Annotated in this window: 47 protein-coding genes and 1 tRNA gene (1 of these 48 only partly in view); 41 read left to right on the forward strand and 7 right to left on the reverse strand. The window is 48.3% G+C overall.

Annotated elements, in window-relative coordinates; genetic code table 11:
• The coding region (locus HMPREF9069_RS09585; RefSeq protein ID WP_021626096.1) for a hypothetical protein at window positions 1-218 on the forward strand (218 nt) is incomplete at its 5' end.
• On the opposite strand, the gene HMPREF9069_RS05060 is transcribed toward HMPREF9069_RS09585, so the two are convergent.
• Window positions 215-1030 (reverse strand): TrmH family RNA methyltransferase, encoded by an 816-nt coding sequence (locus HMPREF9069_RS05060; protein WP_021626097.1) that lies wholly within the window; start codon window positions 1028-1030, stop codon window positions 215-217. The two genes, HMPREF9069_RS09585 and HMPREF9069_RS05060, sit on opposite strands and share 4 nt — an antisense overlap.
• Before the next feature lie 136 nt (window positions 1031-1166).
• Here HMPREF9069_RS05060 and HMPREF9069_RS05065 point away from each other — a divergent pair, with 136 nt between their 5' ends.
• A complete protein-coding gene (locus HMPREF9069_RS05065; RefSeq protein ID WP_035438514.1) occupies window positions 1167-2708 on the forward strand; it encodes a L,D-transpeptidase family protein in 1542 nt (513 codons plus the stop codon).
• Window positions 2709-2785: 77 nt separating this feature from the next.
• Window positions 2786-4687, forward strand: coding sequence for an ATP-dependent zinc metalloprotease FtsH (ftsH, locus tag HMPREF9069_RS05070; protein ID WP_021626099.1), 1902 nt, complete (start codon window positions 2786-2788; stop codon window positions 4685-4687).
• Here the strand turns inward: ftsH and HMPREF9069_RS05075 are convergent.
• Window positions 4684-6594 (reverse strand): fructose-bisphosphatase class III, encoded by a 1911-nt coding sequence (locus HMPREF9069_RS05075; RefSeq protein ID WP_021626100.1) that lies wholly within the window; start codon window positions 6592-6594, stop codon window positions 4684-4686. The genes ftsH and HMPREF9069_RS05075 overlap by 4 nt on opposite strands.
• Before the next feature lie 169 nt (window positions 6595-6763).
• On the opposite strand from HMPREF9069_RS05075, the gene ileS reads away from it, so the two are divergent.
• From ileS to rpoD, 16 genes are all read left to right on the forward strand, one after another.
• Window positions 6764-9583: an isoleucine--tRNA ligase gene (gene ileS / locus HMPREF9069_RS05080; RefSeq protein WP_035438515.1), complete on the forward strand. Its 2820-nt coding sequence runs from the start codon at window positions 6764-6766 to the stop codon at window positions 9581-9583.
• A 3-nt stretch (window positions 9584-9586) separates the two neighbouring features.
• Window positions 9587-10171 (forward strand): signal peptidase II, encoded by a 585-nt coding sequence (lspA, locus tag HMPREF9069_RS05085; protein ID WP_021626102.1) that lies wholly within the window; start codon window positions 9587-9589, stop codon window positions 10169-10171.
• Window positions 10164-11207 carry an RluA family pseudouridine synthase gene (locus tag HMPREF9069_RS05090; protein WP_021626103.1) on the forward strand — a complete coding sequence of 348 codons (1044 nt, stop codon included), beginning with the start codon at window positions 10164-10166 and terminating at the stop codon, window positions 11205-11207. Before lspA ends, HMPREF9069_RS05090 begins: the two co-directional genes overlap by 8 nt.
• A gap of 47 nt (window positions 11208-11254) precedes the next feature.
• Window positions 11255-12574, forward strand: coding sequence for a glycosyltransferase family 2 protein (locus HMPREF9069_RS05095; protein ID WP_021626104.1), 1320 nt, complete (start codon window positions 11255-11257; stop codon window positions 12572-12574).
• Between the two features lie 133 nt (window positions 12575-12707).
• Entirely contained in the window at window positions 12708-14228 is a 1521-nt protein-coding gene (locus HMPREF9069_RS05100) for an IMP dehydrogenase (protein WP_021626105.1), read from the forward strand.
• Window positions 14229-14346: 118 nt separating this feature from the next.
• Window positions 14347-16896: a leucine--tRNA ligase gene (gene leuS / locus HMPREF9069_RS05105; RefSeq protein WP_021626106.1), complete on the forward strand. Its 2550-nt coding sequence runs from the start codon at window positions 14347-14349 to the stop codon at window positions 16894-16896.
• An 81-nt stretch (window positions 16897-16977) separates the two neighbouring features.
• Entirely contained in the window at window positions 16978-18381 is a 1404-nt protein-coding gene (locus HMPREF9069_RS08880) for a L,D-transpeptidase (protein WP_051317794.1), read from the forward strand.
• A 136-nt stretch (window positions 18382-18517) separates the two neighbouring features.
• Window positions 18518-19012: a ribosome maturation factor RimP gene (gene rimP, locus HMPREF9069_RS05115; RefSeq protein ID WP_035438599.1), complete on the forward strand. Its 495-nt coding sequence runs from the start codon at window positions 18518-18520 to the stop codon at window positions 19010-19012.
• A 79-nt stretch (window positions 19013-19091) separates the two neighbouring features.
• Window positions 19092-20351 carry a transcription termination factor NusA gene (nusA, locus tag HMPREF9069_RS05120; protein ID WP_021626109.1) on the forward strand — a complete coding sequence of 420 codons (1260 nt, stop codon included), beginning with the start codon at window positions 19092-19094 and terminating at the stop codon, window positions 20349-20351.
• A 49-nt stretch (window positions 20352-20400) separates the two neighbouring features.
• Window positions 20401-23028, forward strand: a complete 2628-nt coding sequence (infB, locus tag HMPREF9069_RS05125; RefSeq protein ID WP_021626110.1) for a translation initiation factor IF-2 — start codon at window positions 20401-20403, stop codon at window positions 23026-23028.
• A gap of 63 nt (window positions 23029-23091) precedes the next feature.
• The gene (gene rbfA / locus HMPREF9069_RS05130) at window positions 23092-23490 is read left to right on the forward strand and encodes a 30S ribosome-binding factor RbfA (RefSeq protein WP_021626111.1); all 399 of its coding nucleotides are present in this window, start codon (window positions 23092-23094) and stop codon (window positions 23488-23490) included.
• Between the two features lie 8 nt (window positions 23491-23498).
• The gene (locus HMPREF9069_RS05135) at window positions 23499-24584 is read left to right on the forward strand and encodes a DHH family phosphoesterase (RefSeq protein WP_021626112.1); all 1086 of its coding nucleotides are present in this window, start codon (window positions 23499-23501) and stop codon (window positions 24582-24584) included.
• Entirely contained in the window at window positions 24581-25552 is a 972-nt protein-coding gene (gene truB / locus HMPREF9069_RS05140; protein ID WP_035438516.1) for a tRNA pseudouridine(55) synthase TruB, read from the forward strand. The genes HMPREF9069_RS05135 and truB overlap by 4 nt, the downstream gene beginning before the upstream one ends.
• The gene (gene ribF, locus HMPREF9069_RS05145; protein ID WP_021626114.1) at window positions 25549-26622 is read left to right on the forward strand and encodes a riboflavin biosynthesis protein RibF; all 1074 of its coding nucleotides are present in this window, start codon (window positions 25549-25551) and stop codon (window positions 26620-26622) included. Before truB ends, ribF begins: the two co-directional genes overlap by 4 nt.
• Window positions 26615-28477, forward strand: a complete 1863-nt coding sequence (dnaG, locus tag HMPREF9069_RS05150; protein WP_021626115.1) for a DNA primase — start codon at window positions 26615-26617, stop codon at window positions 28475-28477. Before ribF ends, dnaG begins: the two co-directional genes overlap by 8 nt.
• A 53-nt stretch (window positions 28478-28530) precedes the next feature.
• A complete protein-coding gene (gene rpoD, locus HMPREF9069_RS05155) occupies window positions 28531-29904 on the forward strand; it encodes an RNA polymerase sigma factor RpoD (protein WP_021626116.1) in 1374 nt (457 codons plus the stop codon).
• 578 nt (window positions 29905-30482) lie between these two features.
• Here the strand turns inward: rpoD and HMPREF9069_RS05160 are convergent.
• Both HMPREF9069_RS05160 and HMPREF9069_RS05165 read right to left on the reverse strand, forming a co-directional pair.
• Window positions 30483-30557: transfer RNA gene (locus HMPREF9069_RS05160), tRNA-Asn, on the reverse strand.
• A 59-nt stretch (window positions 30558-30616) separates the two neighbouring features.
• Complete coding sequence (locus HMPREF9069_RS05165) at window positions 30617-31093, reverse strand: deoxycytidylate deaminase (RefSeq protein ID WP_035438517.1); 477 nt, start codon at window positions 31091-31093, stop codon at window positions 30617-30619.
• A gap of 101 nt (window positions 31094-31194) precedes the next feature.
• Between HMPREF9069_RS05165 and HMPREF9069_RS05170 the strand changes: the two genes are divergently transcribed.
• From HMPREF9069_RS05170 to holA, 16 genes are all read left to right on the forward strand, one after another.
• Complete coding sequence (locus HMPREF9069_RS05170; RefSeq protein ID WP_021626118.1) at window positions 31195-33573, forward strand: DUF3160 domain-containing protein; 2379 nt, start codon at window positions 31195-31197, stop codon at window positions 33571-33573.
• Window positions 33574-33665: 92 nt separating this feature from the next.
• Window positions 33666-34196, forward strand: a complete 531-nt coding sequence (locus tag HMPREF9069_RS05175; RefSeq protein WP_232204045.1) for a hypothetical protein — start codon at window positions 33666-33668, stop codon at window positions 34194-34196.
• Window positions 34197-34412: 216 nt separating this feature from the next.
• Window positions 34413-34994 carry a bifunctional pyr operon transcriptional regulator/uracil phosphoribosyltransferase PyrR gene (gene pyrR, locus HMPREF9069_RS05180; protein ID WP_021626120.1) on the forward strand — a complete coding sequence of 194 codons (582 nt, stop codon included), beginning with the start codon at window positions 34413-34415 and terminating at the stop codon, window positions 34992-34994.
• Window positions 34994-35917, forward strand: coding sequence for an aspartate carbamoyltransferase catalytic subunit (locus tag HMPREF9069_RS05185; protein ID WP_021626121.1), 924 nt, complete (start codon window positions 34994-34996; stop codon window positions 35915-35917). Before pyrR ends, HMPREF9069_RS05185 begins: the two co-directional genes overlap by 1 nt.
• Window positions 35917-37206, forward strand: a complete 1290-nt coding sequence (locus HMPREF9069_RS05190; protein ID WP_021626122.1) for a dihydroorotase — start codon at window positions 35917-35919, stop codon at window positions 37204-37206. Before HMPREF9069_RS05185 ends, HMPREF9069_RS05190 begins: the two co-directional genes overlap by 1 nt.
• A 25-nt stretch (window positions 37207-37231) precedes the next feature.
• On the forward strand, window positions 37232-38014 hold the full coding sequence (locus HMPREF9069_RS05195; protein WP_021626123.1) for a dihydroorotate dehydrogenase electron transfer subunit: 783 nt from the start codon (window positions 37232-37234) through the stop codon (window positions 38012-38014).
• Window positions 38008-38934, forward strand: coding sequence for a dihydroorotate dehydrogenase (locus HMPREF9069_RS05200; protein ID WP_021626124.1), 927 nt, complete (start codon window positions 38008-38010; stop codon window positions 38932-38934). Before HMPREF9069_RS05195 ends, HMPREF9069_RS05200 begins: the two co-directional genes overlap by 7 nt.
• Window positions 38928-39662, forward strand: coding sequence for an orotidine-5'-phosphate decarboxylase (gene pyrF, locus HMPREF9069_RS05205; protein WP_021626125.1), 735 nt, complete (start codon window positions 38928-38930; stop codon window positions 39660-39662). The genes HMPREF9069_RS05200 and pyrF overlap by 7 nt, the downstream gene beginning before the upstream one ends.
• Before the next feature lie 43 nt (window positions 39663-39705).
• Window positions 39706-40359, forward strand: coding sequence for an orotate phosphoribosyltransferase (gene pyrE, locus HMPREF9069_RS05210; RefSeq protein WP_021626126.1), 654 nt, complete (start codon window positions 39706-39708; stop codon window positions 40357-40359).
• 226 nt (window positions 40360-40585) lie between these two features.
• Entirely contained in the window at window positions 40586-40894 is a 309-nt protein-coding gene (gene mihF / locus HMPREF9069_RS05215) for an integration host factor, actinobacterial type (protein WP_021626127.1), read from the forward strand.
• Window positions 40894-41484 carry a guanylate kinase gene (gene gmk, locus HMPREF9069_RS05220; protein WP_021626128.1) on the forward strand — a complete coding sequence of 197 codons (591 nt, stop codon included), beginning with the start codon at window positions 40894-40896 and terminating at the stop codon, window positions 41482-41484. Before mihF ends, gmk begins: the two co-directional genes overlap by 1 nt.
• Complete coding sequence (locus tag HMPREF9069_RS05225) at window positions 41471-41767, forward strand: DNA-directed RNA polymerase subunit omega (RefSeq protein ID WP_021626129.1); 297 nt, start codon at window positions 41471-41473, stop codon at window positions 41765-41767. Before gmk ends, HMPREF9069_RS05225 begins: the two co-directional genes overlap by 14 nt.
• 97 nt (window positions 41768-41864) lie before the next feature.
• Window positions 41865-43142 (forward strand): tRNA uracil 4-sulfurtransferase ThiI, encoded by a 1278-nt coding sequence (gene thiI, locus HMPREF9069_RS05230; RefSeq protein WP_051317795.1) that lies wholly within the window; start codon window positions 41865-41867, stop codon window positions 43140-43142.
• Between the two features lie 267 nt (window positions 43143-43409).
• Complete coding sequence (locus tag HMPREF9069_RS05235; protein ID WP_021626131.1) at window positions 43410-44108, forward strand: helix-hairpin-helix domain-containing protein; 699 nt, start codon at window positions 43410-43412, stop codon at window positions 44106-44108.
• Entirely contained in the window at window positions 44101-46479 is a 2379-nt protein-coding gene (locus tag HMPREF9069_RS05240; RefSeq protein WP_198009721.1) for a ComEC/Rec2 family competence protein, read from the forward strand. The genes HMPREF9069_RS05235 and HMPREF9069_RS05240 overlap by 8 nt, the downstream gene beginning before the upstream one ends.
• Window positions 46480-46519: 40 nt before the next feature.
• A complete protein-coding gene (holA, locus tag HMPREF9069_RS05245; protein WP_021626133.1) occupies window positions 46520-47494 on the forward strand; it encodes a DNA polymerase III subunit delta in 975 nt (324 codons plus the stop codon).
• 291 nt (window positions 47495-47785) lie between these two features.
• Here holA and rpsT read toward each other — a convergent pair whose 3' ends face one another.
• Window positions 47786-48049: a 30S ribosomal protein S20 gene (gene rpsT, locus HMPREF9069_RS05250; RefSeq protein WP_021626135.1), complete on the reverse strand. Its 264-nt coding sequence runs from the start codon at window positions 48047-48049 to the stop codon at window positions 47786-47788.
• Window positions 48050-48189: 140 nt separating this feature from the next.
• Between rpsT and lepA the strand changes: the two genes are divergently transcribed.
• Window positions 48190-50004, forward strand: coding sequence for a translation elongation factor 4 (lepA, locus tag HMPREF9069_RS05255; protein ID WP_021626136.1), 1815 nt, complete (start codon window positions 48190-48192; stop codon window positions 50002-50004).
• Window positions 50005-50042: 38 nt separating this feature from the next.
• Here the strand turns inward: lepA and HMPREF9069_RS05260 are convergent, their stop codons facing one another.
• Window positions 50043-51008 (reverse strand): Abi family protein, encoded by a 966-nt coding sequence (locus tag HMPREF9069_RS05260; protein WP_021626137.1) that lies wholly within the window; start codon window positions 51006-51008, stop codon window positions 50043-50045.
• Window positions 51009-51028: 20 nt separating this feature from the next.
• On the reverse strand, window positions 51029-51931 hold the full coding sequence (locus HMPREF9069_RS05265; protein ID WP_021626138.1) for a histidinol-phosphatase HisJ family protein: 903 nt from the start codon (window positions 51929-51931) through the stop codon (window positions 51029-51031).
• Window positions 51932-52014: 83 nt separating this feature from the next.
• Here HMPREF9069_RS05265 and HMPREF9069_RS05270 point away from each other — a divergent pair, with 83 nt between their 5' ends.
• The 5 genes from HMPREF9069_RS05270 to HMPREF9069_RS05290 form a co-directional block, all read left to right on the forward strand.
• On the forward strand, window positions 52015-53091 hold the full coding sequence (locus HMPREF9069_RS05270) for a tRNA dihydrouridine synthase (protein ID WP_021626139.1): 1077 nt from the start codon (window positions 52015-52017) through the stop codon (window positions 53089-53091).
• A complete protein-coding gene (hemW, locus tag HMPREF9069_RS05275) occupies window positions 53088-54311 on the forward strand; it encodes a radical SAM family heme chaperone HemW (protein ID WP_021626140.1) in 1224 nt (407 codons plus the stop codon). Before HMPREF9069_RS05270 ends, hemW begins: the two co-directional genes overlap by 4 nt.
• On the forward strand, window positions 54308-55321 hold the full coding sequence (locus tag HMPREF9069_RS05280) for a CPBP family intramembrane glutamic endopeptidase (protein WP_021626141.1): 1014 nt from the start codon (window positions 54308-54310) through the stop codon (window positions 55319-55321). The genes hemW and HMPREF9069_RS05280 overlap by 4 nt, the downstream gene beginning before the upstream one ends.
• A gap of 117 nt (window positions 55322-55438) precedes the next feature.
• Entirely contained in the window at window positions 55439-55840 is a 402-nt protein-coding gene (locus tag HMPREF9069_RS05285; RefSeq protein WP_035438520.1) for a VOC family protein, read from the forward strand.
• 45 nt (window positions 55841-55885) lie between these two features.
• On the forward strand, window positions 55886-57671 hold the 5' portion of the coding sequence (locus tag HMPREF9069_RS05290) for an ABC-F family ATP-binding cassette domain-containing protein (protein ID WP_035438521.1). It continues 206 nt past the right edge of the window; the window shows 1786 of its 1992 coding nt (coding positions 1-1786); it begins with the start codon at window positions 55886-55888; the stop codon falls past the right edge of the window.

Here is a 57671-nt window from a genome sequence, read left to right on the forward strand (position 1 = left end):
TGAACCCGATGCGAGTAAAAGGGAGCTTATTGAACCGCTTGTGGGTAAAAGGGAGCTTATTGAACCGCCTGCGGGAAGAGTGCGAGCAAAAAGGTGCATCGTGGACTGCATGCGGGAAGAGTGCGGGTAAAAGGGTGCTTTATGAGCCAGCCATGGGCGTGTGCTGGCGCTTTAAGGAAGCAGAGCAGGACACGGACCTGTGGCGATGCGCTACCTAATGGCGGCAGAGTTGCCAGAAGGCAACAGCGCTTGCAGCAGCTACGTTAAGAGAATCGACCCCATGACTCATGGGGATGATAACGCTGGCATCGCAACCAGCTAATACCTTGTGCGTTAGTCCACTGCCTTCAGTACCCAAGAAAAGTGCAAGTTTTTCATGTTGGCTAAGCGCTGGATTATCTAGTCGTATTGCTTTCTCATCTAAAGCAAGCGCAGCGCAGAAAAACCCTTCCTTATGCAGGAGTTCCAAGCCCTCCTGCGGCCAAGGCGCGGGAAGATATGCCCAGGGCACCTGCAGTACTGTTCCCATAGAAACGCGTAACGAGCGACGATTGAGCGGGTCGGCGCAGGTAGGAGCAAGTAGCACTGCATCTGCACCAAGCGCTGCTGCCGAGCGGAAAATCGCTCCTACATTGCTCACGTCAACAATATCTTCAAGTACTGCAACCCTTTTTGCACCCGCCAAAACCTCTTGCGCATCACGCGGCTTTGGACGAGAAAAGCAGCCCAGAATACCGCGGGTTACGGTATAGCCCACCACCTTGCTCATGAGCTCAGTTGGAGCGACAAAAACAGGTGTATCTTTGCCAAGCTGGGCAAAGATGTCAGCGCAACTCTCAAAGCGCCGTTCATCAATAAAAAGCGAAAGAGGAGAGAATCCTTCCTTAAGTGCAACTTCAATTACTAAACGTGATTCTGCAATCATGACTGCAGCCTCGGGATTGAGCACATGTTTGAGCTGCTTGCCGCTTAAAGATATGTAGGCCGCAAGACGAGGATCGTCCAGATTAGAAATATCTATGCGCTGCATGAAAACCTCTTGCTTCCGTAAAATCTTCTAAGAGAGCGTTACCATTATCTAACAGTGGGAACAATCTCTTGTGTCTAAGAGTTCAGATGTAATTTTCAGCGCAGCATATAGGCTGCGTAGCTGGGGGAATGTTGATATGGCTCAAAATAATTACCCGCGTCACAGTGCGGCATATGCACATTTGGGTGTTGAAGAGACAAGTGTTAGTCCATCTCCTACGCCCCCTATGGATGACAAACCAAAAAAGAAAACCTCTTTGGTGCCCATTCTGGTGGTACTTGGCGTTTTGCTTGTTGTGTATTTTGGCGGAGTCTTTTTCTTTAGTAATGCGTTTTATCCCTCGACCACTCTAGACGGCAAGGATGTGTCGCTGAAATTTGCCAAGGAAATCGCCCAAGCTCAAGTTGAAACAGGTGAGCGTTCGCATCTTACGGTCAACATTCCTGATGGTCAGACGCTTGAGCTTAATGGTTCTGACGTGTCACTAAAAATTGACGGTAATGCTTACGCTCGTAATGCCATGACCACTCAGCAACCCTGGTTTTGGCCAGTACGTGCTTGGGGCTCTCATGTGGTCAAACTTCCCGTTTCAGCAAATTTTGATAAAACCAAACTAAAAGAGGTTGTAGCTAAGCTTGTAGAAGAACATAACTCTGGAGCAAAGCAGCCCAAAAATGCCAGCGCTCGCTTTGATGACAAGTCGAAAAGCTACCAGATTACTCCGGCTGAGGAAGGCACCACGCTTAACGCAGATTATGTTGAGACTGAGGTTGCAAAAGCCCTTACCGATCTCAAAGCTACTTTTGAACTTACCAAAGACGCTTACATCCAGCCTACCGTCAAAGACGATGATGAGGCGCTCAAAAAAGCGGTTGAAAAGGCAAATTCTATGCTTAAGGCAACCCAGTCTTTGACTATCGAGGGCAAAGAAGTAGCAAAAGTCGAAGCAGATAAGCTTGGTAGTTGGATTTCCATCTCTGATAAAAATGAAGCCACTATCAATGCTGATGCTGTCAAGAAATGGACCCAAGGCGATTTGTCAAAGCAACTTGATACCGTGGGCTCTACGCGTACGTATTCGTTGCCTGATGGCGGCAGTGTAACCGTTAGTGGTGGTCGTTACGGCTGGGTTATTGACGGCGCTGATGTGGCTGACAGTATTGTGAGCAATGTTAAAGCAGGCAAATCCGCAAGCATTGAAGTTTCGATGAAACAAAAAGCCGTCAAATACGCTGATGGGGGAGCAGACTGGGGTGATCGCTGGGTTGATGTCAATCTCAGTGCACAGCACGCTGTGTTGTATGACCATGGCAAGAGGCTTTGGGAGTCTGATTTTGTATCTGGCAATAGCAGCGAAGGTCACAGTACCCCGACTGGAGTTTATTCGGTCAACTCCAATATGACTTCTAAGGAATCTTCGGGTTCGCAGGTAAAACTTGTCTCACCCTTTAAAGATTCTAAGGGTAAGCCCACCTATACTAGCTATGTTGACTGGTGGGTTCCTTTTATCGACAACCAATATGCTTTCCACGATGCCTCTTGGCGCAAGTCTAGCGAATTTGGCGGCGATACTTACAAGTCCAATGGCAGTCACGGCTGCATTAACCTTCCTCCTGATAAGGCAAAAGCTCTCTACAAATTAGTCTCAGTTGGCGATGTTGTTGTGGTTCACGACTAATTCTTATCTGCTATGGGTATCAATGGGGGGAATATAGAAACTCTCGCATGAGTTGTCTTTGCTGATGGGAGCTTTAGATGGAAATGAACAATAGGCGCAGACGCCAAACAATGATTATGTATTTCATTGCTGGTCTTGTGCTTGCTTTCGCGCTGCAGAGGGCGCTCTTTACCAATATTTCTGCTGCCAAGGTAGAGCAGGTGACTTACAGCAAATTTGTTTCAATGGTTGAAGATGACAAGGTAAACTCTGTCAGCCTCAATCAATCAAATAACGAGATTACCTTTAAGACTGATAACAAAGACATTAGCTATGTCACCACTGCATGGCCTAATGATGATAATTTAACTTCGTTGCTCAAGCAGCACAAAGTTACTTTTGCTTCTACTGTAGATGACAGATCTTCTGGGATGTGGATGTACCTCGTCGCAAGCTACCTTATTCCTATTGCCTTGGTTTGGCTGGGCTTTTGGTTCCTCCGTCGTCGTTTGAGTAAGCAAATGGGTGATGATGGTCCCTCAATGAACTTTGGTGGCGGTCTTGGCTTTGGTGGTGTTGGTAAGTCTGGCGCAAAAATTGTGGCAGACAAGGATAATGACACCACTTTTCGTGATGTTGCAGGTCAGGATGAGGCTAAAGAGTCTTTGGCTGAGATTGTCAACTTCCTTGAGCATCCCGAAAAATATGCCGAGATTGGTGCCCGTTGTCCCCGTGGCGCCCTGCTTGTAGGGCCTCCAGGAACAGGTAAAACCCTGCTTGCCAAGGCAGTGGCTGGCGAAGCAAAGGTGCCCTTCTTCCAAATTGCAGGATCTGAGTTTGTTGAGATGTTTGTTGGTCGTGGCGCTGCTCGTGTGCGTGATCTTTTCAAACAGGCCAACGAAAAAGCGCCTTGTATTGTCTTTATTGACGAGATTGATACCATCGGTAAAAAACGTGGCGTCTCGCTTAATTCCAATGACGAACGTGAGCAGACCTTAAATCAGCTGCTGACCGAGATGGATGGTTTCGACAATCACAAGGGCATTGTTGTGCTCGCAGCTACCAATCAGCCCGATGTGCTTGATCCTGCACTTTTGCGTCCTGGTCGTTTTGACCGTCGCATTCCTGTAGAGCTGCCAGACCTTACTGGTCGTGAGTCCATTCTCAAGTTGCATTCTCATGATGTAAAGATGGAGTCTGGTGTCGACTTTGCTCAAATTGCACGTACGACCCCGGGCGCCTCTGGTGCAGATCTCGCTAATATGATTAATGAGGCGGCTCTGCGCGCTGTTCGTCAAGGCCGAAAGTATGTCACTCAAGAAGACATCGAAGAGTCGGTGGATACTGTTATCGCAGGCGAAAAGAAGAAGTCCACCGTACTATCTGAGCACGAAAAGGAAGTTGTTGCCTATCATGAGACTGGTCATGCTATTGTCGCAGCAGTCCAAGATGGCAAAACTCCCGTATCCAAAATTACGATTGTTCCTCGTACCTCGGGTGCTTTGGGCTTTACGATGCAGGCTGAGGAAGACGAGCATTATCTCACCACGCGTGAGGAGTTTAAGCAGCGTATTGCTGTGCTTTGCGGTGGTCGTGCAGCAGAGGAACTCATCTTTGGTCATATGAGTTCAGGCGCTGCTAACGATATCGAAAAAGCCACTAAGATTGCTCGCGCTATGGTGACTCAGCTTGGCATGTCCGATAAGTTTGGCATGATGGCGCTAGGTGAGCGTCGCAATGTTTATCTTGGCGGTGGCAGCGAGTTGACCTGCTCTGAAGGTACTGCTCGTGAGGTTGATGATGAGGTTCGTCGCTTGGTCGAAGAAGGTCATCAGACTGCTTTGGCTACCCTTCGAGAGAATCGCTTTAAGCTTCATGAGATCGCTCATTATCTACAGTGCAAGGAAACTATTACGGGCGAAGAGTTTATGAATATTCTCTCCCGTAACGACGGCTTTGCTCCTGCAATTGTGAGTGAGGCACGTTCCAACCAAGATTAGCCTTCGGCTAGTTCTCCTGAGCGGTAGCAGCTAAGCAGTTCGTTTAGGTCGGCGATTTGTTCTCTTAGTTCGATGCCCTTGTCCGTATCACCCACGCGATGAGGAATGTCATAGCGTTCTAGCACATCGGTCTCACTCATGATGTCGGCGTTGGTATCAAGTGCAGCGTCGAGATCACGGAAAGGCCGATGTGCTTTTATACGTAGATGATGTGCGCTTTGAACCAAGGTATAACCTGCAATACCTGTCTTTGCATGGTAGGCCTGAGCAAAGCCCCCATCAATTACCAGCAGCTTTCCGCCTGCGCGCACAGGACTTTGTCCTGCTCGTACTTTGACGGGCGTATGCCCGTTGATGATATGTCCCTCAGATCCCAAGCCAAATTCCTGAAGAATAGCGTCACAAATAGCAGGGTTTTTGGTCAGACTGAAGTAGGGATCGCTGGGCTCTTTCCAGCAACTTTCATCTTCGACAAACGTACGTTCAAAGGTTTTGACTACGCGTCCCGACAAAGGAGAATGTGCTCCACACCAGAGGTAATACATCCAATCCAATGCTTCTTGTTCGCCTGTTTTCCAAGCACGGCGTGCAATTCGGTCGCAGAAATCAAGATACTCTTTGCCTGCTCTTCGGACTCCATCATCACAAGCAACGCGGGCAAACTTACCCTCTGGTGTCAGCGGTAGACAACCGTGGAATAGCAAATTGCCATTGTGCACAAGATATATCGAGCCTGTCTCGTATAAGAAACCCACGTGACGGCGTAGGCGGTCGCTTTGGCTAAAGGCATTAGCGAGTTTATCGACGATTTTCTGCTCTTCTTTTGAGAGCACATAAGGATCGCCTGCAAAATCAACGGTAGAGAAATCACGTGTGCGCAAGGGATATTCGTGCCCATCAATGGTGACAACTGCATGGGTAACATCAATCTTGTCAAGTAAACGTCGTTTGGCAGTTGTCTTCCAATTAGGATGACGTGCGATTGCTTGACCTTCAAGTTTGAATAATATGACAGAGATAGCCTTGTAGAGTGGCGTGAGATTGTCATAGGTGGTGTAGTTTCTCCGCGCAAAATTTTCGAGCTCACGCAGGGAAATACCGTAGGCGCTCTCGAGCATATCAAGTGAGTTGTAGTGGATATTCGTACGTAGGACTGCTACCTGGCACAAGCTAGAACCCGCTGCAGCTCCCATCCATACAATGTCATGGTTGCCCCACTGTACATCCAACGATTGATAGTTCATTAAGTGGTCAAGAATACGATCGGCATGTGGTCCACGATCAAAAATATCGCCCACCAAATGTAGATGGTCGACCGCTAGACGCTTGATAAGGGAAGAGAGCGACACGATGAAATCATCTGCCGCTCCTGTGCCTACTATCGATTGGAAAATGCGTGCATGATAGTCCTGACGACGCTGCTCATCTTCGGTGCTGGCATGTAGTAACTCGTCGATGATATAGGCATATTCAACAGGCATAGCCTTTCGCACTTTTGATTGGGTGTAATTGCTTGCGAGCGTACGCGCTAGCACAATAAGGCGTTTGAGCGTAAGCAGATACCACTCAGAACTAATGTCATCTGCAGCATGAAGACGGCGGAGTTTTTCTTGTGGATAGTAGATGAGGGTGCAAAAATCTGCCAATTGTTGCTTGTTCAATTCAGCAGAAAAGAGCTTTGTTATCTGTTCGCGAATAGCGCCCGAACAGTTATTAAGAATATGAACGAACGCCTCGTATTCGCCATGTACGTCGCTCATAAAGTGTTCTGTTGCGGCTGGTAAGTTTAGGATGGCTTCTAGATTGATGATTTCGGTAAATACAGATTGTGTTGTAGGAAATTTTTCTCCAAGCAATTTGAGATACTTTTGTTTGCTTGTGGCAACACACTCTGCCGCCTTATCCACAGTGCCTCCTCATCTTAAAAGCATCAATGCCTGAAGTATAGCTGCCGTCTCTGTGATGACTGCATATACGAGCCACGGTGAACGGTATTATTTACGCTGCGAGCGTGCTAAAATTGTAGTTTGTCTCATAAGACACACAACGATGTGACACACATGGAAGGGACCCATCGTGGCGAATTCATATAAGCAGACGACAAACCTTCCCAAAACAAGTTTTTCGATGCGCGCTGGTCTGGCGGCCAACGAGCCTAAGAGGCTTGCTGATTGGGAACAAAATCACGTCTATGAGCAGATGATTGCCAAAAATGAAGGACATGAAAAGTTTATCCTTCATGATGGTCCTCCTTATGCAAATGGCCCCATTCACCTAGGTCACGCTCAGAACAAAATCTCCAAGGACTTTATTAATCGCTATTGGTCGATGCGAGGCTATCAGACGCCCTATGTGCCTGGTTGGGACTGTCATGGTCAGCCCATTGAGCACAAGGTTGAGGAGATACTGGGCACCGATAAGTTCAACGAACTGCCGACAGCCAAAATTCGCGAGCTTTGCCGCAGGATGGCAGTGGAGCAGATTGATACTCAGCGTCAGGGCTTCAAGCGTTTGGGCGTGTTGGGCGAGTGGGACAATCCCTATCTGACCTATACCGATGACTACGATGCTACCGATATAGAAATCTTTAAGGCTATCTATGACAAGGGTGCTGTATATCGCGGTCGCAAGCCTGTACACTGGTGCTCTCATTGTCATACAGCTCTAGCTGAGGCAGAAATTGAGTATAGTGACGAAGTTAGTCCTGCAATCTTTGTTCGCTTTGAGTTGACCACGGTGCCCGAGGGTCTTGAGGCCTATGAGGGCAAGACCTTTGTGGATATCTGGACTACGACTCCTTGGACTTTGCCCGCCGATGATGCAGTTATTCTGCATCCCGAGGCAAACTATGTTGCCATCCAGCTTGAGGGGCGTGTTGAGATTCTCGCTGAAGCTTTAGTAGAGAAGTGCTGTGTAAAGTTTGGCTATGAGAACTACGAACTTGTTGTTGGCGCAGATGGCGAAGTCTGGCGCAAAACAGGTACCGAACTTGCTCATAACCGCTACAAGCAGCCTATCTTTGGAGATCAGGGAGAAGAAGGCGAGTTTATCTACGCGGATTATGTCACGCTTGATGATGGCACGGGTATCGTTCACTCTGCGCCTGGACACGGTGTGGATGACTACAACGCTGGTATGAAATTTAATATTCCCGTTGTTATGCCTGTTGATGATGATGGTCGCTTCTTTAAGGGTAAGGGTATAGGCGCTGGCGGCCCTTGGAGTGGTATGGAGGTCAACGAAGCCAATCCAAAGATTATTGAGTGGCTGCGTGAGCGCAACATGCTCATTTTGCATGAAGATATTACACACAGCTATCCCCACTGCTGGCGTTGCAAAAATCCCGTTATTTTCCGTGCCACAAGTCAGTGGTTTGTCTCTATGGATGAGACGGGATTGCGCAAGCAGGCGCTCGAGGAGCTCTCTCACGTGAACTTCTATCCCAGCCATGCCATCAAACGTATTGGCTCGATGGTTGAAGGTCGTCCTGATTGGTGCATCAGTCGTCAGCGTAACTGGGGTGTACCTATTCCTGCATTTACTTGTCAAGACTGCGGTGAGACAGTTATCAATGACGATACGCTTGATGCTGTTATTGAGCTTTTCCGCAAGAAGGGCTCTGACGCTTGGTTTACCGATGATCCCGCAGAATATCTAGGCGATGTCTGTGTCTGCCCCAAATGCGGAGGTCACCATCTCAAAGCCAATTCAGATATTTTGGATGTATGGTGGGACTCTGGCGTGTCTCATACTGCAGTCTGTAAGCATCGCGATAACTTAGCTTTCCCTGCTGATATCTACCTTGAGGGTTCTGATCAGCACCGCGGTTGGTTTATGAGCAGTCTCATGACCTCGGTTGGTGCCTATGGAAAGGCTCCCTACAAGGCAGTTATTTCTCAAGGCTTTACTCTTGATGGCCAAGGTCGCAAGATGAGTAAGTCTTTGGGTAATGTTATCGATCCCAACGAGGTGTGTAGCACTATTGGCGCCGACATCCTGCGTTTGTGGGTTGCTTCGGTTGATACGTCTACCGATGTGCCCTGCGATAACGATATCTTGTCTCACGTTGGTGATGCATACCGCAAGATTCGCAATACTCTACGTTTCTTGATGGGTGAGATTGAAGACCAGTTTGACCTTGAGACTCAAGGTGTCGCAATCGAGGATTTGCTTCCCTACGACCGTCTGGCTTTGGCTCGTATGTGTCAGGTGCACGATGAGGTCAATCATGCCTATGAGACATATCGCTTTAACATGGTCTACCGTACCTTGTACGATTACATCATCACCGAGCTGTCCGGCGGTTACCTCAATGCAACCAAAGACCGCACCTATTGCGGAGCCTCTGATTCGCTTGAGCGCCGTAGTGCCCAGACGGTGTGGAGTCACTTGCTCTCGATGTTGGTTCATGATTTGCAGCCAATTCTGCCATTTACCTGCGATGAAGCTTTGGCTCACATGCCGGCGTGCCTTCGTGATGGACAAAACTATGCCGCTTTGCTTGACTGGTATCAGGCACCCCTTAAAAAGGAAAGCTATAGTAAGTTGTTGCCCGCCTATGAAGCTATGAATGAGGCACGTGGTGTCTTTACCAAGGCATACGAGGAGGCTCTTGGCACTGGTATCATTAGTGAGAAGACTACACAGGCTGCTCGTGCTGAGTTGATCCTTCCTGTGGAGAATGCACAGCTTTTGATGGGGTCTGATGCACCTGATATGGCAGAGGTCTTTGTGTGCTCTGAAGTTTGTATCCATGAGGGTACAGAGCTTGCGTGTGAGGTTTTGCCAGCAAATGGTCAGAAATGCCCCCGTTGCTGGAACTGGCGTGAGCCTGTTGATGAGGCGGGATTGTGTCAGCGCTGCCACGATGCGGTTGGCAAGCCAGAGGAGGAATAACGCTTGAACGTTGTCCGTATTCTCTCAAAGCGTGCAGGACGCCTTGCTACCTTTTTGACGGTTGTGAGCCTTGTGGTTCTTGTAGATCAGTCAACAAAGGCAGCGGTGCGTTTTGTTGCGCCGCTGGGCTCTCCTGCTCGCCCGCTCATCCCGGGCTTGTTGGACCTGTGGCACGTAGAGAATACGGGCGCTGCTTTTAGCATTGGCCAAGGTGCGAGTTTACTGTTTATCATTTTTGCATTGGCAGTTTTGATTGGCTCTGCTTGGTGGGTCATGTGTGAGCGTCTACCGTTGCGCCTTGTTGTCAGTGTTGCTAGCGTTGCAGGTGGGGGAGTCGGCAATATGGTTGACCGTCTTTCGACGGGCTCTGTTACCGATTTTTTGTCGCTGCGCTTTATTGATTTTCCCGTCTTTAATGTCGCGGATATCTGTGTGACGCTCGGTGTGATTGTGGCGTTTATCCTCTATATCACTTGGGACGGTCAAAGGACTAATACGAACTTTAAAGAGGACGTTGACGTTGCAGATACTGCAACGGAGTCTCATGAGGAAGTGGTTAAGTCGGATTCGAGGCAGGGCAATGCCTGAGAACTCCAGTTTTAACTCTTCTTTACATGAACTGCTTGTGGGTCCCGATGCTGATGGTAGTAGGCTTGATGCATATATAGCTTCTTGTCCTGGCATGCCTTCGCGTAGTGCGTCAGCAAAGCTCATCGAATCTGCAAAAGTGCATATCAACGGTACGCTGGCAGACTCAAAAAGTGAGGCTGTAAGACTGGGTGACAGGATTAGTATAGAGTTGCCTGTTTTGGAACCTGTTTCGAGAACCCTTGTTGCTAATCCAGAGATTCCTCTAGACATTCGTTTTGAGGATGAGTATCTCATAGTGCTTTCAAAGCAAGCAGATCTTGTCTGCCATCCAGCACCTGGACACTATGATGATACATTGGCAAATGCATTGGTGGCACATTGTGGCTACGAGCATTTAGGTTTGCTTCAAGGAGACGATAGGCCCGGTATTGTCCATCGACTTGATCGCGATACCTCGGGCTTGATGGTTGCAGCTAAAGATGATGCAAGTCAAAAAGCACTGCAGGATTTGATACGCTTGCGTGTACTTGACAGGCGCTATGTAACTTTGGTTTATGGTCCTGTTGCCTTAGATGAAGGACAGGTGACCACAGGTATTGCTCGTAGTCGCCGCGATCGTTTGCGTATGTGTGTGAGCACGGATCCTGACGCTCGTGAGGCAATTACAACTTTTCGCGTGCTTGAACGATTTGAAGCAGGGTTGCGCGATGAAGGATACACTCTGCTTGAGTGTCATCTTTATACAGGCCGTACACACCAAATCCGCGTGCATATGCGTCATATAGGTCACTCTGTAATAGGAGACCCACTTTATGGACGTGGAGACCTAAGACAAAATCTTGGTCTTACCCGCCAATTTTTACATTCGTGGCATATCGCCTTTGACCATCCTGTGACGGGGAAGTCCATTGTTATGGCAGATACGCTGCCTGAAGATCTCCGCGATATACTAGAAAAGTTAGAATCACGTTCTATGGGTCGAACTGTGGAAGGTCAGCGTATTGTTCCGCAGTTGCTTGGACAGCGTGTATAAGGGATGCCAAAGGGAACAGATCCCATATTCTTGCAAGGGGGCAAGGGGTGCAGTTTACGCTTAATTTCAATAACTTAACGCCAATTGTTATCTTTAATGCCCTGATTGCAATTTTCTTTACAGTTGCTTATCTGTATCAATTTGTATATATGATCATGGCTCTCATCAGGGGTACCGTCCGTCTGCCCAAGGCAAAAAAGCTGCATCGTTATGCTTTTTTTATTGCAGCACACAATGAAGAGCCGGTTATCGGGAATCTTGTTCGCTCAATCCTTGCACAGGATTATCCAAGTGAACTCATTGATGTTTTTGTTGTTTGTGATGCTTGTACCGATAATACTCACGAAGAAGCAGAGCGTGCAGGCGCTATTGTTTGGGATCGCCATGACCTTGCTCGTAAGGGCAAAAGTTGGGTTATGGATTATGGCTTTAATCGCATTCTCAATGAATATGGCGATCGCTACGAGGCTTTTTTCATCTTTGATGCCGATAATATCGTTTCACCAGACTATGTACGCCTCATGAATGATGCGTATGATGCAGGCTATCTGGTGTGCACGAGTTACCGTAATTCTAAGAACTTTGATTCTAGCTGGGTGAGCGCTTCGTATGCTATTTGGTTTATTCGTGAAGCGCGCTTTCTTAATAATCCGCGCATGATGGCCCATACCAGCGCCGCTATTTCTGGTTCGGGCTGGATGGTGGCCTCCTCCGTTATTCGAGGCATGCATGGTTGGGATTTCCACACTTTGACCGAAGATATTCAATTCTCAACCTTCTGTTGTGCCAATGGCATCCAAATTGGATATGTGCCTGCAGAATTTTTTGACGAGCAACCCATTACTTTTCAGGCATCATGGATTCAACGCCTCCGCTGGACCAAGGGTATTTATCAGGTATTTTTCTCATATGGACGGGATTTATTCCGTGGCATTGCGCGAGGACGTTTTTCTTCCTATGACATGTTGATGGTGCTGGCTCCCGCTTCGATATTGACGATTCTTTCAGTCTTTGTGAATGGTACCTATCTCATCGTGGGCGCCTTAAGTCATGGGTTTGTGGCGACAGAAGCAGAGCTTAGTATGTGCATGGGTTCATTGGTTGCCGTGTTCGAGTCGGGCTATACGCTTTTCTTTATGATGGCGTTGCTTACCGTAATAGTTGAGCGCTCGCATATTCATGCGCGTAATATCTGGCGCATTGCGTGGGGTGTCATAATGTTTCCGATTTTTATGGCGAGCTACATTCCCATTGCAGTGGTAGCTCTCTTTAAGAAGGTCGAGTGGGTACCCACTAAGCATGATATTGCGGTTGACTTCAACCAAGTGGTTGGAAGTACTCAAGATGCTGCCCATGGTTCGGATTAAATTTTCTAACTAACTATGTATAGTAAGCATTTTGCGAGTCGTGGAACTGTGGGTATTTATCGTTTGCAAGTGCATTACAATACCGCCAACGGATTAGTTTCATCGGTAAAAGGTAGAAAGAGGAGCACAAAGCATGGCAACTTTTTTTGAGGGTGTATCGCATACCTTTTCTGAGTACCTCTTGGTACCGGGTTACTCGTCTTGTGAGAATGTGCCCGATAGGGTAAGCCTCAAAACTCCTCTTGTTAAGTATCGTCGTGGTGAAGAGTCAGCTATCTCTATGAATATCCCTATGACCTCTGCCATTATGCAGTCAGTCTCGGGTACTCGTCTTGCCGTGACTTTGGCTCAGCAGGGTGGCGTCTCCTTTATTTATGGATCTCAGACCGCAGAGTCTGAGGCGGCTATGGTGCGTGAGGTCAAGGAATACAAGGCGGGTTTTGTTATTTCTGATTCTACGCTGCTATCTGATATGACCTTGCAAGATGTTATGGATATGCGCGAGCAGACTGGTCACTCCACCATGCCTGTTACCGACGACGGTACCGCTCACGGTTACCTGTTAGGTATTGTCACCTCTCGTGATTATCGTCCCTCTCGTGATTCTCGCGACATGCTGGTGCGCGATTTCATGACCCCTCGCGAGCGCGTTATCGTTGGTGATGAGAACACCACACTCAAGACTGCCAACGATATCATCTGGGATAACAAGCTCAATCAACTGCCCATTGTTGATGCGGATGGTCATCTTATTGCGCTTGTATTCCGTAAGGACTACGACTCTCATAAGGGCAATCCTGCCGAGCTACTTGATTCGCAGAAGCGCTACATCGTGGGTGCTGGTATCAATACGCGCGATTATGCCGAGCGGGTGCCCCTGTTAGTAGATGCCGGTGCTGATGTACTTTGCATTGATTCTTCGGAAGGTTTTTCTGAGTGGCAAAAGATCACGCTTGAGTGGGTACGTGAGCACTACGGAGACAGCGTCAGGGTGGGCGCTGGCAACGTTGTTGATGGTGAGGGCTTCCGCTTCCTCGCAGATGCTGGTGCAGATTTCATCAAGGTTGGCATCGGTGGAGGTTCCATTTGCATCACGCGTGAGCAAAAGGGTATTGGACGTGGTCAAGCATCTGCTTTGATTGATGTCTGTCGTGCCCGTGACGAATACTTCAAGGAGACGGGTGTCTATATTCCTGTTTGCTCTGATGGCGGCATTGTCTATGACTATCACATGACTCTGGCTCTCGCTATGGGTGCAGATTTCTTAATGTTAGGCCGCTACTTTGCTCGCTTTGATGAGAGTCCCACGCGCCGCGTGAATGTCAATGGGTCTTATATGAAGGAATATTGGGGCGAGGGTTCTGCTCGTGCACGCAATTGGGCTCGCTATGACCTAGGTGGTAATAAAAAGAACTTATCTTTTGTCGAAGGCGTTGACTCCTATGTGCCCTATGCGGGTCCGCTCAAGGAAAATGTTGATAATTCGTTACTCAAGGTTCGCTCAACGATGTGCAATTGCGGTGCTCTGACCTTGGAGGAACTGCGCGATAAAGCAAAGATTACGCTAGTCTCTGCCACCTCTTTGGTTGAGGGTGGCGCTCACGACGTTGTGCTCAAGGATGCAAACAAGGAAAACGTGAACTTCCGTTCCTAAGTTTTTATTTGTTGCATGATTTGACTTTATTGACGGGGCGTCTGGCGTTGTTTGGTACCCAGGCGTCCCGTTTGGTTATACTTTTTGACTGCATAATGCAGCTGTTGAGAGGATTTACATGGCTGAAGAGAACAACGAGGGCACAATCCCTGTCTATGAAGCTCAGGCGATAGAAGAAAAGTGGCAAAAGGCTTGGGAAGAAACTAGTCTCTATAAGACTGATGAAGATCCTGCTAAACCCAAAAAATATGTACTCGAAATGTTTCCTTACCCTTCGGGTGATTTGCATATGGGTCATGCGCGCAATTACACCATTGGTGATGCTATGGCTCGCCAAGCGCGCATGAGGGGCTATGATGTGCTGCATCCCATGGGTTTTGATGCCTTTGGTTTGCCGGCAGAAAATGCAGCTATCAAGCATCATACTCAGGCTGGTAAGTGGACCCACCAAAACATCATTCAAGCAGTCAAAACTATGAAGCGCATGGGTTTTGCGTATGACTATGACCGCATGTTTAACACCTGCGACCCTGAGTATTATCGCTGGGGCCAGTGGATGTTTATCAAGATGTGGGAAAAGGGTTTGGCTTATCGTGCCACCTCTCCAGTTAACTGGTGTCCTCATTGCCAGACTGTTTTGGCAAACGAGCAGGTTGTGGATGGTCGTTGCTGGCGTTGTGGTAGCGTGCCCGAAAAGCACGAACTCTCTCAGTGGTATCTCAAGATTACCGACTATGCCCAAGAGCTTCTTGATGATATTGATAAACTTGAGGGTTGGCCTGACAATGTGCGCGCTCAGCAGAAAAACTGGATTGGTCGTTCTGAAGGTGCAGAAATTGACTTTGAGTTGGTAGATGTTGATGGAAGCACACCTACTGGCCGCAAACTGACCTGCTTTACCACGCGTGCTGACACGCTCTTTGGTGTGTCTTTCCTTGTACTTCCCCCCGAGTCAGCAGTTGCAGCCGAGCTTGTTGAAGGCACCGAGTATGAAGAGGCCTTCCTTGAGCTCAAACATGCTACCGAGAAGGTTTCTAGCGTTGATCGCCAGGGTTCTGCTCGAGAGAAAAATGGTGTATTTACGGGTCGTTATGCCATCAATCCCATTAATGGCCGCCTGACTCCTATTTGGGTTGCCGACTATGTTTTGATGGATTATGGTACGGGTGTTGTCATGGGTGTTCCTTGTGGTGACCAGCGTGACTTTGACTTTGCCAAGAAGTACGGCTTGGAAATTGCACCTATCATTTGCACCAAAGATGACCCTCTGTATGAAGAGCTCAAAGATGAACGTGAGTTGCGTGTGCGCTCCGTTGATTGGGAGCATGCAATGGATGCTGAGGGCTACCTTGTACAGTCTGGTGAGTTTACTGGTCTTTTGGGTGGTAAGCACTCCGAGGCAGTAAATGCTATTGTGTCATGGCTTTCTGAGCATGGTGTAGGGCACGAGACGGTCCAGTTCCGTTTGCGTGACTGGCTTATTAGTCGTCAGCGTTATTGGGGCAATCCCATTCCCATGATTCACTGTGACTGCTGTGGTGATGTACCTGTGCCTGAGGAAGATCTGCCTGTAATGCTTCCTGAAGATTTGGATCTTGGCGCTGGTCAGACACTTGCTGAATATGCACCCTTCTATGAAACCACCTGTCCTAAGTGTGGACGTCCTGCTCGTCGCATTACCGACACTATGGATACCTTTACTTGTTCAAGTTGGTACTACCTGCGCTATTGTGATCCTCATAACGATGCGCTGCCTTTCTCCAAGGAAAGCGTTGACCGTTGGATGCCAGTTGATAACTACGTTGGCGGTATCGAGCATGCGATTTTGCACTTGCTGTACTCGCGTTTTTGGACCAAGGTTCTCCGTGATTTGGGCATGATTGATGTCGATGAGCCTTTTACCAACCTACTTTGCCAAGGTATGGTTAAAGACGAGCATGGCGATGTTATGAGCAAATCCAAGGGCAATGTTGTGCCCCCCAACTCAGTTATTGAGCCTTATGGTGCTGATACCATGCGTCTCGCTATCCTTTTTATTGCTCCTCCCGAAAAGGATTTTGACTGGGATCCCAAGGCAGTTGAGGGTGCAAATCGCTTCCTCAAGCGTGCATGGCGCATTGTCTGGCAGCTTTCTGACAAGGCTGCATGTACGGCTGGTGAGCTTAGCAGTAACGCAAAGACACTCATGCACGAACTTCATCGTTTGGGTCTTAGGTGTACAGCAGACTTTGACCGCCAGCAGTTTAATACGGCGATTTCTTCAATCATGGAGCTGGTAAACGCTGCAAGTAAGTATCTGCTTGATGAACCCGAAGGCGCTCGAAACTTAGAGCTCTGTCAGCGTGTGGCTCATGATATTGTGGCTATGATGGCGCCTATTGCTCCGCATTGGGCAGAAGAGCTTTATCACGAGGCTTTAGGACTTGAGGGATCTGCTTACAATGAGCCTTGGCCTGAGTTTGATGAGACTTTGGCGGTGAGCGATACCGTAGAGATTGCAGTTCAAATTATGGGCAAAGTGCGTGGACATATTTTGGTGGCTACCAATGCAAGTCGTGAGGATATGGAAGTAGCTGCAAAGGAAGCTCTTGCCGAGCAGCTCGCGGGCAAACAGATACGCAAGGTTGTTGTTGTGCCTGGGCGTCTTGTAAATATCGTTGCTTCATAAGCAACATATGGCCAACTTGGTACCCCTGCAGCTCAGAGCACTGCAGGGGTGCTTACATATAAAAGAGGGAAGTAGGGCCTCGTGCAAACTGAAGATGTACAAATGCAGTCTCAAACGCAGCACAGCCATAGCTTTATAGTAGGTCTCGGCGGCATGGTTGTCGTATTACTTATCTGTTATGTCGCCGCATGCTTTTATTTCAATACTCATTTTGTACCAGGGACAACAGTTAATGGTAGAGATGTGTCGTTGTTGAGTACAAGCGATTTCGCTACTCAGGTCGAAAATGAAGCAAAGAATTGGTCTTGTAAGGTACAGAGCAAAGGTGGTTTTTTGCTTGAACTGTCAGGTGCGGATCTTAAACTTGCAGCTGATGGCCTCAGAGTATCTAAGGCAGCGTTTTCCCAACGCACAGCCTATACTTGGCCACTTGACCTCATGCATCCTCAGGCAATTGTGACTGATGACTCTATTAGCTATGACGAAGAAGCGCTCAAGGCGTGTGTCAGTTCTGCCATTGATAGCTTCAATAAAAAGGCAGAAGCGCCCACCAATGCGTCGGCAGGCTATGACATGGACAAACACGCTTTTGTTGTGTCTGCCGATTCCAAAGGTACAGCGCTTGATAGCACAAAGTCTTTTGAGCGTATTAAAGTTGCCCTTAACTCATTGTCATCTGAGCTTGAGCTAGGGGAAGACGAGCTGCTAGCACCTTCCATTACCTCTGATAACAAAGAATTGCTTGCCTCCTGCAATGTTGCAAATAAGCTCTTGGAGCAAAGCTTCCCGCTTGTAAAGGGCGACAAAATACTTGCCAAAATTGGAAAAAAGCAAATTGCAAGCTGGATTTCTATCGATAGCAAAAACAAAATCAACTATGACCGTGCTGCGATTGATAAGTGGAATGTCGAAAACATTGGTGACGAAGCATCGTTTGAAGATGATGAAGGCATCTATGCGCTTGATCAAAAGGCCATGGTAGATGCGATTGTTTCTGCTTTTGATAAGGGCAAGGCAACAAAGATTGAGGTGCCCACTACAACCATCGCGACCAAACCTGCGGTAACCCCTGGTGCCTCAAAGCGTGGTCGCCACCTAGATATCAATCTTACAACCCAGTACGCTCGCTTCTACAATGCTTCGGGCAAGGTTATATGGGAGACATACATTGTTTCTGGTGACCTTGCAACTAGCCATGGTACGCCTACAGGTGAATTTGCAATACAGGCAAAGCAGCGCAATCAGACCCTGATTGGTGATGATGAAGATAAAGATGGCAAGCCTGATTACAAAACTTTTGTAAGTTATTGGATGCCATTCCGTTCGGGTGGGTATGGTTTGCATGATGCGCCTTGGCGTGCATATTTTGGCGGAGATATATATCAGTATGCTGGTAGCCATGGTTGTCTCAATCTGCCACCTGCCAAGGCAGAAGCTCTTTATAACATGGCGGTGATTGGGGATCCTGTAGTGGTACATTGGTAGCTTGTGTGTATTGTCTATAAGGTTTGACCTGCGCGTTCGTTTGTGTTTTAATGAAAAAACTTAAAGTTGTACGGTAGAAGGAAGTGGGGTGGATTTTTCGCCCCGCTTCCTTTTGTTTGAAGGAGGGGAGTCGTTCGTGGCTGTTCAGGATATGAGACAACAGATCCTTAATGCCCTTGAGGCGTTAGCGCCGAGCCATGACATTGATATTGTCGATGTCGAGATTACTGGTGCCAAGGTAGCTCCTGTTGTGCGTGTGCGTATAGATCATGCTGATGAGGATGCTCCTACCGTAACTCTTGATGAGGTAGCCGAGCAGACTGCATGGATTGGTGAAGAGCTCGATGCTTTAGATCCTCTGTCTTCAAGCTATACCCTTGAGGTTTCTTCTCCTGGTATGGCTCGCCCTCTGCGTCGTGCTCATGACTTTGAGCGCTTTGCAGGTGAGGATGTGCAGGTGACAACAACTGCTACTGAGGGCAGACGCCGCTTTAGTGGCAAGCTTTTGGGGATGGATGGCGATGAAGTGGTTATCGTCTCCGATGAGGGCGAACAGCGCATTGCACTTGCAGATATTAAATCTGCTCATATCAAGCCTGACTATGATGCAGGTAAAGGCAAAAAGAAGTAGGAGATACGAGCACTTTTTAAAGTGATTGATAGGAATAGAAATGGGCGCACGCCGTCCTTGAGGAAAGGGAGAAACATAGATGGCATCTGAGATGATGGAAGCGCTTATGGCGCTTTGTGAAGAGCGTCATATCGACCAGCTGTACCTTATTGGTAGGCTTGAGAAGTCACTGGCAGAAAGCTACGCCAATGTGCTGCACCTTGATTATGGTGCACGCGTTACGATTGACCCTCAGACGGGCAAGGTTTATGTCTATAAGCTTATTCCAAAGGGTGAGCCCGATCCCGAAACGGGCGAATATACTGAATTTGACGAAGAGGATGTGACTCCCAAAGACACCAGCCGTATTGCTGCCCAGCATGCCAAAGCTGAGATCAATGCTATGGTGCGCAATGCTGCCCGCGAGCAGATTTACGAAGAGTTTTCGGATCGTATCGGCGATATCATCACAGGTACCGTCCTTCAGACCACGCCCGACTTTACTATCGTTAAGATTCGCGAGGGTGTTGAGGCTGAGCTGCCACACTTTGATTTGCGCACGCATCCTGATGAGCGCAACGAGCGCCCTGCTGGTGAGCGTTATATGCACAATAAGCGTATTAAGGCGATTATCGTTGATGTGCGCGATCCCAACTCCAGCGAGCCTCCCGTGCGTGGCGAGCGTTCACGTCCTAGTATCGTGATTTCCCGTACTCATCCTGACCTCATCAAGCGCCTTTTTGAGATTGAAGTTCCTGAGGTCTACGATGGAATCGTTGAGGTTCGCTCTATTGCTCGTGATCCTGGCGTAAGGGCCAAAGTCGCTGTTTCTTCTGTAGACGATCGCCTTGATCCCGTTGGCGCTTGTGTTGGTCCTAAGGGTAGTCGTGTGCGTACCGTTGTCTCTGAGCTTAGCGGTGAGCGTGTCGATGTTGTTGCTTGGTCTGATGACCCTGCTCGCTGTATCGCTGCAGCACTTTCTCCTGCACGTGTAAGCCGCGTGATTATTGACCACGAAAATGCTAATAACTACGCCACCGTTATCGTCCCCGATGACCAGCTTTCTTTGGCTATTGGCAAGGAAGGCCAGAATGCTCGTCTTGCTGCACGATTGACGGGTTATCATATCGACATTAAAAACGAATCTTTGGCAGCTCAGGTACTCGAGTCTCTGCCTGTTCGTGACGAGTTGGTTGACGAAGAGATGGAAGATGGCTCACATCGTTGCGAGTACGTAGGTCCTACGGGTATTCAGTGTCGCAACATGGCACGTCCCGGCGCACGTTACTGCGGTATCCACGAAAGCCTTGCGGAAATTATGGATGCCCCTGTTTCCGATGACCCTGATTCTTTGATTTAAGTTGACGGCTTTTTGATAGGTCCGCAACTTTCACTGGAAGGTAGTGCACATGGCAAAAACGCGCGTACATGATCTTGCCAAGGAATATGGCATGACCAGCAAAGAAATGCTGGGTCACTTAAAAGATATGCTCATCCCTGCAAAGTCTCCGTCTTCGACGCTTGAGGACGCCTACGTATCGATGGTGCGCAAAAAGCTCAAGCCCATCCTAGAGGCTCGTGCTGCAGAGATTGAAGCTCAAAAGAAGGCTGAAGCTGAGGCAAAGGCAGCGGCTGAAGCAGAGGCTGCTGCCAAGGCAGAGGCCGAACGTATTGCTGCTGAGGAGCGTCGCGAGCGCGAGCGTCGTGAGGAAGAAGAGCGTCGCGCTGCAGCAGAAGCTGCTCGCAAGAAGGCAGAAGAAGAAAAGGCTGCTGAAGAAGCACGCCGCAAGGCGGAAGAAGAGGCTGCTCGTCCCAAGGATACAGCTCCCAAGTCTATGCCGACTTTTAGCAGTTTGCTCGACCAGATTGCCCAACAGGAGCAGGTTTTGGCGCAGCAAGCTGAGGAGGCGGCTCAGCGCAAGGAAGAAGCGCGTGCTGCCCGTGATGGTGGACGCTCTAGGCGCTCTGCTGCTCCTCAACAAGATCCTCGAGCCAATATTGATAGAGACGATGATGAGAAGCCCAAGAGCTCTGGTCGGGGCCGTCGCAAAAATAAGCGTAATAGTGTTGAAAACGACTCCGATGACCGCTATAGCCGTATGGCTCGTCAGGCCGAAGAGTACAACCGTGAGCATGTTCTTGAGGAAGCTCGTCAGGCGGTAGCTGAGGCAGCTGAAGAGTCACAGGGCCGTCGTAAGCGTCGCAAGGAACGTCGTCGTCAGCAGCAGGCCGAAGCCGAGCGCGAGCATCGTATTGAAGAGGCGCGCCTAAACGATCAAGATCTCTCTCAGCTGGATACCATTTCTGTACCTCAGGGTGCAACGGTGGCACAGCTTGCTGAACTCATCGGTGTTGAGCCTAACGAGATTATTAAGCGTCTCTTCTTGCTTGGTACTGCTTTAACGATGACTCAGTCAATGTCTGATGATCTTATTGAGCTTGTTGCTGAGGACCTTGGTGCTGATATCAAGATCATGACTAAGGAAGAAGAAAATAGCTTCACCTTCTATGATGATCCCGCTTCGCTCAAACCCCGCTCGCCAGTTGTTACCGTTATGGGTCACGTCGACCATGGTAAGACTAGCCTGCTTGATGCTATCCGCCATACTGGTGTTGCCGAGGGCGAAGCTGGCGGTATTACCCAGGCTATTGGTGCATCACAAGTGCGCATCAACGGTCGCGTGATTACTTTTATCGACACCCCTGGTCATGCGACTTTTACTGCAATGCGTGCTCGTGGTGCAAAAGTTACCGACGTTGTTATTTTGATTGTTGCTGCTGATGACGGTGTCATGCCTCAGACCATTGAGTCCATTAATCACGCAAAGGCTGCAGGTGTACCTATTGTTGTTGCTGTCAATAAGGTCGATAAGCCTGGCGCCGATCCCCAACGTGTTCGTCAGGAACTTACTGAGTACGGTTTGATTCCTGAGGAGTGGGGTGGCCAGACCATCTTCTGCGATATTTCTGCAAAGAAGAATCAGGGTATCGACAATCTGCTTGAGTCCGTATTGCTTGAGGCTGATGTTTTGGAGCTTAAGGCCAATCCTGATACCTTTGCATCTGGCTATGTTCTTGAGGCAAAACTTGACCGTGGTCGTGGTTCTGTTGCAACAGTGTTGGTTAACCGTGGCACCTTACATGTGGGTGATGCTTTAGTTGCAGGCACGGCTTATGGTCGTGTTCGTGCCATGCTCAATCCCAAGGGCAAGAGTGTCAAGGAAGCAGGACCTTCCGATCCTGTAGAGATTTTGGGTCTGCAAAGTGTGCCTATGGCAGGCGATGAGTTCCGTGTCTTTACGGATGATCGTGATGCGCGTGCGCTTGCTGATGAACGTGCTCTCAAAGCTCGTATCGAAGAACAAAACAAGGTCAAGCATGTCACCCTTGAAAACCTCTTCGACACGATGGCAGATGCTGAGGTCAAGGAGCTCAACCTCATCATCAAGGCAGATGTCCAAGGCTCTATCGAGGCTCTTCAAGACTCGCTGGACAAGATGGACCAGAGCGAGGTTCGTATCAATACCATTCACTCCGCTGTTGGTGCCATCAATGAAACCGACGTTACTTTGGCAGATGCTTCCAACGCAATCATTATTGGCTTTGGTGTTAGGCCCGAGGCAAAGGCGCGTATTGCGGCTGAGCAAACAGGCGTTGAAATTCGTACTTACAGTGTCATCTACAAGGCAATTGAAGAGATAGATGCTGCCCGTATTGGCATGCTCAAGCCTACCGAGCAGGAAGTCCAAACAGGTACCGCCGAGGTTCGTAGCACCTTCAAGGTACCCAAGGTTGGTATTGCTGCTGGCTGCATGGTTGAGGAAGGCGAGATTTCAAGCGATGACTCTGCCCGTCTTGTACGCGATAGTGTTGTGGTTTGGGAAGGCTCGCTTGCATCCCTGCGTCGCTTCAAAGATGATGTCAAATCAGTCAAGGCAGGTTATGAATGTGGCATCGGTCTTGATGGCTATCAGGATATTCATGTAGGCGATATTATTGAGTGTTATCGCATCGAGCAGGTTGCCCGTACCGAGTAAAGTTTGTAGACCCTAGTCGCGGCGGGGGAGAGGCTCTCCTGCCGCACTACGGAGATGAGAACAATGAAACAAAATCATAATTCTCGCAGGATTAATGCCCAAGCTCGCGAAAAGCTCGCTCAAATTCTGCTCTTTGAAATTTCCGATCCCGCTCTCATGCTAGTAACGCTTACTGGTGTTGAGGTGTCTGTTGATAAGTCTGTGCTCCGCGCATATATTAGTTGTGAGTCCGAGCGCTATGAAGAAGTTTCTGCTGCTCTTGACCGTGCTCGTGGTCGAGTACGTTCGCTTTTAGGACGTGGTCTTGGTTGGCGCGTGACGCCTGAGATTATTTGGCAAATTGATACTACCGTTGATGAAGCAGAACGCATCGAACGTGCACTCCAAGATGTTCCTCCTACAATGGAAATTGAGAAAGACGACGAGGGTTATCCCGTTGATCACTCGGCTGAGGAGGCCTAGTTTTCGCAATGGATGTTTCTCATTCCTTAGAGGTAAGCCCTGAGCAGACTGCTCTGTTTGGACGGCTAACTCAACTTATTGAAGAAGCTCAAGAGATTGTTATTTGTGCACATACCAATCCCGATGGCGATGCGCTGGGATCAACTTTGGGTCTGCTCAAGCTCCTTCAGTGGCGTTGGCCATCCAAGCAAATTACCGGCTTACTTGCTGATCCCAAGCCCATACCTCGCATTTATGAGTTTTTGCCAAGTAGTGAGAGTTTGGTGTGCGCAGCCGACTTTCAGGGGACTCCCGATCTCTTTATCTCGGTAGATCTCTCGGTTTCGTCACGTATGAATGATGGCGAGGCAGTACTTAGACGTTCACGACACTCTGCCATTATCGATCATCACCCCTGCAGCGATCCTTTTGGTGAGGTATCGCTTATCCGTAGCGATGCTGCGGCTGCTGCGGTGCTTATTTTGGAGTATGCACTCTATTTAGGAATGCCGCTCGATGCCGAGATTAGCCTTTGTTTGCTCTGCGCCATCATTACAGACACGGGACGTTTTCAGTATCAAAATACCAATTCGGAAGCGCTTGCTGCGACGGCGCTTTTGGTGGATGCAGGTGCATCTCCTTCTGAGGTATCCCTCAATGTCTACCAAAATTTCCGTCTTGAATTTTTACATCTCAAAGCAGCAGTAATGTCGCGTATTGTGACTTTTGCGCATGGTCGCATTGCATATAGCTATGCCACTAAAGCTGATCTTGAGCGTACAGGTGCCAATCTTGATGAGGCTGATGGGCTCGTAGATGTCGTGCGTTCGGTTTCTGGTTCGGAGGTAGCGCTTTTTCTCAAAGAAGTGCCCGGCGGTCAAGTACGTGGCAACCTACGTTCCAAGACCGACCTTGATATTTCAGGGGTTGCGCGTTCTTTTGGTGGCGGCGGTCATGCTGCTGCTTCGGGCTTTTCTTATGATGGCGATATTGACGAGGTGCTTTCCCTAGCTTTGCCACGCCTGCGCGCACTTTTCCCCGATGATGTTGCCTATGGAGGTACCACTTCATTTCCCCGTATCAATGTCGCGGGAGATGGGGGTGCGCTGCTTTGAGACGAAAGTCGAGTGGACTTTGTTGCCTTGTTGCCATAGATAAACCTCTTGGTTTGTCGAGTCATGATGTGGTTTCTCGTGTCCGCCGTGTTTTAGGCGAGACGCGGGTAGGGCATGCGGGCACACTTGACCCGCTTGCCAGTGGTGTGCTTGTGTTGGGGATAGGTCAGGCAACAAGGTTGATGGGCCTGCTAACACTCGATGAAAAATGCTATGAGGCTCGTATTAGCTTTGGTTGTGAGACCAAAACTGATGATGCAGAAGGCGAAATCACACGTAGTGTCGAGCCCGATGCACGGCTTTTTGATACTGACTTTGCGCGCCAAACTCTTTCAGATTTGGTGGGAGATTGCCTGCAGGTGCCGCCTGCTTATTCTGCTATTTCGGTTGATGGCAAACGTGCCTATGCGCGTGCGCGTGCAGGCGAAAAAGTTGAACTTGCTCCTCGGCATATCCATATTTATGAAGCAGAGCTTCTGTCAATTGAAAACGAGGATAACCAGCCTGTCTGGTGCTGTCGCCTCCGCGTTTCGAAGGGGAGTTATATTCGTGCCCTAGCTCGTGATTTAGGACGTAGCTTGGAGAGTGCTGCTCATCTCAGTGGATTGATACGCACTGCATCAGGACCTATCTCCCTTAAGGACTGCGTATCTTTGGACGAGCTTTCTTTCCAGGGTAAAGAACTTTTATCAGCTAAAGAGCTCGATCCCGCGCGTACTCTTGGGCTGCCCGTGCGTCTTCTTGAGCAAGCCGAGCTTGAAGATATCGCCTGTGGTAGAAAGATTCCTGCAGGTCTTGTACTTGATCTTGGCGAGGGTGCAGCACAAAATGGTCTGCGTGCACCAAAGTTTTCCGAACGCGTCTCTCTTGTGTGGAAAAACAAACTTTATGGTGTCTGGGAGTGCCGTGGCACTTATTTGCTTTGTGATACCAACTTTCCTTTAGGTGTGACAGGGGTACGTGCATGAGCGAGCAAAGTCCCCAGATTGCGCTTGAAGGCATGAGGCGTTACGACTTTGCAAAAGCTTGTCTGTATCTGCACTCAGAGCTGAACTATAAGCCAGAGATTGAAGCTGTCTGCGTACTGGGTGTCTTTGATGGAGTACATCGTGGGCATCAGAGTTTAATTAGGGCCGCTTGCCAAGATGCCCATCGACGTGGACTGCCCTGTATTGTGGTGAGCTTTTGTCCTGATCCCGCTGATGTAGTTTTTGAACCTCAGCCCTTAAGCCATCTTCTTCGTCAAGACGACCGTCTTGCTTTGCTTGCGTCTTGTGGTGTCGAGGGTATTTTATGCTTGGACTTTACTTTTGAGCTAGCAGCTACCAGCTGGAGAGACTTTCTATCTTGTACACTCTGGGCGTATCTGCGTCCCCGTAGTCTTCATGTAGGTCAAAATTTCCGTTTTGGTCAGGGAGGACAGGGTGGCATTCCTGAACTCAAACTACTTGCTGCTGAGCTTAACTTTGGGCTTTTTGATCATGAATTAATGCAGATCGCAGATGTTGTGGTATCAGCAACGCATATTCGTGAGCTGCTGCGCCAAGGACAAGTTGAACAAGCTGGCAACCTGTTAGGTCGTCAACACTTTGTGCGTGGGGTCGTGCAGCATGGGCGTGGGGAAGGCAATTCTTTTGGTTTTCCTACAGCAAACGTTCAGTTAGATCGTATGGATTGCGTGCCTGCGCAGGGTGTATATGCGGGTTGGGTTTTAATGGGTAGTTCTGCTTGGCCAGCTGCTATCAATGTGGGTCTGCCACCAAGTTTTAGCGATATGGATGCTCCCTCATTTTTGGAAGCCAATCTTGTTGGCTTCAATGGTGATTTGTATGGAGCGAACCTCGCGGTAAGTTTTGCTTCTTGGCTACGCGCTTCGCGTAAGTTTGATTCCCTTGATGAGCTTGAGCGAACTGTGTTGGGCAATATTGACTGGGTCAAGAATCACTTGGGCACCAAGCGTATTGAGTTGGGACGCGGGGGTATCTATAGCCTTAAGGTGCTTGAGCGCAAACTGTGGAGGGGAGGGCCGCATGATTAGTGATGAGGATAAAGAGCGAGTGCGTCAGGCCACTGACTTTGTTAGCTTGGTGTCTGAGACCGTTGAGTTGCATCGCCGTGGCAAAGACCTCTGGGGTTGTTGTCCTTTTCACCATGAGAAGAGCCCTTCTTTTCATATAGACCCAGCAACGGGACTGTGGAAATGTTTTGGTTGCCAACGTGGTGGTGATGTTTTTAACTACGTTATGGAACGTGAACATCTGGAGTTTCCCGATGCAATTCGTTTTTTGGCAGATCGTGCTGGGATAGAGCTTGTTGAGGAGCGTGGAGCGCATCGAGGACCAAAGCGCAATAGGCTTCAGCAGGCCCTCGGCGAAGCCGAAAAGCTCTACTCGACTATGTTGATGCGTGGCAGGGGAGCAGGTCCCGAGTCTGCTCGAAAATACCTTGCTAGTCGTGGTTTTGGTTCTGCAGTATGTCGTCGCTGGGGTCTAGGTTTTGCTCCTGGTCATGGCGCCTTGACATCAACGCTGACTCAAAAGGGCTTTTCTCGAGATGAGCTTTTAGCTGCAGACTTGGTAGTCGATCGCAATGGTCGTACTCAAGATCGTTTTTATGAGCGCGTGATGTTTCCCATTCACGATGAGCAAGGTCGCTCTATTGGTTTTGGCGGGCGTGTTTTGGGTGATGCCAAGCCAAAATATCTCAATACCAAAGAAACCCCTGTCTTTCACAAATCAAAGCATCTTTTTGGCCTAGATCATGCCAAGACGCAAATTACAGCTACGGGTATAGCGCTCGTGGTTGAGGGTTATACTGATGTTATTTCCCTGCATGAGCATGGTTTTTCCAATGCAGTAGCAGCGCTGGGAACCGCACTTTCGCTTGACCACATAAAGATGCTCTCGCGTTTTAGGGCGCAGCGTATCATCTGTATGTTTGATGGCGATGCAGCAGGTCAAAAAGCAGCAGAGCTTTCTGTTCAGTATGTGGACAAGACAGATGCAGAGATGCTTTGTGTGATTCTTCCAAACAACCAAGATCCGATGGAATTTCTCTCTACACATGAGCCTTCGGAGCTTCAGGCACAGCTTGATGGAGCACGACCTCTGGTTGAGTTTGTGCTTGAGAAGAAGCTTTCAGGTTTTGATTTGGGTATTCCTGGACAACGGGCAGGAGCTTTGGATGCAGCTGCCCAGGTGCTTGCACCTCTTAAGGATTCTGTGAGCTTTGATGGTTATGCGACCAATCTAGCTCATCAGCTAGATATGGATGTAGATGCTACCAAGCAGGTTATACGCGAAAAAGCGCACAATATTGCTGCCCGTAAAGCAAAACTTCGCCAAGAATATGGGGCTTATCAAACAGCTCATGAGTCCACAGCGCCTGCACTGGAGTCACCTGTTGCAGAGACAGCTGCGTATCAAAGCGTAGATAAGCTCCTTTCGCATGATGCGCGGGGTCAGTTGGCAGCCGAGCGTGAACTATTGGCATTAATGGCAAATTCCCCCGAGGCTGTGCGCCCTTATGCTGAGCGATTAGGATCGGTGCTCTGGGCGGACTCTCGCCATGAGACGATGGTCTGGGCGATGTTGGCAATGGTTGTTGGTACTTCTCCTGCCGAGTTGGTGCATGCAGCTTCTGTAGCGGTTCCTGAGGCTCCGCAGATTCTTGCTGGTGGTGGTTTGGCGCTGGCACAGGGGATGGATGCAGATCATAAGGCAGCTTTTTTGGCTGATGTGCTTGAGCTCTATTCCACTCGTCGTGAAATCAAGGCGATTCAGGCTCAGCTTAATAGTCGTGAGGACAAAAACTTACCTGAATTATTGGGTCGTGCGGTGGAATTGCGTAAACGAGAACACGAACTTAATCAAATTATTCCTACAGAGGTATAAGACTCTCAAAAACGGGTATTATCCTCTAGGTTCATGGCGTTGAAAGGACACATGTGGCAACGAAAAAGACTGATGCTCAGACCGCAAAACTTACTCCTGAGCTTGCTTCTGTAGTGACGAAGCTTGTTAAGAAAGCAGGCAAGGCGGGTACCATTAGCGAAGATGATATCCAAGTAGCTCTTGTGGATGTCGATGTTGATGATGATGAACTGACTGATGTCTATGATGTCGTACGTGCTAAAGGTGTCACAATTTCTGGTTCGGGAGATATCCCTGATGTGGCCGCTGTTGTACTTGAGCCCGATGTCGAAGACGATATCGATGATACCGTTGACGAAGATGATGAGGACGACGAGGGTCTTGACGAGGAAGAAAAAGAAGAGCGCGAGGCTCGTGCAGAAGCTCGCGTAGCCAATGAGGTTCTTCGCTCTACTCCTAAAAATCACACCCGCAAGCGTTCTAGCCGTGCTCGTTCTCGCCGTCAGGATGGTTCCACAGTGATGCTGACGGGCGATCCTGTGCGCATGTATCTTAAGGAAATTGGTAAGGTTGATTTGCTTACTGCTTCCGAAGAGGTACACCTTGCAATGAAAATTCAGGCAGGTAATGAGGCTGCGGAGCGTCTTGAGGCTGCGGAGCGTGGCGATGCAGAGCTAACTCGTACTGAGCTGCGTCGTTTGACCCGCATTGAGCAGGTAGGCCTTGATGCGAAACAGCAGCTGATTTCTGCAAACCTTCGTCTAACTGTCTCTATCGCCAAGCGCTATGTTGGCCGCGGTATGCTCTTCTTGGATCTAATTCAGGAAGGCAACCTTGGTCTGATTCGTGCGGTTGAGAAGTTTGACTACACCAAGGGCTTTAAGTTCTCCACCTATGCTACGTGGTGGATTCGCCAAGCAATTACCCGCGCCATTGCCGACCAGGCGCGCACCATCCGCATCCCAGTTCATATGGTTGAGACTATCAATAAACTTGTGCGTGTACAGAGGCAGCTTTTGCAGGAACTTGGTCGCGATCCAACCCCCGAGGAGGTTGGTGCCGAGATGGGCATGGCTGCTGATCGTGTGCGTGAGATTCAAAAAATTAGCCAGGAGCCTGTCTCTCTCGAGACACCTATTGGCGAAGAAGAGGATTCTCAATTAGGTGATTTCATTGAGGATTCTACGGCCGTTGCTCCTCCTGAAGCTGCGTCTGATTCTATGCTTCGCGAGCAGCTCGAACAGGTACTTGATGGACTTGCTGATCGTGAGCGCAAGGTTATTAAATTCCGTTTTGGCCTAGAAGATGGTCACCCTCGCACTCTTGAGGAAGTTGGTCGCGAATTTGGCGTTACACGTGAGCGCATTCGTCAGATTGAGTCCAAGACCCTGGCAAAACTGCGTCATCCTAGTCGCTCTAGTAAGCTCAAAGACTTCATGGAAGAGTAGCTTTACTTTTTCCATAGCATTGCAATCAGCCTGGCGACCCTGCTAGGCTGATTTTTTATTTCTTTCATTTCTTACAGATGATTTACTTTTCTCGTTGTCTTCTATTTAATGCAGACGGTTCAAAACCGTACCAAACGACTCGAGAAATCCCAGGTAAAAATTGCCGCGAGGGTGCATTTTGAACCCGATGCATGGCATTTATGGCAGGCGGTTCAAAAGCGTACCAAACGGCTCAAGTGCAGGTAAATTTTCTTCCGAGGGTGCATTTTGAACCCTCTGCAAGAAAAAGGGTGCATTGTGAACCGCTTGCAAGCTGAAGGGCGCTTCTTGAACCCGACGCATGGCATTTATTGCAAACGGTTCAAAACCGTACCAAGTGTGTGGAGAAACAGGTAAATTTTCTTCCGAGGATGTATCTTGAACCCTCTGCAGGGAAAAGGATGTTTATTGAACCGCCTGCGAGTAAAAGGGCACGTTGCGAACCGTTACAGTGGGGAACTATGTGTCAGACACACTTGGACATCTTTAAAGAAAAGAACCCGTGCGAATTCAATCGAACGGGTTCTCATGAGTTTCAATGGCTCCCCGGGCAGGATTCGAACCTGCGACACGCTGATTAACAGTCAGCTGCGCTACCACTGCGCCACCGGGGAATATCAGCAAGAAAGTATTATACACACATCCAACTATCGTGCAAGTGAAAAAGAAAAAATTAAAGTCGCACTTTGGGGATAGCTACCATGCGGGTAAAGATATGAGCTGCTTCAAGGATTCTACCTGCGGCGATAGTCTCTCTAGAATCGGGATATGGATTATATGCATAGGCAACTTCCGAGACACCCACCTGAGCGAGCTCTTTACAACATTCATTGCAGGGGAAATGTGTGACATAAATTGTTGAACCCTTAAGTTCGCGCATGGAACCGCGGAAATTTAGTACTGCGTTGCGTTCGGCGTGGACAACATAGGGATATTTAGTCTCGAGCCAGTCTCCATCACGGCGCCAAGGAAAGACTGAATCGTCAATCCCGCGCGGTGTGCCATTATAACCAATAGACAAAATGCGACGGTCTTTACTTACAATACAGGCGCCGACCCGCGTATGAGGATCTTTTGATCTCAATGCCGACAGCGCTGCAACACCCATAAAATACTCGTCCCACTCCAAAACGTTCTTTCCTTGATCCACGTTTACCTCTTTCAATAAGCCTTCTGCCAGCAGAAAAGCTTGAATGCCACAAGTAAGTTAACATCTGAATTCTACAGGCATAACGACGAAAGGGGTAGCACATGTTCTGCTCTAACTGCGGGAAGCAGGTTGGAGGCGATGAGCGGTTTTGTCCTCATTGTGGAAAGCCCTTAGCTTCCTCTTTGGCTCAGAAAAAGCAGCAAAAAGTAAGTAATACAACCCTTAGGATTCTTGTTGCTGTTGCTGGTGTTGTAGTCGTTTTGCTTGTTGCCATTGTGGCGATGAAGTTTGGCTTGCCAAAAAAGATAAATTCTGCAGCTATATCTACTACTCCTGCAGCGACCGTTACCGTGTCAGGGAAGAAGATCAAGGGTCTACAGCGACCCACACTTATTTCCTCTCTTGATAAGGAAGCTGCTGCAAAAGCAGCACCTGCACTTTCGAGTTATCGCAAAGAAGGCAGTTCAGATACTTCAGCAGGTGTTAAACCCGATATCAAGAGTTATAGCGTAGAAGATGGTCTTTCAAACGTTACAAATGCTAACGATATTATGATGCCTGACGCCGTGAAGCCCTTGTTGGCAAAAAATGGCTTTGCGATTGCTGAAGATACGGCCGGGTATGAGTTTTTTGAAACCTACGAGATGAACCGGTATTCATTGATCCCCAACTTTGTTACTACAGATTCAATGATGCATAGCTACCATCTCTACTTCAGCTACCTGCTCAAAACCTGTGAGCGTGAGCAGCTTTCAGCAAAACTGCGCGATATGAGTGAAGTTATGCTTCGTGAGAGTCAAGATCAGCTTGGCAAACTGACTGATGATGAGTGGCAAAATGCCGCTTGGCGTAATGTGGCGTTTTTCTCAGTTGCCTGCAAGCTGTGCGGCTCTGATGTGCCTATTCCTGAGGCAGTAGAATCTGCTGTTGACAGGGAAGTTGCTCAAATTATGGCAGCGAGTGGCGTGGGAAGCTCGACCGTTTTGTCTGAAGGTACAAAAGACGGAGTGGATCTAGATTACAGTCAGTTTAAACCTCGCGGTTACTACGAAGGCGACACCACTCTAGAGGCGTATTTTCGCACGATGATGTGGTATGGACAGGTTAATTTCACTCAGAACGAAGAGACGCTCGACCGAAGCGCTTTGCTTATCACGATGGCACTTAATGGCGATGCACTGTCTAGTTGGGAAGCAATCTATACCATCACGAGTTTTTTTGCAGGTGCCAGTGATGATAACGGCTATTACGAGTACTGGCCTGTTATCCAGGCGGTTTATGGTGATGATGCCACAGTAGAGAGCCTAAACAATGCTGAGGATAAGTGGAAGATTTTCCATGAGGCAACAGCTCAAATGCAGGCTCCCAAAATCAACTCTGTGGTAGTAGCTGATAGTGGTGAAGGCGCAGATCACAGTTCAGAAACCCTCGGTTTTCGCTTTATGGGTCAGCGATTCTCACTGGATGAGCGAATTTTTAGTCAGCTGCTCTATAGCCGCGTAGGTAAAAACTCTGCGGGAGAAAAACGCATGCTTCCAAATGCCCTTGATGTACCTTCTGTCTTGGGATCTATGGAAGCCCAGGCGATTTTGCATGAAGCGGGTGCTGATGATTTTGCCAAATATAGCGACAATCGTGAGAGTCTGCGTAAGGAAATTGCTCAAAACGGTGACGCGCTTTGGACGGGTAGCCTATATGCACAGTGGCTCTATACCCTCAATCCACTACTGACAGCGAAAGGTGAGGGGTATCCTGCTTTTATGCAGTCCAAGGAGTGGGAACGCAAGAACTTGCAGACCTATTTGGCGAGTTATACCGAGCTCAAGCACGATACAGTTTTGTATTCAAAGCAGGCTATGGCCGAGATGGGTGGCGGTCCTCTTGAGGAGCTTGATGATCGCGGTTATGTGGAACCTGAGCCCGAACTTTATGGTCGGCTTTCTCGTTTAACCCAAGGAACAATGGAAGGTCTTTCGCATTATGGCGTGTTGTCCAGCACAGATGCCGACGGACTCAAAACGTTGGCTGAGCTGGCAAGCAAACTCGAGACAATCTCCAAAAAAGAACTTGCCAACGAAAAGCTTAGTGATGAGGAATATGAGCTTATTCGTAGCTATGGTGGTCAGCTTGAACATCTTTGGGATTTGACGGCAGATACTGACAATCAGTCTTGGACTAAGGCTGCAGAGTGTCCTGCTGCTGTGGTTACCGATATAGCGACTGACCCAAATGGCTCTGTATTGCAGGTGGGTACAGGCATTCTTTCAAAGATATATGTTGTGTTTCCTATTGATGGTGAGCTTCATATAGCCGTTGGTGTGGTATCGAGCTTTTATCAATTCGAGCAACCTATGGCTTCTCGTCTGACTGACTCTGAATGGCGTAGCATGCTAGGTATCGGTACGTATCAGGATGCAAATTCTACTGCCATGCCTGAAAAGCCAGCATGGACTAAAAGCTTTAGTTGTGAGATACGCTAGTGCACAGACAGGTATTGACACAAGCAGAGCCTTCTTTTATGAAGGCTCTGCTTCAAAATAAGAATAGACGGTGGGGGAGAGTCTTTGGCATCTTGATGGTGTCTGCTGTAGTGGTTGTAATCATTTTTTGGCTATGGACACGGGGGTGCTTTCTACCCGCTTGGATCAGCTGGCAAGAGTGCGAGCAGAATCTTGATCTTGATAAAAATGGAACAGTAGAGACACTCATACTCCGTCAGCGTCAGCTGAAGATAAGCAATGATACTACATTGCTTTACCAAACGGATGCCAGCTGGTTTGTTTCTGATGTGTTGGTAGGCGATATCAATCATGACGGTAATCAAGAAATTATTTGTCTGTTGTGGAAGCGGGGAAGTTTTGGCAATTCCCGTCCTTTTTGGATCAAGCAAGACGATATACATTTTTCCCAGCACATCTTTATTTGGACTATGCAAGAAGGCCATATCCAACCTATTTGGCAGTCTTCTGCCATTGATTTTGAGATTGCTTTGATATCACTGAATGATAAGCAACAAGTTTGTTGCACAACAGCTGATGGAAAAAAGTCCTGCTGGGCATGGCTTTCTTGGGGACTTGCGCGTATTGATACGGAAGATACATAGTCTGTCTTGCGGAAGATAAATAGTTTGTCTATTTGTGACACACACGTTTTGTAAGACCTGCTACACTGGAGCACGACCTTTAAGCGCGGTACGAGATGCCCGCAAGGTGTTTAAATTCATATGTGTGCCTACTTGCGGGGTGTCTCGTGTCGCTAACGGCGACAGGGCATCCTTTTTTCTTGTCGCGGTTGCGTCCGAGAGACGGGAAGGAGCGTAATGGCACAGTTTGAGCCAAAGGCGACGATCATGGATGAGGCGGCGATGAATCGCGCCATCACTCGTATCGCCCATGAGGTATTAGAACACAACGAAGGTAGTACGGATTTTGTTCTTGTAGGAATCATCCGTCGAGGTGAGGTGCTTGCTCGTAAGCTTGCCGACGAGATTGAAAAGGTAGATGGCGTGCGTCCACAAATCGGTACGCTAGATATTAGCTTTTACCGTGATGACATTGGCAAGCGCGTAGCACCAGTACTTCAGGGTTCCCATATTCCTTTTGATATTGATGATACTGAAGTCGTGTTAGTAGATGATGTCCTTTATACCGGCCGCACCATCCGTGCTGCTCTTGACGCTTTGATGGATTACGGCAGACCTCGTAGGGTTCAGCTGGCTGTCATGGTTGACCGTGGTCATCGTGAGTTGCCTATTCGTGCCGATTATGTTGGTAAAAATGTTCCCTCTTCTCGTGAGGAAGATGTGCGCGTCTATGTTGAGCCTGATGACGATCACTCAGCAGTTGAGATTTGGGACAGTGCGACTCACAAGGCCGCTATTCAGGCAGGAGGTCAGTGCTAATGCTCTCAGTAAAGCATCTGATTGATACTAACGACCTTACGGCAGATGACATCACCCAGATTCTTGATACTGCCAAATCCTTTGACCCCATTGTGAATGCCCGTACTATCAAGAAGGTCCCAGCTTTACGTGGCCGCACGATTGTAAATCTCTTCCTTGAGCCTTCCACGCGCACCCGTAGTTCTTTTGAACTAGCAGAAAAGCGTCTATCGGCTGACTCGCTCAATATGGGTGGTTCTACCAGCTCTGTTGTTAAGGGTGAGAGTCTCTCTGACACCATTCAGACCATTGATGCCATGAATGTTGATATGTTTGTCTGTCGTGCAAAGCTGGCAGGTACTCCCAAAAAGATTATTGAAAATACCGATGCCGTTGTTATTAACGCAGGCGATGGCAAACATCAGCATCCCACGCAGGCTATGCTTGATCTTTACACCATTCGTGAGGAGTTTGGGCATCTTGATGGTCTTAAGGTTGCTATTGTTGGCGACCTCGCTCACAGCCGTGTCTGTGGTTCGTTGGCCCCTGCTCTTAAGACTATGGGTGCCGAAGTTACTCTTGTGGGGCCCCCAACCTTCCAGGTGGGTGATCCCAGCTGGTATGGCTGCAATCAGACGGCAGATCTTGACTCGGTTATTCCCGAGATGGATGTTGTCTATATGCTGCGCGTGCAGCTGGAACGTATGGAAGGCGCTGCAATTCCTTCCAAGCGCGAGTATAACCGCCTTTATGGTTTAGATGCTCGCCGTGCTGCCATGATGAAGCCTGGTGCCATCGTGTGCCATCCAGGTCCTATGAACCGTGGTATGGAAATCAATACTGAGGTTGCTGATAGCTTGCAGTCTAGGATTTTAAAACAGGTCAACGCAGGCGTTCTGACCCGTATGGCTGAGATGTATCTGCTCCTGGGAGGAGAAAACTAATGGCATATTTGATTCGTGGCGCCCGCGTTGTCGACCCACAGCTTGCCCTTGACGATGTGCGCGATGTGCTGATTGAGGGCAATAAAATCAAGGCAGTTGGCAACAATCTTGAGGTCGCAAATGCTGAGGTGGTAGAAGCTGCAGGCAAGGTGCTCATTCCTGGTATGGTGGATATGCACGTACATTTCCGCGATCCAGGTTTTGAGTACAAAGAAACCATTGAGACAGGATCTCGTGCGGCTGCGCATGGTGGCTTTACCGATGTGGCCACCATGCCCAATACGAGCCCCGTTACTGACTCGGGAGCTGAGATTCGCTATCAGATTGACCGCGGTGAAGCAGCAGGTCATGTGCACATTCGTCCTATCGGCGCACTTACCAAAGATCAAAAGGGTGAGGCATTGGCCGAGATTGGCGACATGGTGCTCGAAGGTGCGTGTGCCTTCTCCGATGATGGGCATGGTGTGCAATCTGCTGGCATGATGAAGACTTGTATGGGCTATGTTTCTCAGTTTAACCGAGTAGCTATTGCTCACTGTGAGGATGAGAGCCTTTCAAAGAATGGTGTTATCAATGCTGGTCGTGCGGCAACCCGTCTGGGAATGTTTGGCTGGCCGGCATTGGCTGAAGAGCATGAAATTTGGCGCGATATTCAGTTAACCCGTTCTACCAACTGTGCCCTACATATCGCTCATATTTCAACGGCTCGTGGCCTTGAAATGGTCAAAGCAGCAAAAGCTGAAGGGCTGCCCGTAACCTGTGAGGTTACACCTCACCATCTCTTCCTTTGTGATGATGACATTACTACCGCCTACAACACTAACCTCAAGATGAATCCTCCCTTGCGCTCTGCCAAGGATGCTGAGGCCCTGCGCCAAGGCATTGTCGATGGTTCCATTGACTGTGTAGTGACCGATCATGCTCCTCATGCCGCCCACGAGAAGGACTGTGAGTGGGAGATTGCTTTCTTTGGCATTATTGGCCTTGAAACCTCTCTTCCTCTGATGCTCACCCATATGGTTGAACCTGGCATTATGAGTTGGAGTCGTCTCGTAGAAGTGATGGCTGTGTCCCCGCGTGAGATTTTGCGTCTCCCTGCTGTCAAGATTGAGGAAGGTTCGGTTGCTGATCTGACGCTTATTGATCCTGAAGCTCAACTTGAGGTAACTGAGGACTACTTTGAGTCTAAATCTAAAAACTCTGCTTTCTTAGGTAATAAGCTCAAAGGAGCTGCTTGTGATGTGTTCTGTGGCGGTAAACGTACACTCGCAAACGGTGTTGTGGCCTAAAGTTCACAGAAGAAATAGGGTGAAAATGAGGACAGAGGGTATCAAGCAATATGACTTTAGCGTGGTGTCCAACGCTAAAGTTGCAAAAGACGTGTATCGCATGCAAATTTTGGCACCTGAACTTGCCAAAAAGCTTATGCCAGGTCAGTTCATCAACCTTGCCGCACCTGGCGATCCGTCTCATATTGTGCGCCTACCTCTGTCCTTTGCTTCAACTGACTCGCAAGAGGGTACAGTTGAGCTCATCTATGCAGTAGTAGGTGAAGGCACACATCGGCTTTCTCACATGAGGGTTGGTGCGAGTTCTACTTTGATTGGTCCATGCGGCAAGGGGTGGAATCTAAGCAATAATCGTCCTGCTTTGCTAGTAGCTGGTGGTGTTGGTGCACCTCCTATTGTTGCTGCGGCGCGTGGATTAAAAGAACAGGGCGTGGAGCTTTGCGTTGTTCTTGGTGCGCGCTCAGGAGAGCGTCTTTGGGGCGAGTCGGTGCTTAAAGATATGGGTGCCACAGTCATGGTAACTACAGATGATGGAAGTTACGGTAGGCAAGGCTTTACAACCGAGGTTGTAGCAGAGCTCTTACCAGGGGATTTCGGACAGATTCTTACCTGTGGTCCAAACCTTATGATGGCTGGTGTGGCCGCACTTGCTGAAAAGGCAAAAATAAACTGCCAAGCTTCCTTAGAGCGGATGATGACTTGCGGTTTTGGAGCCTGTCATACCTGTAATGTTGCCATGAGAGCAGGTGGCTATAAATTCTGCTGTACAGATGGCCCTGTCTTTGATGCCAAGGAGGTGGCATGGTGAGCACCCCTTTGATGGCGGTAAACCTTGGTGGTATTCATATGCAAAATCCCGTGAATACCGCTTCGGGTACCTATGGGTTTGGACATGAATTTGAGAGCTTTTACGACGTTGCTCGCCTTGGCGCAATTACTTGTAAGGGCTGTGCAGCAAAGCCTTGGGATGGCAATCCCGCACCTCGTATGTGCGAGGTCAGCTCAGGCATTATGAATACGGTAGGACTACAAAATGTAGGTATTCGCGTTATGGTGGAGTCTGAAGGTGACTATCTTCAGGGATTAAGTCAGCGTGGCTGTGCCGTAATTTTGCAGGTCGCAGGCCATTCCATTGATGAATATATTGCGGCAGTAGAGCTTTATGAGGAGCTGGCGCCTTGGGCTGCAGGACTTGAGCTTAATATTTCTTGTCCTAATATCGCTGCTGGTGGTGCTGCAATGGGAGCTACCCCTGAGACTGCAGCAAAGCTTATGCAAGCAGTGCGTCCTCGTACCAAGCAACCTCTTATTGTCAAAATGGCACCAAGTCGTGTGTCAGAAATTGCGCGTGCTCTTGAGGATGCGGGTGCAGATGCCCTGAGCCTTATTAATACGATCCCCGCCATGTCTATTGAGGTGCATACACGTCGTTCTCGTCTCTCTCGACCTACTGCAGGCTTGAGTGGTCCTGCTATTCATGCTATTGCAGTGCGTATGGTCTGGGAAGCTCACAAGGCATCAAGTCTTCCTCTCTGTGGCATTGGCGGCATTACCAATGGCACAGATGCTGCGGAGTTTATCTTGGCGGGAGCTACGGCAATTTCGGTTGGTACGGCAAATCTGACTGATCCCATGACGGCGGTTCGCGTAGTAGATGAGCTATATGACTGGGCAAAAAATCAGGGTGTTTCGGATATTAATGAATTGATAGGAGCTTTTGAATGCTAAGCCTTCCTTTGTCAGTTGAACAAGCTCGTGATGCAGTGATCATGGCGCTTGACTGCAGTCATGAAGAAGCACTTGAATTGGCTGCGCAGCTCGAAGGTCGTGCTCGCTGGGTCAAAGTGGGTATGACTCTCTACTATGCTTGCGGACCAGCTATTGTCCAGGAGATGCATGAGCGTGGGCTCAAAGTCTTTCTTGATCTCAAACTGCATGATATTCCCTTCCAAATCAGAGGAGCAGCCCGTGCTGCGTCGTTGGTAGGGGCAGATATACTTTCTATCCATGGCCTTGGCGGTGCTGAGATGGTAGGCGAAGCACGCTTGGGCACTGAAGAGGCAGCCGAGATACGCGGTGAGCGCACTAAACTTGTGGCAATTTCAGTACTAACCAGCATGAATCAAGAAGCTTTGGCATCTATTGGTGTGCAGTCTACGGTCAAAGAGGAAGTTTCTCGTCTTGCAACTTTAGCTGTAGGAGCAGGTTCTGATGGCATCGTCTGTTCTCCTCAGGAGGCAGCCGAAATGCGTGAACTATTGGGTCCTGATGCTCTCATTGTGACACCTGGCGTACGTCCTGTAGGCGCTACCATGGGAGATCAAAAGCGTGTCGCTACTCCTGCTGCTGCGATTGCGGCAGGTGCCTCAAAGCTGGTTGTCGGAAGACCTATTACCAAGGCAGAAGATCCCGTTGCTGCCTTTGATGCCATTGTTGCTGAATTGACCGCTAACTAATCGTTGTTATAGAGTCGTTTTTGTCAAAAGAGGAGAAACTCCTATGAATTCCCTTATTCATGCTGCATCTGCCACTGAGATTGCTCATGCTCTGCTTTCTATTCGTGCAGTTTTTTTGAAGCCTGATGATCCTTTCACGTGGGCCAGTGGTATCAAGAGTCCAATTTACTGTGATAATCGTCTGACTCTTTCATATCCGGAAGTACGTACGCTCATTGATGAATCTATCGCTGCTCGTATTGCCGAGCTTTATCCCGAAGCAGAAATGCTCATGGGAACTTCTACTGCAGGAATTGCCCATGCCGCTATTGCTGCTGATCGTTTGGGTAAGCCTATGGGTTATGTTCGCGGCTCTGCAAAAGATCATGGCCGCAAAAATCAAATTGAAGGTCACTTGGAGCCTGGTGAGAAGGTTGTTATAGTTGAGGATCTTATCTCAACGGGAGGTTCTGTACTCGATTGTGTTTTGCCCCTGCGCGAAGCTGGTGCTGAAGTGTTAGGTGTGGTGTCGATATTTACGTACGGCATGCAAAAAGGCCTGGATCGCCTATCGGCAGAACATGTTTGCAATACTAGTTTGTGTGATCTTGATACGCTTGCAAAGGTGGCGGTCGAAGAGGGATATATCAAGGCAGCGGATGAGGCTCGTTTGCTGGCTTTTCGAGATAACCCTGCTGATGAGTCTTGGCGTGCTTAGTTTTTGAAGACTGGTCTTGTCCTTCTTTTATGCTAAAAAAAGCGTGTATAAACGTACGTAATGTGACGAAGAGGGCTAAAAAACCGCGTTTTTGCAGCTCATACTTGCATTTAGACAAATTTGTGGCACACTAAATGTCCGTGCAAGTCAGCTGCGTCCATGAGATGTGCGACTGGCGCCCTTTTTTTGAATTGCATTTAGGTACTTTGGATGTTTGGAGGACTTCATGGCACTACCTCAGCTGAGCGATGAGCAGCGTAAGGCAGCACTCGAGAAAGCGGCTGCAGCCCGTCATGCTCGTGCAGAGCTTCGCGATAAGATTAAGAACGGTCAAGTTTCTTTGCAGGAGGTTCTCGATTCTGATGACCCCATTGCTGCACGTATGAAGGTCTCTGCTCTTATCGAGTCTCTGCCTGGTTATGGCAAGGCAAAGGCTACCAAGATTATGGATGAGCTGGGCATTTCTGCCACTCGCCGTGTCAAGGGCTTGGGCGCTCGTCAGCGCGAGCAGCTGCTTGAGGTGCTTTCCAAGTAGTGGAAGTCACACCTCGTCTCTTTGTAATTTCAGGTCCTGCTGGTGTAGGTAAGGGTACTTTAGTTGCGCGTGTTCGCGAAATACGCCCTGACCTAGAGCTGACAGTATCTGCTACAACGAGGCAGCCTCGGCCAGGGGAAATTCCAGGAGTTTCGTATCACTTCCTCAGCGATGATGAGTTTTCTCATTGCGTTGAGGAAGGTTTGTTCCTTGAGTGGGCACAAGTTCATGCTCATCGTTATGGCACGCTTATGAGTGAAGCTACCGAGCGCATGAATAGAGGTGCTTCAGTCATCCTTGAGATTGACTGTCAAGGCGGGTTTAATGTCAAAAAAGTGCGGCCTGATGCTGTGCTTATCTTTATTGAGCCGCCTTCCTTTGAGGAACTCGAGCATAGACTTCGTGGTCGTGGTACTGAGGACGAAGCGCAAATCACTCTTCGCCTTGCGAATGCAAAAGCTGAAATAGAGGCTGGCAAAAAGTATGATGTGCGTATAGTCAACGATGACGTTGAACGAGCTGTTCAAGAGCTACTTGATGTCTTTGCAAGGTATGAGAAAGACGGAGGTCTTACCAATGTCCGTGGTTAAGCCTGAGATTGATAACCTGCTCGACAAATGTGAGCGCAATCCTTTTTTGCTCTGTGCTGTTGCTTCCAAGCGCGCTTGTGATATCAACAACATGGTGCGTGGTCAGCATCTTCGCGTGACTGCAATCCAGGATTACGATGACATCACTACTGTCGTTTCTGGTGAGGATCCGGTTTCTATTGCTATGGGCGAGATTGAGGATGGTACGCTTTCTTTTGTTAAGGAAAGCTTTGATGAGCGTCTCGCTGGAGCAAATAAAGAGGCTATGCATCAAAGCATCTAGTCTCTGCTCACAGATGTAAGCTGTGGACCCCGACTGTCGTCTTGGCAGTTGGGGTCTGTATTTGTCAATTCGCAGTATGTGCGAAGGGAGTGTGGACATGTCTGAGCGAGTATGTCTGGTCCACTATCACGAGATTGGTCTTAAGGGAAAGAATCGTTCTACTTTTGAGAACCAACTTGTTCGCAATATTAGTCATGCCGTCAAAACGCTCCCCGTGCGTGAGGTTAGACGTATCGCAGGTCATCTCTTGGTCACACTTAAAGATGAATCTGCTGATCAAGAGATTGCGGCTGCACTGCGTCAAATTCCAGGGATTGCGCGTGTTTCTTTGGCATGGTGTTGCTCTCTTGATGAGGATGAATATTGCGCGGCTGCCATACGAGCTTTGTCTGAAGTAGGGGAGTTTGAGACGTTCAAGGTGCACGCACATCGTTCTTCTACCAGCTATGAACGCCATTCTATTGAGATAAATCAGCTGGTAGGAAGCATTCTTTGCGCGCAATTCCCCGAGAAAAAAGTCAAGATGCATCATCCAGATGTACAAGTTAATGTCATCGTTAATCAAGCACGTGTCTTTGTGTATGCACTCTCCGAACGTGCAGTAGGTGGCTTGCCCGTGGGGACTGCGGGCAAAGTTGTTACTCTGCTCTCATCTGGTTTTGATTCTCCTGTGGCTACTTGGGCTGTTGGTCGCCGTGGTGCTATTTGTGTACCTGTGCACTTCTCGGGTCGTCCTATGACTGCCGATACCAGCGAGTGGCTGACGCAGGACGTATGCCGTGCTTTGGCTCCTTCTGGGGTTATTGGTCGTTTGTATGTTGTGCCTTTTGGTGAGAAACAGCGTGAGATTTCGTTGGCTGTTCCGCAGAAGCTGCGTATTATCATGTACCGTCGTGTTATGTTTGCCGTGGCAGAGCGTGTTGCACGTCTTGAGGGTGCAAAGGCGCTGGTAACTGGTGAATCCTTGGGTCAGGTTGCTTCCCAGACGCTCGAGAATATCTCTGTGGTCAATGAAATCGCATCCATTCCTGTATTGCGTCCATTAATTGGCTCTGACAAGCAGGAAATTGTGGAGCGCGCGCACCAGATTAATACCTTTGATATTAGCTGCGAGACAGCTCCGGACTGCTGTACGCTCTTTATGCCGCGCAAACCCGAAACTCATGCAAAGCTTGATGAGGTGCATGCCGCTTGGGATTCTTTTGACCACGATCAGATGATTGAAGATTTGATTTCCAATATTGAGTACGTGGACTTTGATCAGTGTCCTAGTTATCATGCGCCTCGCTGCCTGCGCCACAAGCATGGAGAGCTTGCTCGTGCTTGGGCAGATAAGGATGATGCGGAAGCAGTAGAACTAAGCATGGAGGCTTAACTTTCCCTTAGCTTGGTGCTATGTTTGGCACATGAATTCTACATAAGATGAATTTTGCGAACAGCCTTGTCAGAGGGACGAGGCTGTTTTTTCTTATATGCAAGCTACGAATAGTAAAATTTCAACAGCAGGTCTATGAGCTGCTGCTTTGCTGATATATGTGCGTTAGAGTGCAGCTGACAGTCAGTTTGAGACAAGGCTAATCGATAAAGTCGGTATCATTGCCGTGACCCTCCTTCAGGCTTATAAGGTGAAGGAGGAAGTTCAATGGCTCAAAGACGTCATCATGCTAGTTTTACTATTTTTGGACGAAGCATCGACCGTAAATCAGCAGTTGTATTGTGTGTTTGCACTGGCCTTATTATCCTACTGAGTGTTGTATATAACGGCATACTCGCTGTGCCAACAGCAGTTCAGCTTGATAAGAAACTTGAAGCACCACAGCAGAACTCTCGTGAAAATCAGTCCAAAAAGAACTCATCACAAATCAAATCAGATACGTCTATCTCCCCAAAACGCTTCTTGGTAGATGTGAGTGGAGCGGTTGCAAAGCCTGGAGTTTACAAGTTGGGCACAGATGATGCACGTGTGACTGATGCCATTGAGGCTGCAGGAGGACTTTCTGATGATGCGGATAGAACTCGCATCAATCTGGCCCAGAAATTAAACGATGGAGAAAAGGTTTATGTACCTCGCATAGGAGAAGATCCGGGGATAGACAGCCAACTCACCTCAAAGCTGCCAGCAGAGTCTTCATTGGACACTTCACATCGTGGCTTGGTAAATATCAACACAGCTGATGAGACGACTCTGCAAACTCTTTCTGGAGTCGGTGAGGCAACGGCAAAAGCCATTATCAAGGAGCGAGAGACGAATGGTGCGTTTGAGAGTCCTGAGGATCTCATGCGTGTCTCGGGTATAGGTGAAAAGAAGTTCGCGAAGCTCAAGGATGATATCTGTGTTTGAGCCTAAGCTTGAGCTCCCACCACGTCCTTCAATTCCTTTTCTTAGTTGGACATTGGTAGGAGTATTGCTTGTCTCTTTCTTGTTTCTACGTTATTTGCCTTTGAAGTTGGATGCACGCCAGTGGAACGTGTTGCTTATAGCAACGGGCGTCTATATCCTGGGCAACTTGCTTGTTATTAGCAAGATGTCGGCTTCTGCCAACAAACATACTATTAAAGCTTTGCTTGTTGGTATTTGTATGGGACTTGTAGCAGTAGAACTTTTTGTTGTGCGGGGTTTTACGGTAGCTTCTGCTTTGGAAAATTCCAATCTTTCTGCTTGGCAGTTTCGTGTTGTGGGGGACTGCAAACAAACTCGTTTTGGCTGGCGCTGCCGAGCTCAGGCCCATTCAAATGAGGGACACAGTGTTGACGTATGGCTAAGTTTGCATGAGCCCGTAAATTACGGTGAACAACTTGTCGTAGTAGGACGCTATAAGCCTTTGACTAATGATAGCTGGGGATATCGCTCAAGGCTGCAGGGTATTTGGGGTGAAGTTTCGGTTCGCTCAATACGCAAGTCAATACATCCTCAAGGCTTATTGGCCATACCTATTATGTTTAGGCGACGGGCACTCTCAAATTTCCGCCCAGAAATAGGAGCAAGTCGAGCAGTACTTGCTGGTGCTGTGTGTGGTTACCGATCTAGTCTAGATGCACAAGGGCTAAATGAGCTTTTTTCTGCTTGTGGCGTAGCGCATTTGATGGCGGTATCAGGTGGGCATATTGCTATCATTTCTAATCTACTTCTACAGCTAGCCAAGCTCTTACAACTCAAACCAGGTAGTCGCGCTGTTTTGAGTCTTTGTATTTCTGCTCTTTTTGTCTTGAGTTGTGGCGCCCCTCCTAGCGCAATACGTTCTTGGATAATGTCAGCAGTTGCTGCGCTTTCTTGGTGTGTGGGTCGACGTAAGCACACCCTTTCAGCCGTGAGTTTTGTTGCGCTTCTTATGGCAATTTGCAATCCTGGACTTGTGGGACAGCTTGGCTTTCAGCTTTCGGTGCTTGCAGTAGTGGGGCTTTGTCTGTTTTCTGTATATGCCAACTATGCACTGAAAACTCTTTTTGCTTTTCCAAAACGAAATCGCCTGCCAAGAAGGCTCCAACGCGCGCTTAATGAAGCACGTTCAAGTTGTGCTGCAAGTCTCGTTTGCCAAACAGTTACCGTACCGCTGACACTGCCGCTCTTTTCTCTTATATCATTTGTTGCTCCACTGGCAAATAGTATGGTTATGCTGCCCTTTACAGCTCTTGTTGTTTGTGGAGCTTTAGCTGCTAGTACTGTGGATATTCCCTTGGTGAACAAAATGTTTCTTACCATCTGTGACGTCTGTGCAAATTTTGTACTTACTATTTTGCGTCTACTTGCATCATTTCCTCTCGCATGCATAACGGTGGAGTTGGGAAATAATGTGGGTGAACTGCTCTTTTTACTAATGATTTTTGCTTTGCTAGTTGCCCTTTATCGTCTGTGGCCGCCCATACAAAAGAAAATCTGTATCAAGCTGTTTTTGGTAGTTGTACTTGCCTTTTTTGGTTTCTTTGTACGATGGCGTTATTTTGCTCCCGCGCGAATGGTGGTACTTGATGTCGGCCAGGGTGATGCCATCTTGGTTCAAGAGGGGGCACAAGCCGTGCTGATTGATACGGGACCTCCAGATACGCTTAACATTGCCCTTGCACGTCAAAAAGTATTTCATTTGGATGCGGTTATTTTGACGCATCAACACACAGATCATGTAGGTGGAGTAGCTGATCTTGCGTACAAAGTTCCTTGCGAACAGATATATTTTGCCGAAGGTGTCACATCCGAACTTTCTCCTGAGCTGGAGTCTGCATGCACGGCATTGGTGGGGACCCAACTCAAAGAGCTGTCCTATGGGGATACATTGCATGTGGGGCAATTTGTCTTAAGGATGATTTGGCCTCAAATGCCCGTAAGTGGACTTGAAAATAAAGATTCAATACAGTTGGATTTGCTTTATCAAGATGACAAGCGGGAATTTCGAGCTCTGCTTACGGGAGATGCAGAAAAAGAGGAACTAGCAGAACTCCTCGCAACGGGCGATATTGGCGATATTGACGTTTTGAAGCTAGGACATCATGGTTCAAAAATTTCTTTAACTGCAGAGCAGGCGCAAGAACTTTTGCCTGAGCTTTGTCTTGCCAGCGCGGGTGAGGGAAATAAGTATGGGCATCCAGCAGGCGAATGTATTGAGATAGTCAGAGGCGTTGGATCACGTTTTCTATGTACGATTGATTGTGGTGACATCTGTGTAAGTCCTGCCGAAGGGGGACCTGCCATCGTATGTCAAAAGAGTTTTGCAGACTAAAGGTATTATCTAAGTCATAAAACATGCGAGGGGAGAGTAGATGCCAGCAACAAAAAACAGTGCAATGCTTGTGGCTTATGCGGCAATTGGTAGTGATGAGCGCAAAAAAAAGTCCGTTGTGGATAGGCTCAAAAAGCATTTAGCTGCAGGTATGGAAGCTTTCAATTTGGATGAAATAAACGCTACGTCTGAACTTGATGCAGCTACCCTATTGGGTTCGCTCAATACTCTCCCTTTTGGGGCAGATAGGCGTTTTGTTATCGTGAACGCCGCTGATCGTCTAGATAAGACGGTCAAAGATATGTTGGTGGATTATCTTTCAAATCCCAATGGTGTATGTACGCTTTGCTTACTTTTTGACTCGTTGCCAAAGAATACCCGTCTCTACAAGGCCATAGCTTCTATCGGGCCTAAAGCAATTATTGACTGTGTACCAAAAAGGAACCGTGCGCTTGTTGCGGAAGTAAATAAGTTTGCACAGGCACGAGGAATGTATATTGATGGTCCCGCGGTTGACGAGCTTATTAAGCGCTCAGGAGAGTCTGGAAAACTGCTAGAAAATCAAGTTTCCCAGCTTTGTACGCTTTGTCGTACACAAGGACATATTAGCTACAACGATGTCGTCAACAACATTTCGCAAACCGCAGAAATTAAACCTTGGGATTTTCTTGATCCTGTCTGCGAACGCAATGCGGTTAAGGCGCTAACCCAATATCATCTGATGGCAAAACCCTCACAAATCGCCCTTCTCGCAATGTTAGTTGGTCGTTTGCGTGAGTTGATTTGTACTCAAAGTTTGATGGCGCGAGGCCAAGAATACGCACTAGCTTCTACGTTAGGTAAGCGAGATTTTCAGATAGATAAGTACAAACGTTGGGTAAGAAATTTTGCTCCCGGTGAACTCAGTCGGTTTGTGAGAGCTTGTGCTGACTGCGACCGAGCTCTCAAATCAGGTGCTGATCCTGACATAAGCTTTACCCAGCTTATTTTGCAAATCTGCGGTGCTGTTCAGTAGTACGCCTTTGCTTTGCTGCATCCCGTAGCAAGAAACTGCAAACGGTTCAAAACCGTCGTTTGAAATTGCAAATGCGCAGGATTGAATTTGAGAATCAAAGAATTATGAACCCTCTTCGAAAAGAGAGGTCTGTCGATGGGATGCCTGCTGAAGAGAGAGACCTGCTTGAAGAGATGCCTGCCGAAGAGAGACCTGCTTCAGCGAGAGTTGAAAGAAAAAAAGACTCCGCAGCTTTTTACTACGGAGTCCGCAAATGCAATGTAGTTGCAAAAACTTTAGGCTACAAAAACCTTAGGCCATCTTGTTGACCATGTTCTGAACGCCAGACTTGCGCTCAGCGGCTTGATTTTTGTGAATGATGCCCTTTGCTGCAGCCTTGTCAAACTTACGACCAGCAGCGTTTGCAGCGAGCTGTGCTGCATCTTTGTCGCCAGCCTCAACAGCAGCGACGACCTTTTTTACATAGGTCTTGAGCTCAGAGCGTACTGCCTTGTTACGCTGACGAGCCTTCTCAGCGGTGAGAATACGCTTCTTCTGCGACTTGATGTTTGCCACGTGCTTTTCCTTTCAACCAATCATCAATGAGGCCTCTACGCTGAGACAAGCGACGTCTGGAAGCGTGGGGGCACAACCAGACGGGAGGTCAACCTGTGAAGTATAACACTCAGAGGGCTAACTGAGGTATTATCTTTCCCATGAATACTACAGACACATCACACATCCGTAATTTCAGCATCGTGGCTCATATCGACCACGGTAAATCGACGATCTCTGATCGCATTCTTGAGCTTACACATACCGTTGAACAGAGAGATTTGACCTCTCAGATGCTTGACAGTATGGACATTGAGCAAGAGCGTGGCATCACAATCAAGTCGAATGCCGTGCGCGTGCTCTATGATGCTGACGATGGCGAAACCTACACCTTCAATCTTATTGATACTCCAGGGCATGTTGACTTTACCTATGAGGTCAGTCGTAGTCTTGCTGCCTGTGAGGGAGCAGTACTGGTGGTAGATGCTACCCAAGGCGTGGAGGCACAGACGGTTTCCAATGCCAATCTTGCGATGAATGCCAATCTTGATATTGTGCCTGCCATCAACAAGATTGATTTGCCCTCTGCACATCCCGAGGAAGTAAAAGCCGAAATAGAGGATGCTCTTGCCATTCCTGCTGATGATGCTGTGCTTGTCTCGGGTAAGACGGGCGAGGGTATCCACGATTTACTTGAGTCTATTGTCTATTTGGTGAAGCCCCCTACAGGAGATGAAACTGCGGCTTTACGGGCACTTGTTTTGGATTCCTACTTTGATGCGTATCGTGGTGTCGTTGCAACAGTCCGTGTCTTTGATGGCTCTATATCTGCTGGTGACAAACTGTGCATGATGGCTTCTAATACGCCATTTTTGGTGGAAGAAGTGGGATGTAAGCGTCCGCTCGAGACTCCCTTAAAGTCACTGGATGTAGGTGAAGTAGGCTATGTGGTGACTGGTCTTAAGGACCCTGCTTTGGTAAAAGCGGGCGATACCCTTACTGGCCAAAACCGTCCGTGTGCCCAGCCTTTACCAGGTTATCGTGAAGTTAAGCCGATGGTCTTTACCGGGCTTTTCCCGATTGACAATAAAGACTACGAGAATCTTCGTGATGCCCTCACCAAGTTGCGTGTTAATGATCCAAGTTTGGTATGGGAACCCGAAACTTCGGTTGCTTTAGGCTTTGGTTTTCGCGTGGGTTTCTTGGGTTTGTTGCATATGGAGGTTGTTAAGGAACGCTTGGAGCGTGAATTTGATCTTGACCTTATTGCCACAAGCCCCAGCGTTAACTATCACGTTTATCTGACTTCAGGTGAGATGATTGAGCTCACAAGTCCCCAAGATATGCCTGAGCCTACACGTATTGAGCGTATTGAGGAGCCTTATCTTAAGGCCGAGGTCATCGTGCCACCTGAGTTTGTTGGCGCGGTTATGGATTTGACTGTTGAACACCGTGGCACCTTCGTCAACATGGTTTATCTCTCAGATAAGTCAGTTGAGATGCACTGGGAGATGCCACTTGCAGAGCTTATTCTTGACTACTTTGATCAGCTTAAGAGCCGTACCAAGGGCTATGCCAGTCTTGACTATGACTTCTATGAATACCGCGAGAGTCCTCTCGTTAAACTCGATATTTTGCTCTCGGGTGATGAGGTGGACGCATTGTCATTTATTGTGCACAAGGACAAGGCATATACGCTCGCGCGTGGTCTTTGCGACAAGCTCCGCGAGCTTATTCCTCGTCAGCAATTTGAAGTACCTATTCAGGGTGCTATTGGCAACAAGATCATTAGTCGTAGCACGGTGCGTGCGCTTCGCAAAGATGTCCTTGCTAAATGCTATGGCGGTGATATCAGCCGTAAGCGTAAGTTGCTAGAAAAGCAGAAAGAGGGCAAGAAGCGCATGAAAACCCTCGGTTCGGTTGAAGTGCCTCAGGAAGCCTTTTTGGCTGTGTTGCGCGTGGGCGACGATCAGTAGGACTTCTTTAAAATATTGCAGCAAAACAAGCCTGGTGTTTAACGCCAGGCTTTTGCTATGAACATAAAAAATCGGTAGCAAGACACGAGTGCTTCATTGTCTGTATACCAATCTGCATGCTTGCGTGCACGAGCAAAGAGTTTGTCAAGAGATGTATGTGCATATGTACGTCGCCGCTCATCTCGAACAAGCTCTTTGGAACACCAGAGTGCGGCAAGTAACTCTAGAGTGCGCGGATTGGAAGTCCAGCGTTCAATTTCCTGCTCACTTGTAATGCGTGCACTTTTTAGTGCCTGTGTGAGTAATAGGGGAGTTTCATAGGGAGTATAACCAGATGCTATGCCATTGAGAATGCAGGAACCATGTGCACAGGCATTGCGCAAATCTTTGGTATCTTTAAGCAGATAGCGCAGCTGTATTAGCTCTTCACTATGCCATCTACGCGCACAGAAACCCCAGAGGTCAAGAAAGTCTCCAAAATCAAATACTTCGGCTATAACCCAGAGCGGCATGTCTCCTACATATTTATCAATGAGAAGCCCTGAATAGATGTCATTATCCCCGCGGCGACTTTCCAGCTCTGCCATAAGCCGTTCCTGCTTACCGGCGGATAGACTGCTGATATAAGCCTCAACAATTTCGTAGGGATCTTCGTGTTTTTTGTTTGCAAGATAGAGTAGCTGTAATTTGGCAGAGTGCTCTACATCTAGGGCTAGTGGCAAGAAGCTCAAGCGAAGTTGGTGGTCAATCTCAGTCAAATCCATGAGTTCGGCAAAGTCGAGTCCTATATAACTACTTGAACCATCGGCATGACGGAGCTTGGGAAACAGCGATTTATAGGATGCAGTACGCATAAAGCCGCCTGTATCACGTAGGTAGCGAGCGGCAGTATTTTGATCAACACGCTCAAAACTAATACCACGGGATGCAAGGTAAGAGATCTGGTCTTTTGGGTTAAGCGTGGGACCAGGTTTGCCATGCCAGCGTGTCGTATGTTTTGCCATATTTATCTTCCGTTTCTAACCTAGTCGAAGCGAAGTAGGCTTCCTGCCATGTGCTCAAAACGGTAGACACCCTCAAAGCCTAATGTGCGTAGTAAATCATAGGCTTGACGTAGGTAACTGCCGAGGTGAGCAGGCTGGTGAGAATCACTTCCCACCGTGATAATGTGTCCGCCTAAATCGCGATACAGTGACAAAATTTCTTTGCAAGGTTGCCAATCAGACAGTCCGTAACGTACCGATGAGGTATTAAGTTCGATGCCCTTACCATCACTAATTGCTTGCTCAAGAATTGCGGCAACTACCTCGCGGTAAGCAGTAAAAGGGCGCCTATCAGCGGGGTTGTCACGTTTAATAGCATCCAGATGCGCCAGTACGTTATAGCCCTTGAAAGTTTGCTGGCAGTCTAAGATTTCTTCATAATAAGCCTGCGTGATAGCTTCGGGTGCTTTGCCTTTTTGGTAGTCGTTTGACCAGAACTCAAGATCCTCAATCTGATGGCAAGAAAGCAAAACAAAATCAAGTTCATCTTTGCGTGCATCTACCAAATGCTGATTGGAATCGATGGTGTGTCGTTGTACTCCCAATTCCAGTCCGCAGCGTACGCTTAATTTACCGCCCCACCAATCATGTTGAGCTGTACCCCAACGTTCACGAGCTGCAGCAATAGCAGGAAAGTAGTGCTGATAGTCAACATTGGTGACATTGCGAGCAGATTTATAAGCTTCTCCTGGCTTGGCGTAACTCTTATCAAAGAGTGTGCCAGCAGCATCAAGAGGACTGAGATCGTATTTAATGCCGTAATCTACATGGTCAGTAAAACAAATTTCGTCAAGACCAAGACGACAGGCATCCCTACATACTTCTTCAATAGGGTAGTTAGAATCATCTGAAAAAATACTATGCACGTGGTAATCCGCATACATATAATGCCTCTTTCTAGAGTGCGTGTCTGTCCGTATGAGGACACTATTGCTATTCTAATTGAGTTACAGCAAAGGGAGGAAATGTGCAGCAGACAGCACAAGAGGTACTTGAACAGTATGCACTCGCCGCGGGTTTAATGACCACTTGGGAAGACGTACCTCAGCTTAAAAGCCTTACCGAGCGCTTGCAGTCCAGACCATATTTGATGGCTCCCATGGCTGGTGTGAGTGATGTTGCGTGGCGCATTATGGCGCGTGCGGGTGGGGCAGCTTTAGCATATAGCGAGATGGTGTCAGTTGCAGGTATTCACTTTGGTGGTGATAAAACCTGGGAGTTGGCGTTGCCGCATGAGTTCGAACCAGAACTTGCGGTTCAACTTTTTGGGGCTCAAGTCGAACAGTTTCGTGAGGCGAGCGAGCAGGTAGTAAAGCGTGTAGGCAAAAAACTCGTGCTTATTGATATTAATATGGCCTGTCCTGTGCCTAAAGTGACTCGCAAGGGCGAAGGTTCTGCTTTGATGCTTGATTCTGGTCTTGCGGCAGAAATTGTAGTTGCATGCCGTGAAGGTGTTGCAGCAGGGGCGGCCCATTTGGGCATAGAGCCTGTGCCAGTAACCTGCAAAATTCGGCGCGGCTACAAGATGGATAACGAGCTTGCACCAAACTTTGCTCAAAAAATGCAAGAGGCAGGCGTCTCAGCAATTGCGGTGCATGGACGCTTTGCCAATCAGTTTTATCGTGGTGAGGCTGATTGGTCGACAATTTCGCGCGTGGTGGATGCAGTGGATATCCCCGTTATTGCTTCAGGTGATATCAAAGATGCTGAGTCTGCACAATCAGCACGAGAGCAGACTGGTGCCACAGCCGTGATGGTGGCTCGTGGTACTTATGGCAATCCTTGGATTTTTAAAGACGCACAGCTGTTGCAGATGGGAAAGATTCCTCCTCAGCATGATCTTCATCAACGACTTGCAGCTTTTCGTTGTCATGTTGCTTTGCTTGAAGCTACGGGGGTGCATATTGCTCGGGCACGTAGTATCGCAGGCTGGTACTTTAGGGGGATTCCTGATGCTGCAGAATGGCGCAACCAGGCTATGCACTGCTTGGATGCCCAGTCCTTTATTGCCATGGCAGACAAAATTGAAGAGACACTCTCATGAGCTGGGATAAGCGTTTACACGAAGACGGTTTTGAGGCTATTTACCTGCATATACCCTTCTGTATAAAGAAATGTGCCTATTGTGATTTTTATTCACTTGCAACGCCGCACCATGCAGCTGTGATGCAGGACTACCTTGATGCTTTAATTGCAGACCTACACCGCGCGGCAACGGCTGGCTTGCTTGAGCATAGTCGGTGGGCCTATATAGGTGGCGGTACACCTTCGATGTTAGGTGATGGTTTAGTGCAGCTGGTATCTGAACTTCGCCAAAGCTGTCCTGAGCTATGTGAACTCAGTAGCGAGGCAAACCCTGAGTCACTCTCGGCGGGACTTGTGTCAAAACTCAAGGAAGCAGGTCTTACTCGTCTTTCGGTGGGTGTACAGTCGTGCAATGACAAAGAGCTTAAAGCCTTGGGGCGCGTACATGATGCAGCCTGTGCAGAGCTGTGGGTAAAAGAGGCGGTTGCGGCAGGTCTTGATGTCTCGTGCGATTTGATGTGCGCAATACCCTTGCAGACTGCTCAAAGTTGGAAAGATAGTCTCGACAAGCTTATTTCTTGGGGACCGACCCACATCAGTGTATATCCACTCCAAATTGAAGAGGGAACTGAGCTTGCCTACAGATTAGGCGACGAGAATCCAGCTTGGAACGATTCTGATGTCCAAGCAGAACGTATGAGCTATGCAGCTGATAAGTTGAGTTCAGTGGGTTTTGAGCGTTATGAGGTGGCAAGTTTTGCCAAAAATCATAAGTTTTGTCAGCACAACCTCAGCTATTGGCAAGGACGTAGTTATTTGGGTTTGGGGAAAAGTGCTGCAGGTATGATGACGGCCGAATTGTACGGGTGCATGCGGGTACAAGGCTATGCTCTACCTAAACTTGAGGATTCTTTTAAGCGCATCCGTACAAAGCGGACAGGTGATAAGCTTGAACTCGAATTTTTGACAGAGCGTCAAGCTTGTGCAGAAGACTTAATGCTGAGCGCCCGCTTGGTTGAGGGGATTTCAGCCGATCAGCTTGACTATGCTCAGTCGATTTTGGGAAAAGCAAGACTTGAGAGACAGATAGAGCAACTCATCAAACGGGGGCTTTTGCAGTCAAAAGGACAATGCGTGGTGCCTACCCAGCAAGGTTGGCTCTTAGGTAATGAATTGTTTGAGATGCTTTGGTCGCTTGCGCCTGAGTTTGAGACCAAAACTTTGGAGGTTACATTATGAGTGAAGCAATGCCGCCAGTTCCCACTGGCTTTGTCCCCATAACTGATAGTGACACGAGTACATCCTTACAACAAACTTCCCAATCAACAGCCTCTCAGCCGCAGGAAAAGATTATTCATGGGGGCTTTCGTTGGTTGCTGATGATTGCTCTTGTCTGTCTTGGTGGCTATCTAGGGATTCAAATCCTAGCAACTGTTATTTTTATGTTGACGGCATTTATTGCACAGTTAAACCTGCCTCAAAATACGCTGATTGAGTATTCACTTTTGCTCGCGCAGCTAACAACAGTGGTCATCGGTCTTCCCCTCTACCGTTATTTGCGTCTTATTAACTCGCGTCGTCCAATTGTGTTTAAAGATAAAAAGACTTGGCTGGATAGCGTGCTTGCTCGTAAAGATTGGCAGGGGAGTGTCAGCAAAAAAATCATTGATGTGATTTCTATCATCGTTATCGGCATAGCATTGCAGCTTGTTATTTCTGCTGCCCTTACCCTGATTGAGCCTTTTATCCCAAAGCTGATGGGTGAATACAGTGAACTTATGGAGCAGGTATTTGATACCAACTGGACATCAATTATTGCTCTGGTGGTAATGGCACCCATTAGTGAAGAGATTTTCTTTCGTGGTGTTGCCCTTGAGTATGCTCGTCGTTCTAGTACCAAACTCTGGTTTGTTGTTGTGGCGCAAGCTTTAGCCTTTGGTATTGCTCATGGCAATCTTGTGCAAGGGACCTATGCTTTTGTAGTAGGTGCGGTGCTTGGTCTTATCTGTCTGAGAGTTGGAGGACTTCCCACCTCAATAATCGGACACTTTGCAGTAAATGCTTCTTCGTTTTTTGTAGGCTATTTCCTTAATCCCGCTATGCGTCTTGGCGAAAAATATCTAGGCGGCGGTGATATTGGCCTTATGTTGATTCTGCTTGTATTTGCGGCTGTAGGTATTGTGTCTTATCGCGTTCTTGTAAAGAGGTCAGCTCAAGATCAACAGACCCCTCTAAAACTTGATATTTGAGGTGGGAAAGTCATGGTAGAACCTATAGAGCATGGCGAGCTTGGGTATGCGTGCGTATACTAAGGGTCTCTGTGTATGTGCTTTGGGCACATACTGCAAACTTTCGGAGGGGTAGCTATGGCTGAGAATCTGCAAAAAAATGATGTGACGTCGGAAGATCCCGTTGAGCTCTTTGGTCTACGTATTGCACACGTGGGTATTAATGCCGCCGACGATGCAGAGGCAGAAGAAATTGCCAGCCAGTTTGATGCTCTGATGGGGCTGCCCCGTAATGTTTTGGCTCCTGTGTCAGTATTTGCAGGCACATTGATTGAGATTATGAAGGGCGTAGGGCGTGGTGAACGCGGCCATATTGGTTTTCATGTTGATGATATTCCCGCTGCTGAACGTTGGTTTGCTCAGCGAGGTTTTGAAATTAACGAGTCAAGCCGTGCGCTAAATCCCGATGGCAGCACTCATCTGGTGTATTTCAAGCAAGAAATTGCTGGTTTTGCAATCCACCTCACTGATGACGAGTAAGACAGCAGCCGTATTTTGGCGGCTCAAGACAGGACGAGTACTACTTTGATAGCTCTTGCAGATAAAATTTCAAAATCTTTTGGTGGGCGTGTGCTCTATTCGGGAGCAACGTTGCAGCTTAATGCTGGCGAGCGGTGGGCCTTGGTAGGCCCTAACGGTGCCGGTAAGACTACCTTGCTCAAGATTGTTATGGGTCAAGAAGTACCTGATGAGGGTACGGTAAGTTTTGCTCGCGATGTACGCGTTGGTTATCTTGAACAGGAAACCAAGCTTGATGGTGGTAAAAGTGCATTGCGTGAAGTTACTGACTCTGCAGAAGAGATTCGTGCTCTCGAGCGTCAAAATAAGGAGTTAGAAAAACAGATTTCGCTTTGTGGTGCTGGCCCCGAGTTGGATGTTTTGCTTGAGCGCTATGCAGCAAGTCAGGATCGTTTTGAGCGTCTAGGTGGCTATGAATTGGAGAGCCGTGCCCGTGCAATTTTGGGTGGACTAGGTTTTCCCGTGGAAGATTTTGATAAGCCTGCAGATGAGTTTTCGGGTGGTTGGCAGATGCGCATTGCATTATCCAAGCTACTGTTGCGCCATCCCGATTTGCTTTTGCTTGACGAGCCAACCAATCATTTAGATCTTGAGAGCGTTCAGTGGCTAGAACAATTTATTGCAGGCTATGATGGCGCGGTGCTTTTAGTGTCCCATGATCGTAGTTTTATGGATGCCTGTGTATCCCATGTTGCATCCCTTGAAAACCGCCACCTTTATACCTATACAGGTAACTATTCTGGTTACCTGCACCAGCGTGAGGATAATTTGTTGCAATTGCGTGCCAAGCGTGCGGCGCAGGAGCGCGATATTGCTCACATGCAGGTGTTCATTGATAAATTTCGTTACAAACCTACCAAGGCAAAGCAGGTTCAAGAACGTATTCGCCGTGTTGAGCAGATTCGGTCTGAGCTGGTTGTGTTGCCCGAGCAGGCTCATAAGGTGCACTTCCGTTTTCCTGAGCCACCGCGTACGGGTGACCTAGTTGTCAAACTCACAGATATTGCAAAATCTTTTGGGGCTCACCATGTGTATGGTGATGTCAATTTGAGTCTCTATCGTGGAGATCATGTTGCACTCGTTGGTCCTAATGGTGCTGGTAAATCCACGCTTATGAAGCTTATTTTGGGGCTTGAAGCGCCAAGCGCTGGTAGCATTGAGTTAGGACAAAATGTTAGTACTGCTTACTACGCTCAGCATCAGCTAGAAAGCCTGAACGAGAGTAATACGGTACTTGCAGAGATGGACACCGTGGCTCCTGGTTGGACAAGTTCTGAAGAGCGTAAGTTGCTTGGTGCCTTTCTCTTTCATGGTGATGATGTTGACAAGCATGTATCAGTGCTTTCTGGTGGTGAGAAGGCACGCCTTGCTTTGGCAAAAATGCTCGTGGCTCCCGATCCTCTGCTGTGCTTGGATGAGCCAACTAATCATTTGGATATTGATTCGGTTGATGTGCTTGAAAGTGCACTTGTATCCTTTGCAGGTACCATCGTACTTATTAGCCATGATGAGCATTTAGTGCGAGCGGTAGCAAACAAAGTCATTGATGTGCGTGACCACAAGGTTACACTCTACGATGGTGACTACGAATACTTTGAGTTTAAGCGCGCTGAGCTGGCTGCTCGCGCTGCTAACCAATCGGCTGCAACAGTTGTTCAGACAAAGGTAGAAACCAAGGCTGCAGCTGAAGTACCACAAATACCTGGCCGCAACGTCAAGACGCGCGAGCAGCGTCGTGCTGAAGCAGAGGCACGTCAGGCTACAAGCAAAGCACTTCGTTCCACAAAAAAAC

This window comes from Atopobium sp. oral taxon 810 str. F0209 (assembly GCF_000466405.1).
Classification (GTDB): Bacteria; Actinomycetota; Coriobacteriia; order Coriobacteriales; family Atopobiaceae; genus Olegusella.

Bases quoted from the DNA above. Each gene is read 5' to 3' on its own strand.
- HMPREF9069_RS05190 (WP_021626122.1), top strand. From the start codon at position 35,917: ATGGCATATTTGATTCGTGGCGCCCGCGTTGTCGACCCACAGCTTGCC.
- HMPREF9069_RS05090 (WP_021626103.1), top strand. From the start codon at position 10,164: ATGCCTGAGAACTCCAGTTTTAACTCTTCTTTACATGAACTGCTTGTG.
- infB (WP_021626110.1), top strand. From the start codon at position 20,401: ATGGCAAAAACGCGCGTACATGATCTTGCCAAGGAATATGGCATGACC.
- ribF (WP_021626114.1), top strand. From the start codon at position 25,549: ATGAGCGAGCAAAGTCCCCAGATTGCGCTTGAAGGCATGAGGCGTTAC.
- HMPREF9069_RS05195 (WP_021626123.1), top strand. From the start codon at position 37,232: ATGAGGACAGAGGGTATCAAGCAATATGACTTTAGCGTGGTGTCCAAC.
- pyrR (WP_021626120.1), top strand. From the start codon at position 34,413: ATGGCACAGTTTGAGCCAAAGGCGACGATCATGGATGAGGCGGCGATG.
- lepA (WP_021626136.1), top strand. From the start codon at position 48,190: ATGAATACTACAGACACATCACACATCCGTAATTTCAGCATCGTGGCT.
- HMPREF9069_RS05280 (WP_021626141.1), top strand. From the start codon at position 54,308: ATGAGTGAAGCAATGCCGCCAGTTCCCACTGGCTTTGTCCCCATAACT.
- pyrE (WP_021626126.1), top strand. From the start codon at position 39,706: ATGAATTCCCTTATTCATGCTGCATCTGCCACTGAGATTGCTCATGCT.
- HMPREF9069_RS05265 (WP_021626138.1), bottom strand. From the start codon at position 51,931: ATGTATGCGGATTACCACGTGCATAGTATTTTTTCAGATGATTCTAAC.
- HMPREF9069_RS05060 (WP_021626097.1), bottom strand. From the start codon at position 1,030: ATGCAGCGCATAGATATTTCTAATCTGGACGATCCTCGTCTTGCGGCC.
- pyrF (WP_021626125.1), top strand. From the start codon at position 38,928: ATGCTAAGCCTTCCTTTGTCAGTTGAACAAGCTCGTGATGCAGTGATC.
- HMPREF9069_RS05235 (WP_021626131.1), top strand. From the start codon at position 43,410: ATGGCTCAAAGACGTCATCATGCTAGTTTTACTATTTTTGGACGAAGC.
- rbfA (WP_021626111.1), top strand. From the start codon at position 23,092: ATGAAACAAAATCATAATTCTCGCAGGATTAATGCCCAAGCTCGCGAA.
- nusA (WP_021626109.1), top strand. From the start codon at position 19,092: ATGGCATCTGAGATGATGGAAGCGCTTATGGCGCTTTGTGAAGAGCGT.
- hemW (WP_021626140.1), top strand. From the start codon at position 53,088: ATGAGCTGGGATAAGCGTTTACACGAAGACGGTTTTGAGGCTATTTAC.
- HMPREF9069_RS05135 (WP_021626112.1), top strand. From the start codon at position 23,499: ATGGATGTTTCTCATTCCTTAGAGGTAAGCCCTGAGCAGACTGCTCTG.
- HMPREF9069_RS05185 (WP_021626121.1), top strand. From the start codon at position 34,994: ATGCTCTCAGTAAAGCATCTGATTGATACTAACGACCTTACGGCAGAT.
- ftsH (WP_021626099.1), top strand. From the start codon at position 2,786: ATGGAAATGAACAATAGGCGCAGACGCCAAACAATGATTATGTATTTC.
- HMPREF9069_RS05170 (WP_021626118.1), top strand. From the start codon at position 31,195: ATGTTCTGCTCTAACTGCGGGAAGCAGGTTGGAGGCGATGAGCGGTTT.
- dnaG (WP_021626115.1), top strand. From the start codon at position 26,615: ATGATTAGTGATGAGGATAAAGAGCGAGTGCGTCAGGCCACTGACTTT.
- thiI (WP_051317795.1), top strand. From the start codon at position 41,865: ATGTCTGAGCGAGTATGTCTGGTCCACTATCACGAGATTGGTCTTAAG.
- HMPREF9069_RS05225 (WP_021626129.1), top strand. From the start codon at position 41,471: ATGTCCGTGGTTAAGCCTGAGATTGATAACCTGCTCGACAAATGTGAG.
- HMPREF9069_RS05260 (WP_021626137.1), bottom strand. From the start codon at position 51,008: ATGGCAAAACATACGACACGCTGGCATGGCAAACCTGGTCCCACGCTT.
- mihF (WP_021626127.1), top strand. From the start codon at position 40,586: ATGGCACTACCTCAGCTGAGCGATGAGCAGCGTAAGGCAGCACTCGAG.
- HMPREF9069_RS05285 (WP_035438520.1), top strand. From the start codon at position 55,439: ATGGCTGAGAATCTGCAAAAAAATGATGTGACGTCGGAAGATCCCGTT.
- holA (WP_021626133.1), top strand. From the start codon at position 46,520: ATGCCAGCAACAAAAAACAGTGCAATGCTTGTGGCTTATGCGGCAATT.
- HMPREF9069_RS05200 (WP_021626124.1), top strand. From the start codon at position 38,008: ATGGTGAGCACCCCTTTGATGGCGGTAAACCTTGGTGGTATTCATATG.
- HMPREF9069_RS05065 (WP_035438514.1), top strand. From the start codon at position 1,167: ATGGCTCAAAATAATTACCCGCGTCACAGTGCGGCATATGCACATTTG.
- HMPREF9069_RS05100 (WP_021626105.1), top strand. From the start codon at position 12,708: ATGGCAACTTTTTTTGAGGGTGTATCGCATACCTTTTCTGAGTACCTC.
- leuS (WP_021626106.1), top strand. From the start codon at position 14,347: ATGGCTGAAGAGAACAACGAGGGCACAATCCCTGTCTATGAAGCTCAG.